The 57,671-nt window shown below is 45.0% G+C and carries 41 protein-coding genes (2 of these 41 running past the window's edge); 17 read left to right on the top strand and 24 right to left on the bottom strand.

Annotated features, from left to right (window positions below):
- Positions 1-149: the start of a LuxR/HapR/OpaR family quorum-sensing transcriptional regulator gene (locus AC3CH4_RS12635; RefSeq protein WP_017079965.1), read on the bottom strand. It extends 457 nt beyond the left edge of the window; the window shows 149 of its 606 coding nt (coding positions 1-149); it begins with the start codon at positions 147-149; its stop codon lies off the left edge, out of view.
- 337 nt (positions 150-486) lie between these two features.
- Here AC3CH4_RS12635 and hpt point away from each other — a divergent pair, with 337 nt between their 5' ends.
- Complete coding sequence (hpt, locus tag AC3CH4_RS12630; RefSeq protein WP_004735452.1) at positions 487-1,017, top strand: hypoxanthine phosphoribosyltransferase; 531 nt, start codon at positions 487-489, stop codon at positions 1,015-1,017.
- A 94-nt stretch (positions 1,018-1,111) separates the two neighbouring features.
- On the opposite strand, the gene can is transcribed toward hpt, so the two are convergent.
- Positions 1,112-1,771: a carbonate dehydratase gene (gene can, locus AC3CH4_RS12625; protein WP_372286196.1), complete on the bottom strand. Its 660-nt coding sequence runs from the start codon at positions 1,769-1,771 to the stop codon at positions 1,112-1,114.
- Positions 1,772-2,058: 287 nt separating this feature from the next.
- Between can and AC3CH4_RS12620 the strand changes: the two genes are divergently transcribed.
- From AC3CH4_RS12620 to AC3CH4_RS12610, 3 genes are all read left to right on the top strand, one after another.
- A complete protein-coding gene (locus AC3CH4_RS12620) occupies positions 2,059-3,690 on the top strand; it encodes a SulP family inorganic anion transporter (RefSeq protein ID WP_171308167.1) in 1,632 nt (543 codons plus the stop codon).
- Between the two features lie 321 nt (positions 3,691-4,011).
- A complete protein-coding gene (locus AC3CH4_RS12615) occupies positions 4,012-4,929 on the top strand; it encodes an ABC transporter ATP-binding protein (RefSeq protein ID WP_054547493.1) in 918 nt (305 codons plus the stop codon).
- Position 4,930: 1 nt separating this feature from the next.
- Positions 4,931-5,701 (top strand): ABC transporter permease, encoded by a 771-nt coding sequence (locus AC3CH4_RS12610; RefSeq protein WP_488543030.1) that lies wholly within the window; start codon positions 4,931-4,933, stop codon positions 5,699-5,701.
- 106 nt (positions 5,702-5,807) lie between these two features.
- On the opposite strand, the gene panC is transcribed toward AC3CH4_RS12610, so the two are convergent.
- From panC to sfsA, 7 genes are all read right to left on the bottom strand, one after another.
- Positions 5,808-6,698, bottom strand: coding sequence for a pantoate--beta-alanine ligase (gene panC / locus AC3CH4_RS12605; protein WP_488543029.1), 891 nt, complete (start codon positions 6,696-6,698; stop codon positions 5,808-5,810).
- Between the two features lie 8 nt (positions 6,699-6,706).
- Positions 6,707-7,501 (bottom strand): 3-methyl-2-oxobutanoate hydroxymethyltransferase, encoded by a 795-nt coding sequence (panB, locus tag AC3CH4_RS12600; RefSeq protein ID WP_488543028.1) that lies wholly within the window; start codon positions 7,499-7,501, stop codon positions 6,707-6,709.
- 22 nt (positions 7,502-7,523) lie between these two features.
- Positions 7,524-8,009: a 2-amino-4-hydroxy-6-hydroxymethyldihydropteridine diphosphokinase gene (gene folK, locus AC3CH4_RS12595; RefSeq protein ID WP_054547496.1), complete on the bottom strand. Its 486-nt coding sequence runs from the start codon at positions 8,007-8,009 to the stop codon at positions 7,524-7,526.
- Positions 8,006-9,361 carry a polynucleotide adenylyltransferase PcnB gene (gene pcnB, locus AC3CH4_RS12590; protein WP_004735460.1) on the bottom strand — a complete coding sequence of 452 codons (1,356 nt, stop codon included), beginning with the start codon at positions 9,359-9,361 and terminating at the stop codon, positions 8,006-8,008. Before pcnB ends, folK begins: the two co-directional genes overlap by 4 nt.
- Positions 9,362-9,544: 183 nt before the next feature.
- Positions 9,545-10,420 (bottom strand): tRNA glutamyl-Q(34) synthetase GluQRS, encoded by an 876-nt coding sequence (gluQRS, locus tag AC3CH4_RS12585; protein WP_171308147.1) that lies wholly within the window; start codon positions 10,418-10,420, stop codon positions 9,545-9,547.
- A 199-nt stretch (positions 10,421-10,619) separates the two neighbouring features.
- The gene (gene dksA, locus AC3CH4_RS12580; protein ID WP_017073117.1) at positions 10,620-11,066 is read right to left on the bottom strand and encodes an RNA polymerase-binding protein DksA; all 447 of its coding nucleotides are present in this window, start codon (positions 11,064-11,066) and stop codon (positions 10,620-10,622) included.
- Positions 11,067-11,201: 135 nt separating this feature from the next.
- Positions 11,202-11,963 (bottom strand): DNA/RNA nuclease SfsA, encoded by a 762-nt coding sequence (sfsA, locus tag AC3CH4_RS12575; protein WP_054547498.1) that lies wholly within the window; start codon positions 11,961-11,963, stop codon positions 11,202-11,204.
- A 94-nt stretch (positions 11,964-12,057) separates the two neighbouring features.
- Between sfsA and hrpB the strand changes: the two genes are divergently transcribed.
- From hrpB to AC3CH4_RS12525, 10 genes are all read left to right on the top strand, one after another.
- Positions 12,058-14,496 carry an ATP-dependent helicase HrpB gene (gene hrpB / locus AC3CH4_RS12570; RefSeq protein WP_488543636.1) on the top strand — a complete coding sequence of 813 codons (2,439 nt, stop codon included), beginning with the start codon at positions 12,058-12,060 and terminating at the stop codon, positions 14,494-14,496.
- A complete protein-coding gene (gene mrcB / locus AC3CH4_RS12565) occupies positions 14,493-16,892 on the top strand; it encodes a penicillin-binding protein 1B (RefSeq protein WP_146454935.1) in 2,400 nt (799 codons plus the stop codon). Before hrpB ends, mrcB begins: the two co-directional genes overlap by 4 nt.
- A 38-nt stretch (positions 16,893-16,930) precedes the next feature.
- The gene (locus AC3CH4_RS12560) at positions 16,931-19,255 is read left to right on the top strand and encodes a patatin-like phospholipase family protein (RefSeq protein WP_488543027.1); all 2,325 of its coding nucleotides are present in this window, start codon (positions 16,931-16,933) and stop codon (positions 19,253-19,255) included.
- A gap of 272 nt (positions 19,256-19,527) precedes the next feature.
- Positions 19,528-22,116 (top strand): bifunctional aconitate hydratase 2/2-methylisocitrate dehydratase, encoded by a 2,589-nt coding sequence (gene acnB, locus AC3CH4_RS12555; RefSeq protein WP_488543026.1) that lies wholly within the window; start codon positions 19,528-19,530, stop codon positions 22,114-22,116.
- A 267-nt stretch (positions 22,117-22,383) separates the two neighbouring features.
- Positions 22,384-22,752, top strand: a complete 369-nt coding sequence (locus AC3CH4_RS12550) for a YacL family protein (protein ID WP_017088701.1) — start codon at positions 22,384-22,386, stop codon at positions 22,750-22,752.
- Positions 22,753-23,011: 259 nt separating this feature from the next.
- Entirely contained in the window at positions 23,012-23,350 is a 339-nt protein-coding gene (glnK, locus tag AC3CH4_RS12545; RefSeq protein WP_004738200.1) for a P-II family nitrogen regulator, read from the top strand.
- Positions 23,351-23,377: 27 nt separating this feature from the next.
- On the top strand, positions 23,378-24,607 hold the full coding sequence (locus AC3CH4_RS12540) for an ammonium transporter (RefSeq protein WP_017088370.1): 1,230 nt from the start codon (positions 23,378-23,380) through the stop codon (positions 24,605-24,607).
- 297 nt (positions 24,608-24,904) lie between these two features.
- On the top strand, positions 24,905-25,918 hold the full coding sequence (locus AC3CH4_RS12535) for a Fe(3+) ABC transporter substrate-binding protein (protein ID WP_488543025.1): 1,014 nt from the start codon (positions 24,905-24,907) through the stop codon (positions 25,916-25,918).
- Between the two features lie 245 nt (positions 25,919-26,163).
- Complete coding sequence (locus AC3CH4_RS12530) at positions 26,164-27,789, top strand: ABC transporter permease (RefSeq protein ID WP_017084265.1); 1,626 nt, start codon at positions 26,164-26,166, stop codon at positions 27,787-27,789.
- Complete coding sequence (locus tag AC3CH4_RS12525; protein ID WP_004734523.1) at positions 27,789-28,817, top strand: ABC transporter ATP-binding protein; 1,029 nt, start codon at positions 27,789-27,791, stop codon at positions 28,815-28,817. The genes AC3CH4_RS12530 and AC3CH4_RS12525 overlap by 1 nt, the downstream gene beginning before the upstream one ends.
- 152 nt (positions 28,818-28,969) lie before the next feature.
- Here AC3CH4_RS12525 and AC3CH4_RS12520 read toward each other — a convergent pair whose 3' ends face one another.
- From AC3CH4_RS12520 to hemL, 14 genes are all read right to left on the bottom strand, one after another.
- Complete coding sequence (locus AC3CH4_RS12520) at positions 28,970-30,382, bottom strand: phosphoglucomutase/phosphomannomutase family protein (protein WP_488543024.1); 1,413 nt, start codon at positions 30,380-30,382, stop codon at positions 28,970-28,972.
- A gap of 74 nt (positions 30,383-30,456) precedes the next feature.
- Positions 30,457-32,862 (bottom strand): glycoside hydrolase family 94 protein, encoded by a 2,406-nt coding sequence (locus tag AC3CH4_RS12515; RefSeq protein WP_102382982.1) that lies wholly within the window; start codon positions 32,860-32,862, stop codon positions 30,457-30,459.
- Between the two features lie 128 nt (positions 32,863-32,990).
- Positions 32,991-34,937, bottom strand: coding sequence for a beta-N-acetylhexosaminidase (locus AC3CH4_RS12510; RefSeq protein WP_488543023.1), 1,947 nt, complete (start codon positions 34,935-34,937; stop codon positions 32,991-32,993).
- Between the two features lie 12 nt (positions 34,938-34,949).
- Complete coding sequence (locus tag AC3CH4_RS12505; protein WP_488543022.1) at positions 34,950-35,834, bottom strand: glucosamine kinase nucleotide-binding domain-containing protein; 885 nt, start codon at positions 35,832-35,834, stop codon at positions 34,950-34,952.
- Positions 35,835-35,836: 2 nt separating this feature from the next.
- Positions 35,837-37,558, bottom strand: coding sequence for a glycoside hydrolase family 9 protein (locus AC3CH4_RS12500; RefSeq protein WP_488543021.1), 1,722 nt, complete (start codon positions 37,556-37,558; stop codon positions 35,837-35,839).
- Between the two features lie 97 nt (positions 37,559-37,655).
- Positions 37,656-38,651, bottom strand: a complete 996-nt coding sequence (locus AC3CH4_RS12495) for an ABC transporter ATP-binding protein (protein WP_017080764.1) — start codon at positions 38,649-38,651, stop codon at positions 37,656-37,658.
- Positions 38,652-38,738: 87 nt separating this feature from the next.
- The gene (locus tag AC3CH4_RS12490; RefSeq protein WP_146454918.1) at positions 38,739-39,722 is read right to left on the bottom strand and encodes an ABC transporter ATP-binding protein; all 984 of its coding nucleotides are present in this window, start codon (positions 39,720-39,722) and stop codon (positions 38,739-38,741) included.
- Positions 39,723-39,724: 2 nt separating this feature from the next.
- Positions 39,725-40,750, bottom strand: coding sequence for an ABC transporter permease (locus AC3CH4_RS12485; RefSeq protein ID WP_004734531.1), 1,026 nt, complete (start codon positions 40,748-40,750; stop codon positions 39,725-39,727).
- A 2-nt stretch (positions 40,751-40,752) separates the two neighbouring features.
- Positions 40,753-41,739: an ABC transporter permease gene (locus tag AC3CH4_RS12480; protein ID WP_004734532.1), complete on the bottom strand. Its 987-nt coding sequence runs from the start codon at positions 41,737-41,739 to the stop codon at positions 40,753-40,755.
- A gap of 169 nt (positions 41,740-41,908) precedes the next feature.
- The gene (locus tag AC3CH4_RS12475; protein WP_004734533.1) at positions 41,909-43,591 is read right to left on the bottom strand and encodes an ABC transporter substrate-binding protein; all 1,683 of its coding nucleotides are present in this window, start codon (positions 43,589-43,591) and stop codon (positions 41,909-41,911) included.
- A 710-nt stretch (positions 43,592-44,301) separates the two neighbouring features.
- A complete protein-coding gene (locus AC3CH4_RS12470; RefSeq protein WP_488543020.1) occupies positions 44,302-47,691 on the bottom strand; it encodes a response regulator in 3,390 nt (1,129 codons plus the stop codon).
- 216 nt (positions 47,692-47,907) lie between these two features.
- Positions 47,908-48,930, bottom strand: a complete 1,023-nt coding sequence (gene rsmC, locus AC3CH4_RS12465; RefSeq protein WP_054547510.1) for a 16S rRNA (guanine(1207)-N(2))-methyltransferase RsmC — start codon at positions 48,928-48,930, stop codon at positions 47,908-47,910.
- A gap of 110 nt (positions 48,931-49,040) precedes the next feature.
- The gene (locus tag AC3CH4_RS12460) at positions 49,041-50,126 is read right to left on the bottom strand and encodes an AI-2E family transporter (protein ID WP_004734536.1); all 1,086 of its coding nucleotides are present in this window, start codon (positions 50,124-50,126) and stop codon (positions 49,041-49,043) included.
- A 344-nt stretch (positions 50,127-50,470) separates the two neighbouring features.
- On the bottom strand, positions 50,471-51,766 hold the full coding sequence (gene hemL / locus AC3CH4_RS12455; protein WP_004734538.1) for a glutamate-1-semialdehyde 2,1-aminomutase: 1,296 nt from the start codon (positions 51,764-51,766) through the stop codon (positions 50,471-50,473).
- A gap of 296 nt (positions 51,767-52,062) precedes the next feature.
- Between hemL and erpA the strand changes: the two genes are divergently transcribed.
- The 3 genes from erpA (at position 52,063) to AC3CH4_RS12440 (ending at position 56,992) form a co-directional block, all read left to right on the top strand.
- Entirely contained in the window at positions 52,063-52,404 is a 342-nt protein-coding gene (gene erpA / locus AC3CH4_RS12450; protein ID WP_004734539.1) for an iron-sulfur cluster insertion protein ErpA, read from the top strand.
- 339 nt (positions 52,405-52,743) lie between these two features.
- A complete protein-coding gene (locus tag AC3CH4_RS12445; RefSeq protein ID WP_488543019.1) occupies positions 52,744-53,868 on the top strand; it encodes an efflux RND transporter periplasmic adaptor subunit in 1,125 nt (374 codons plus the stop codon).
- Between the two features lie 10 nt (positions 53,869-53,878).
- Positions 53,879-56,992, top strand: a complete 3,114-nt coding sequence (locus tag AC3CH4_RS12440) for an efflux RND transporter permease subunit (RefSeq protein WP_488543018.1) — start codon at positions 53,879-53,881, stop codon at positions 56,990-56,992.
- 90 nt (positions 56,993-57,082) lie between these two features.
- On the opposite strand, the gene shyC is transcribed toward AC3CH4_RS12440, so the two are convergent.
- On the bottom strand, positions 57,083-57,671 hold the final stretch of the coding sequence (gene shyC / locus AC3CH4_RS12435; protein ID WP_065205121.1) for a peptidoglycan DD-endopeptidase ShyC. It continues 701 nt past the right edge of the window; 589 of the gene's 1,290 nt are visible here — the last part of the coding sequence; its start codon lies beyond the right edge, outside the window; it ends in the stop codon at positions 57,083-57,085.

Here is a 57,671-nt window from a genome sequence, read left to right as displayed (position 1 = left end):
ACAGACACCTGAGCGATGTCTGCAATATCAGCGTGTCCACCACGACCAATACCGCGGCGAGAGAATACCTCAAGAGCGATTTCCATCAATTGAAGTTTTCTTTTTAAAGGTGAAAGCCTAGTTCTAGGTCTCTTAGATATTGAGTCCATTTTATTTTCCTTGCCAACGAAATTTTTATATTAATGATTTTATTATTATTTAAGCCAAGATGAGTGTAATGGTGCATATGCGAATGGTCAATCCTTTGAGCTTGTTTTATAGGCAGTTACATCAAACTAGATCCATAAAGCGTGATCAGGATTGATGTGAAAGGAAGCGAGTATTGGATAGGGCATCAGCGCACATTTAATTGAGAATCTCACAGTAAATTAGAACCATAAGGTGGTGTGGGTATTTGAGCAGTGCTAGACTTACTCACAAAATTGAGCGACACAACTGACGAAACTGTCAACATTCGTCGCAATCACCAAATAAAATGAGAGCAGTATGAAGCATACAGTTGAAGTCATGATCTCTGAGCAAGAAGTTCAGGATCGAGTGAACGTATTAGGCAAGCAGATCACGGAGCACTACAAAGGCAGTGAAGATCTCGTTTTAGTTGGCTTATTACGTGGATCTTTTGTCTTTATGGCGGATCTTGCTCGTGCTATCGATTTAACTCACCAAGTTGATTTCATGACCGCGTCTAGCTACGGCAACGGCATGGAAAGCTCACGTGACGTTCGTATTTTGAAAGACCTTGATGATGATATCCAAGGTAAAGATGTTCTGCTTGTAGAAGACATTATCGATACAGGTAACACACTGACTAAAGTGAAAGAGATTTTGAGCCTACGTGGCCCTAAATCTATCGAAATCTGTACGTTATTAGACAAGCCTTCTCGCCGCGAAGTGATTGTCGATACAAAGTGGATTGGTTTTGAGATTCCTGATGAGTTCGTTGTTGGTGTTGGTATCGACTACGCACAAAAATATCGTCACCTACCGTACATCGGTAAAGTAGTACCTCAAGAGTAATCACTGCTCTATGAAGAAAAACAAAAAAGGCTCGCACAATGCGAGCCTTTCTTATATCTATTCTTTACTATATCAACGGGTTAGACGTTAAGAATTAACCGAGGATTGGAGACGATAGGATTTTTTCAAGCGCTTCTAAGTGACTATTTTCTAACGTGTCATTACTTGAACAACGAACGCCAAGATCTTGTAGCTTGCCGTTACCAATACCATAAACTACACCGTGGATTTCAATATCTTGTCCACGTTCCCATGCGGTTTGCATGATGGTTGAGTTACCAAGGTTATAGACTTGCTCTGCAACGTTAATTTCGCACAACTTGTCACCCCATTGTTCACGGGGTAGAGATTCAATTTGCTTACGGTACTTAAGGTAGTTATCGCGAATGTGGAGTAGCCAGTTGTTGATAAGGCCAAGTTTAGGGTTATCAATCGCTGCATTAACACCACCACAGCCATAGTGACCGCATACAATAATGTGTTTAACTTTGAGCACGTCAACGGCGTATTGTACAACGGATAAGCAGTTGAGATCAGTATGAACCACTTGGTTTGCTACATTTCGATGAACAAACAGTTCGCCAGAATACAAACCAGTGAGACGCTCGGCCGGTACTCGGCTATCAGAGCAGCCAATCCATAGAAAGCCAGGGCTTTGCCCTTCTTCAAGCGTTGTAAAATACTCAGGTCTTTGAGAGCGAATTTCTTCAGACCATTTAGAGTTGTTTTCAAAAAGCTGTTTAATCTCTGGCATTTTGCGTCTTACATCCCTTCATTAAGAATTGTAACTATACACAATGTTACAAATTCAATCCCGTAAAAACTGCGTCAACACGTACTCATCTGACGTGTTCTAGTCGTTAAGATCATTAACTTAGCACAGAAACTATCATCTGGTTATAAGTCATGAATAATGTGATTGAATTAACACTTTCTGTCTGATTAACTCATTTGTTAAAGTGATAAGGTTTGTCATTTTCATCATCAGGAAGGTGTGTTTTGTTTGGAAGTCGTTTTGCGGATATCAGTCTCAAAGGAGACATGTTTGGCGGTGTCACCACAGCCATCATCTCATTGCCTTTAGCGTTGGCATTTGGTGTTGCGTCTGGTGCGGGCGCGGAAGCTGGCCTTTGGGGCGCCATCATGGTCGGTCTATTTGCGGCGTTGTTTGGCGGTTCGAGCAGTCTGATATCAGAACCTACCGGACCAATGACGGTGATCATGACAGCAGTGATGACAAGCATGGTGGCCAAGTACCCTGAAACCGGAATGGCAATGACCTTTACCGTGGTCATGATGGCGGGTGCTTTTCAGATATTACTTGGCACCTTAAAGCTCGGAAAATACGTTACTTTGATGCCATATAGCGTGATTTCTGGGTTTATGTCGGGTATCGGCGTTATTCTGATTATCTTGCAGCTATCACCATTGTTAGGACATGCGGCTCCATCTGGCGGGGTGATGGGCACGCTTTCCGCATTGCCTGATACGTTAGCCCATCTGAAAATAAGCGAACTGTTTCTAGGGGTATTAACACTCGGTATTTTGTTTGGTTTTCCGGCTAAATATCGTAAGTATGTGCCCGCTCAACTGGTTGCTTTGGTTGCTGTCACCCTTTTATCCGTCATTATTTTTGATATCGACTCTATCCGCCGTATCGGTGAGATCCCCGCGGGTTTGCCCTCTCTCGTTATTCCGACAATCAGTTCTGAACAATTTACGACCATGGTTATCGACGCCTTGGTGCTGGGTACGTTGGGTTGCATTGATACGCTTCTGACTGCGGTTATCGGAGATTCACTGACTCGTAAAGAACATGATTCAGATAAAGAACTTCGTGGCCAAGGCATCGCGAATATGATCTCTGGTCTGTTTGGTGCGCTACCTGGTGCGGGCGCAACCATGGGTACCGTAACCAATATTCAGGTGGGTGCTCGTTCTCCACTTTCTGGTGTTATTCGAGCTTTAGTTTTGGCATTGGTGGTATTGGTTGCTGGTGGCTTAACTGAACCTATCCCTATGGCGGTATTGGCTGGCATTGCGATGTATGTTGGTTTCAATATTCTTGACTGGAGCTTTATCCAGCGAGCACACAAAGTGAGTTATGCCGGCATGGGTGTAATGTACGGCGTGATGCTGTTGACTGTATTCGTGGACTTGATTATTGCTGTTGGTCTTGGTGTCTTTATATCGAACATCCTGATTATTGAAAGATTGAGCCGAGAGCAAGCAAGACAAGTTAAGGCGATCAGTGATGGTGATGATGAAGATGATATCCCATTGACCGATAGCGAACGTCAGTTACTGGATAGTGCCAATGGTAAAGTGCTGTTCTTTTACCTTTCTGGGCCGATGATCTTCAGTGTTTCAAAGGCGATTTCACGTCAGCACTCTAGTATCTCTGATTACGAAGTGATGATTCTAGATCTGACAGATGTGCCGATGATTGATGTGACGGTTGGGCTTGCATTAGAAAATGCGATTAAAGATGCATTGGATGCGCAGTGTGAAGTGTACTTGTTGTGTCCGAATGAGAATACTCGTCAGCAGCTAGAGAAATTCCACGTGCTTGATCTTGTGCCGGAATCTAACACTTACCGATTCAGGTATGAAGCTCTGACAGCTGCAACAAGCTATGTTGATAGAGATGAACATCAATTTGAGTCAGTCTAATTTTCAGTAATAATCTGACATGAATCAGTTATAGATGCCAAATTTAGTATTGGTGATTAATGCCGTTAAGTTATTAACTTAACGGCATTTTTATGTTTACTGAACTCTGAACTGGTCTTTACGTAGCTAATATTCTTGTTCGCTTTCGAAAGAAACCCTCACTCGGTATTTGTATTAATCGTTAATCAACGATAGACTTGTTTGCAAAATGGCCGAGTAAACAAGTTTGGGTTAGTTTTCTGCTAGCTCGTTTTAAGCATTACTCTCTTCCTCAAGCTCGGTCATCAACATCTTATCTATAGCAAATGGCAGTCTATCTCTATGTATGCATTAGAAATTGAGCAATTAAGAAAAACTTATGCAGGGGGCTTTGAGGCTCTTAAAGGCGTTAGTTTACAAGTAGAAAAAGGCGATTTTTACGCTCTGCTTGGTCCAAATGGCGCAGGTAAATCAACCACCATTGGTGTTATCTCTTCACTGGTTAACAAAACTTCAGGCAAGGTTAAAGTGTTCGGCTACGACATTGATACCGATCTGGAGTTGGCGAAACAGAACTTAGGTCTAGTGCCGCAAGAGTTTAACTTTAACCCGTTCGAAACCGTTGAGCAGATCGTGCTGCAACAAGCGGGTTATTACGGTGTGCCAAAAGCACTGGCGAAAGAGCGAGCGAAAAAATACTTATCTCAGCTCGATTTGTGGGAAAAGCGTAGCGAACGTGCACGTAACTTGTCTGGTGGTATGAAGCGTCGTTTGATGATCGCGCGTGCACTGATGCATGAGCCTCATTTGTTGATTCTTGATGAGCCAACGGCGGGCGTTGATATTGAATTGCGCCGTTCAATGTGGGGGTTCTTGAAAGAGATCAATGAGAAGCAGGGTATTACCATTATCTTGACTACACACTACCTAGAAGAAGCGGAAATGTTGTGTCGTAACATTGGTATCATTAACCGTGGTGAGCTGATTGAGAATACAACAATGAAGTCGCTGCTGGGTAAGTTGAGTGCAGAGACCTTTATTCTTGATCTTGAAGAGGGCGTGACTGAACCTAAACTTGAAGGTGTGAATAGCCAAGTGATGGTTAATGGTTCGCTAGAAATCGAAATCGACAAGAACCTAGGTTTGAATACCATCTTTGCTCAATTGAGTGAACAGCAGGTGAAAGTCCTTTCTATGCGTAACAAAGCAAACCGTTTAGAAGAGCTATTTGTGAGTATTGTCCGTGAGGGGAGTAAATAATATGTACAGCCTATATTGGACCGCTTTCTGTAGCTTGTTGACCAAAGAGATCAATCGCTTTACTCGTATCTGGGTGCAAACGCTTGTCCCGCCAGCGATTACCATGACGCTGTATTTCATCATATTTGGCAACTTGATTGGTGCGCGTATTGGTGAAATGAACGGCTTTAGCTACATGGAATACATTGTTCCCGGCCTGATCATGATGTCGGTGATCACTAACTCATATTCCAACGTTGCTTCGTCGTTTTTTAGTGCCAAATTCCAGAAGAACATTGAAGAGTTGCTTGTCGCGCCAGTTCCTAACTACGTGATTATTGCCGGTTTCGTAATGGGCGGTGTGGTGCGTGGCTTGTTAGTGGGTACCATAGTCACATTCGTATCGCTTTTCTTTGTCGACCTGCAAGTTGACCATTGGGGCGTGATTATTGCGACAGTATTTCTAACGTCGGTTGTGTTTGCTCTGGGTGGTTTAATCAACGCTGTATTTGCACGCACGTTTGACGATATCTCTATTATCCCGACCTTTATCTTGACACCGCTGACGTACCTTGGTGGTGTGTTTTACTCGATTAATCTATTACCTGAATTTTGGCAAGGTGTGTCGAAACTGAACCCAATTGTGTACATGGTTAACGCGTTCAGATATGGCTTCTTGGGAGTGTCTGATGTGGGTATTGTAACGTCGTTTGGTGTATTGGGTGTGTTTATCGTCGCGCTGTATGGCGTTGCACACTACCTAGTGACTAAGGGGATTGGCTTACGTAGCTAACCTTTGGTTAATCTAAGCAACAGGTAAAGAAAAAGGTCGATATAACATCGACCTTTTTTATGTTTTTCGTTTGGTGTTCTTGTTTTGCGTTAAAAGCAGAAGCCGACTATTCAGCCGTTTCTTCTTTTAATTCTTCTTTTGTTTCCGTAACCAAATCGAGAACTTGGTTGTCGATAAGACGCGTCTTACCTAGGAAAGCTGACATCAGGATCACGGCTTGTGTGGATTCTGAAGTGATAGCTTGCAACGTCTTAGCATCGCAAATGAAGATTTCATCGGGTTGAAGATCGGCTGCACGAAGCTGGTCTGTCGCATCTTCAATAACAGATGCGTAGTCATCACGACCGCCACGAATTGCGCTGCTGACCCAACGCATAGTACGCGCTAGAACAGGAGCTCGTTGACGCTCGTCAATCGTTAGGTTGCTATTGCGAGAGCTCATTGCCAAGCCATCCATTTCACGAACGGTCGCTACGCCGACAACTTCAATGTCTAACGCTAAATCTGTTGTCATCTGGCGAATAACAGCAAGTTGCTGAAAGTCTTTCTCACCGAAGCATGCAAAGTTTGGCTGAACGATATTAAACAGTTTAGTGACAATCGTTGATACGCCGCGGAAGTGACCTGGACGAGACGCGCCTTCAAGCATGTGAGATATGCCTGGAACTTCAACAAACGTCTGTTTATCTAATCCATCTGGGTACATGACTTCTGGTGTCGGTGTAAACACGAGCTCAACACCTTCGGCTGTTAACTTACTTAAATCAGCTTCTAACGTACGAGGGTAGTTGTTCAAGTCATCGGTACGATCAAACTGCATCGGGTTAACAAAGATGCTTACCACAACAATGTCCGCCAGTTCACGAGCTTTCTTGACCAGAGTCAGGTGACCTTCATGCAGGTTTCCCATTGTCGGGACAAAAGCAACCGTACGTCCATCACGCTTAAACTGTTTAATCTGCTCACGAAGAGCCGCTATTTCAGCAAAAGTTTGCATAGTTACTCCTAAGCGATTGTATGAGCATCATCAGGGAAACGTGCGCTCTCTACTTCTTCTTTGTATAGAGCGACGGCTTTACGCATATCACCTGTTTCAGCTAGGAAATTCTTAGAGAATTTCGGCATGTAGTTCGCAGAAATACCGAACATGTCATGCATAACCAAGATCTGACCATCGGTAACATTACCTGCGCCGATACCGATAACGGGTACGTCACAAGCTTCTGTAATTCGTTTTGCCAATGAAGCGGGTACACATTCAAGGAGAACGATTTGAGCACCTGCGTTTTGTAGTGCTAGAGCGTCAGCAACCATTTTGTCGGCTTGCTCGTCGTCACGACCTTGTACTTTGTAACCACCAAAAATGTTCACAGACTGAGGCGTTAAGCCTAAGTGTGCACATACTGGTACTGCACGTTCTGTTAGCATCTTCACAGTATCAACCAACCAGCTTCCGCCTTCGATTTTTACCATGTTCGCACCAGCACGCATCAATGTTGCTGCGCTCTCACAGGCTTGCTCTGGCGTTGCGTAGCTCATGAAAGGCATGTCAGCCATAAGAAGACAGTTTAGGCTACCTGCACGCACTGAGCGAGTATGGTAAGCAATGTCTTCAACGGTTACTGGTAATGTGTCGTTATGGCCTTGTAGAACCATACCCAGTGAGTCACCGACAAGCAGAACTGGCATTTCTTGGCTTTCGAATAACTGAGCAAAGCTCGCATCATAAGCTGTCGACGTCGCGAATTTACGGCCTTCACTTTTGCATTTGATCAGGTCGTTAATGGTTACTTTTTTCATTGGTTTTCCTTAATGCGCTTGGCTATTGTTGCCAAACATTGAGCCCGTTCTTATCAACTATTTTGAGTAGTTCTGTCAGCTCAGTCCCATCAGGGAGTTGTAAACTTGGTGCGATTTCAGCAAGCGGGTAAAGTACAAACTCTCGTTCTTTCATTCCGTAATGAGGAACGATTAAGCGCTCTGAATCGATCACCTCATTGCCGTATAACACAATGTCGAGATCCAAGGTTCTTGGCCCCCAACGCTCGTCTTTACGGACGCGCCCTTGTTCTAGCTCGATCTTTTGAGTGCAATCAAGTAGTTCAATTGGCGTTAATTCGGTTTGGATTGCTACTACCGCGTTGATGTAGTCAGGTTGGTTTTGCGGCCCCATTGGAGTGCTACTATATAGCTGAGAGGTCGCAACAAACGTTGATCGCGGTAGGCTTTTTAGCGTTTCGATAGCCAAGTTTGCTTGGCTAACTGGGTCGGCAAGGTTGCTGCCGACCGCAATATAAGCCGTTATCATTCGGACTGCTTACTCTTTTTGTTTCGGTAAGTCTTACGGCGACGATGGCCTGATTTTGATGGTGCTGCAACGTCGTTAGCCATCGCTTGGCGCATGTTGCGGCCTGCGGTCTGATAACGCTCCCACCATTTTGCTAGTTCTTTGGTTTCGCCACCCTCAATCTCGCCACGCATTTCTAAGAAGTCGTAACCAGCACGGAACTTATTCAGTTCCATAAGACGAACAGCACGTTTACCGTTACGACGAGGCAGTCGCAATTGCAGTTGCCAAACTTCACGAACCGTCGCTGTGTGACGACGAGGAATAGCAATAGACTTAACTTGCTGGTCAAGAATGATGTTGCTCGCTTCCATGATCGCATCGTAATGCGCCATACCCTGTTCAGCGACAAGCTTGTCTGCGAGCTTGTTCATTGGGTACCAAAGAATCGCTGCAAACATAAATGCAGGGTTTACTCGCTTGCCATCTTCTATGCGAAGGTCGGTTGAGTCGAGTACTAAGTCAAGCATCTGCTCTGTATGAGAGTCGTAACCTTCAGTGAAGTGCTCTGCAATTGCAGGGAACATCTGTTGGAACAGGTTGTATTCACGCATTAGGTGATAGGTTTCTAAACCGTGACCTGATTGAAGTAATTTCAGAGACTCTTCGTAAAGGCGCGCTGCTGGGATATCTTTTAGCAGGTGTGCCAGTTCTTCGATAGGGTCTGCTGTGTCTTCTTCAATATCGAAATCCAGTTTGGCGGCGAAACGCATTGCGCGAAGCATACGTACCGGGTCTTCACGGTAGCGAGTTTCTGGATCGCCAATTAAGCGGATCAGCTTGTCTTCTAAATCTTCCACACCACCCGCGTAATCGTGAATGCTGTAGTCTGCAATGTTGTAGTACATCGCATTAATAGTGAAGTCACGACGCTCTGCATCTTCATCAACATTGCCGTACACGTTATCGCGTAGCAACATGCCTTCATCAGATTGCGCAGAAACGTTTTTCGATGGCTCTTGGTGGTGGCCACGGAAAGTTGCCACTTCAATGATGTCACGACCAAACATGATATGTGCTAAGCGGAAACGGCGGCCGATAAGGCGACAGTTTCTGAAGAGGTTTTTGATTTGTTCTGGTGTTGCGTTGGTCGCAATATCAAAATCTTTTGGCTGTGAGCCTAATAAGATATCGCGAACACCACCACCGACTAGAAATGCGTCAAAACCCGCACCATTCAGGCGATATAGCACTTTTAGTGCGTTGTCGCTGATCTGCTTGCGTGAAATATTGTGCTCTTGACGAGTATATATATTCAGAGCTAATTCGTGGAATCCGCGTTGTTCGCTTGGGGTATTGTCGTTTGTATTCATTAGTTTAGAACAAAGTAGGTATCGCCAACTTTGTTTTTCTCTTAGTCCAAAGTGGTAGTGCAGAGTATAATTGCGGCTAATGATAGCTTAGCGCGAGCCATTTGAGAACATCGTCTGTTTAACCACTGCTGTTGGTTATGACATTTTTATGTGTCGTTTTTGCTATTTGCCGTTAGTTATGAGTTAATCGCTGTGCTCTTTTTGTAAACTATCAGGTAACTGGCTGACGTTCCATTGCTGAGTTCCCCATAACAAAATCTCATCCATTGAAGCCTCACAGAGGGCATGCGGGATACCAAAACCTAAGAATCGCATAGCGTCGAGCAGCGTTGGTTTTGGGTTGTCGAGATCGATCGCGGTGGCATGGTTCTGTTTTGACAGTTTATTCCCCAAGCCATCGGTTGCCAATGGTAAGTGCAAGTAACTCACGGTTTTTTGCTTGAGTGTCTTATACAAACTGATTTGTCGACCTGTAGGCTCTATCAGGTCGGCGCCTCTTACGACTTCTGTTACCCCTTGATCGATGTCATCAAGGACAACCGCCAAGTTATAGGCAAACAATCCATCTCTGCGTTTGATAATAAAATCTTCTTCAGCCAATGCTTTAGGGATTTGAATCGTGCCGTGACGAACATCGTCAAAAGACTCGACTGGAAAGTCCATGCACAAGCGCACGGCTTGTTCGCCTGAATCAACCAAACCTGCGTTTCGGCAGTGACCATTATAAAACCCACCCAGAGACTTTATCTGCTTGCGTGTGCATTCACAGTAATAGGCTTGATTGTCAGCGACCCATTGATCGATTTGAGCTTGATACAAGCCATGACGCTGGCTTTGATAGACGACTTCACCATCCCAAAATAGATGGTAAGCCTCAAGCGTCTTAAGAATGAGGTCTGCAGCGCCGGCCATTTCTCTTGGTGGGTCGAGGTCTTCCATGCGAACTAACCATTGTCCTTGGTTAGATTTCGCTTGAAAGTAGCTACCAAGAGCAGCAACCAGTGATCCAAAATGAAGAGGACCTGACGGTGATGGTGCAAAGCGCCCGATATAATCCATAAGTGAAAAACCTAATCTTGATGGTACCGCAGTAGCCGATTCTTAAGACGTTTATCTATTGCTTTGGTTCGTTTAGTCATCGTATTAATACGTAAAAACAAGCTAAAGCTGTTGATTTGCTATCAAAATCTTGAAATATCCAGCTTGGATAACAAACAAAAAAGGGAGCCAAAGCTCCCTTTCTTTACATCCGCAAGAATTAACCTTGCATCTGTTTCTCTTTGATCTCTGCAAGTGTTTTACAGTCAATACAAAGGTCAGCAGTTGGACGAGCTTCAAGACGACGAATGCCAATCTCGACACCGCAAGAGTCACAGAAGCCGAAATCGTCTTCTTCGATCTTGTCTAGTGTCTTCTCAATTTTCTTGATAAGACGGCGCTCACGGTCACGGTTACGTAACTCTAGGCTGAATTCTTCTTCTTGAGAAGCACGGTCAACTGGGTCTGGGAAATTTGCTGCTTCGTCCTGCATGTGGTGCACAGTACGATCAACTTCTTCCCTGAGCTGGTTGCGCCAAGCTGCTAAAATTTTTGTAAAATGTTCCGTTTGCTCAGGTGACATGTATTCTTCACCTGGTTTTGCTTGGTACGGTTCAACACCTGCGATGGCTAGGATGCCTAGCGCTTTTTTCTTAGATTCTGGCATACAGCATCTCCTATTTACACCTAGTCAACTGCAAAGCAGCTAATTTTAAGGCGGGTATCTATAGCAGAAAGAACGAATGGTGGCAAATACTCTTGCTCAAACTTGCAATCAATGTGAATAGTTCAGCATTTTTGCTTAGCTATTGATAAATTCAACAGCTTGTTTTAGTTGTATTTGAGTACTGCTGAGCTCTGCTTTATAGCAAAGCACTTCAACACCAGCGTCTTGTGCTTGTTTTAGTAATAACGAATATTTGGCGTCTATATGGTGTGCCGCAGACACTTTTTCAATACCTGAATGCAAAACAGTGAATAAAAGTACGGCTCTATTTCCAGATTCGACCATTTCTGTGAGTTCACGCAGATGTTTCTGGCCTCTGGTGGTGACCGCATCAGGGAAAAAGCCTTGCCCTTTGGTTGACGCTTGTTGTTTAGTTGATATTTGTTGCTTAGTGGACGTTTGTTGTTCATCGAGCAAAGTGACGCTTTTTACTTCGATATAGCAAGGTGGCTTTTCGTTATCTTCAAGCAGAATATCAATTCGACTATTCTCACTGCCATATTTCACTTCGGTTCGTAACGCGTTATAGCCTAAGAGTTCAACTATAGTATTATTTTCAATTGCTTCCACTGCCAACTGGTTTGCTCGCGCAGTATTTACACAAATACGGTGACCTTTGTCTGTTTCTGAGATCTCCCAGCTGTTTGGGTATTTTCTTTTTGCATTATCGGATGTTGAGTACCACACCGTATTGCCAGGGGTAGCACATCCCGTCATTGCTCCAGTGTTAGCGCAATGAATAGTACGTTCGCTGCCGTCTGGAAGTTGGATGTCAGTGAGAAAACGTTTATAGCGTTTAATAAGAGTCGCTGGCTCTAATGGAGGATTGAAGTGCATATTACTTATTTAGACAGGTAGGTTTTTATGTACAATGTTGCCAACATTACACCACAAGGTTCTCCCATTGCCACAACTGCCCATAGAAGCTGTGATGCCAGATCTGCTCGCTGGCGTAGAAACACACACTCAACTTATTCTAAAGGCTGCTCCCGGTGCGGGTAAGTCAACATTCTTCCCATTACAGTTAGTTAAGACCAACGCCGTTCAAGGCAAAATCATTATGCTTGAACCGAGGCGTTTGGCGGCAAGGAATATCGCAACTTACTTAGCCAGCCAATTGGGAGAAAAAGTGGGAGAGAGCATAGGTTTTAGAGTTCGTGGTGAATCTAAAACCAGCAGTGCGACTCGCTTGGAAATCGTCACCGAAGGGATTATGACGAGAATGATCCAAACCGACCCTGAATTGACTGGGGTTGATATGGTGATCTTTGATGAGTTTCATGAGCGCAGTATCCATGCAGATACCGCGCTGGCCTTTAGTTTGGAGATCCAAGAAGCACTGCGTGATGATCTAAAAGTGGTGGTGATGTCGGCAACCTTAGATCAACACGCGCTGCAATCTTTGTTGCCTGATGCCAAGTATGTTGAATCACAAGGGCGAACTTTCCCGGTTGACTTCCGTTATCAGCCATTAGGCTCGAATGAATATTTAGCCCTTAAGATGGCCAACGTGATTCGTTCTCTGATGGAGAAACAGTCAGGCTCACTTTTGGCTTTCTTGCCGGGTGTCTCGGCGATAAAACAAGTGGAATCTCAACTAGAACAACTCGCCAGCGATATCGATGTTTGTCCTTTGTACGGTCAGCTCTGCTTCCCTCAACAACAAAAAGCGATCGCGCCATCAGAGAAAGGGCGCCGAAAAGTGGTGTTAGCGACCAATATTGCTGAGACTTCTTTGACCATTGAAGGTATTCGACTGGTGGTCGATTCCGGGCTTGAACGTGTGGCGAAGTTCGATCTGAAAACCGGAATTACCAAGCTTGAGCAAGTGAAAATCTCGCAGTCTTCTGCTGAACAAAGAGCAGGTCGTGCTGGGCGAATTGAAGAGGGCCTGTGTGTTCGTTTGTACAGCGAAACACAGTTGATGCAGCAACCTGCTGTGCCAGAACCTGAGATTCTTCATTCTGATTTGTCTTCGTTGGTGTCTGAATTGACACAATGGGGAGCCGCAAGTGCTGATGAATTGCAGTGGTTAGACATTCCACCGAAAGCTTCAACAGAACAAGCCAAGCAACTCTTACAAAACCTGGAACTGTTAGACGGTAATGGTCAATTTACGGCACTAGGAAAACAGGCTCAACGCTTAGGACTTGAACCTCGCATCGCCAGTATGTTGGTTAAAGCGCAGCAAAGCAGCCAAGAACTACTGAATGTCGCGATTGTTGCTGCCGCTTTACTGGAAGAGCCAGAGCGCAATGTGACAGATATGCAGCATTCGTTGCATCGACTGAAGCAAAGAAAACACTCAAAAAATAGCGTTGTGATGCAGCGAGCGAAAAGTCTCGCAGGTAAACTCAATCATCACCTGGATTTGTCACAAGTTGACGAATCATTGCTACCATTAGTGCTTTGTTTTGCCTTCCCAGACCGAATTGCACAAGTGAGAAGCGCAACCAGCAGTGCTTTCCTTCTTGCGAATGGCCACGGGGCTGAAGTTCGTGACGATGACCCATTGGCGAACAATGACTATATCGTAGTGATTGATTTGATGCGTAGCACAGGGCGAGCCAGTCAGATTTTCTTAGCCACTGCCGTTGATATTTCGCAGCTAGAAGCTGAATTCCCAAAACTTTTTGTGCGTTCAGATTACGCCGATTGGGATGAGAAGCGTGGCCGCTTAGTGGCAGATCAGAGAGTGTCTCTGGGCAAGTTGATTATCAGCACCAAAGCTTTACCAGAGCCAGATGCGAATCAGACGAGCAAAGCGCTACTCAATTATATCGCTCGATGCGGACTGGATCGCTTACATTGGACACCTTCGGCTAAACAGTTTGTTGAGCGTGTACGCAGTGCAGAGCTTTGGATGCCTGAGCATGATTGGCCTGCGATGGATGACGCGAGTTTGATTGAACATCTTGATGAGTGGTTATCACCATATCTGAATGGCATTAAGTCTGCCAAAGGGCTGTCGAATGTATCGATTGAACAAGCACTGTCGGCATACCTTGGTTGGCCGTTGAATCAAGAAATTGATCAATGGCTGCCTTCTGACTATCTGATGCCGACGGGCAGTAAAAAAGCAATTCGCTACCAGTATCAGTCTGAGCCAGTAATCTCAGTTCGAATGCAGGAAGTCTTTGGTGAACGAGACTCGCCATTGATTGCGCAAGGGCGTAAAAAAGTGGTGCTTGAGCTACTTTCTCCAGCACAGCGACCACTACAAATTACTCAAGATTTAGCTGGCTTTTGGGCTGGCGCGTACAAAGAAGTACAAAAAGAAATGAAAGGCCGTTACCCAAAACATCCTTGGCCAGATGACCCTGCTAATCATGTAGCAACCACTAAAACTAAACGACAGTTGAATCGATGATGACCAAAATGTTAACGCCAAAAAAGGCACCACCTAAAAAAGCGCCAGCAAAGAAGTCACCAGCGACCAAAGCCAAGCCTAGAAAGCCAAGAGCAGCAGCGAAAAAGACTAAACCTAAAGCTAAGTCGTCTGGTAAGAGAGGTTGGTTGAAGATCCTGTGGGGCATTTCTTGGAAAGTGGGCCTAGCGCTCGCCGCATTGCTGTTGTTCGTCGGTATTTATCTTGATTCGGTGGTCAAGCAGCGTTTTGAAGGTCAGCTGTTTGATTTGCCAACCGTGGTTTATGCGCGAGTGCTGGACCTGTCTCCGGGAACTCAGGTGAGTTTGGTGCAGGTTAAGAATGAGCTGGATGTACTCAATTATCGTAAGGTGAACGCTCCTCGTCACCCTGGCGAATACTCTTCTTCCTCAACCAAGATTGAAATGATTCGCCGCCCGTTCGAGTTTGTCGATGGACCGGAAGCGGATCGTCATGTGATGCTGCATTTCAATGGTAACGAGTTAACTCGTATTCAGTCACTAGAGAAGAAAGGCGACATGGGGTATCTGCGTGTTGAACCGAAAATGCTTGGCATGCTTGAAAAAAGTAGCGATGAGCAGCGTCTGTTCTTAAAACGTAATCAGTTCCCAGAGGTGATGGTTGATGCATTGCTGGCAACCGAAGACCGAAATTTCTATCAGCACGATGGGGTATCGCCACTGGCCATCGCTCGAGCGATGGTGGTCAATGTAAAAGCAGGGCGAACCGTACAAGGTGGTAGTACGTTGACGCAACAGTTGGCAAAAAACCTGTTCTTATCTAGTGAGCGCACATTATGGCGTAAGGTTCGCGAAGCCTATATTGCACTTATTTTGGATCATCGTTACAGCAAAGACCGCATCTTAGAAGCCTACTTAAACGAGGTTTATCTTGGGCAAAATGGTGGGCAAGCGATTCATGGCTTTGGATTAGCATCTCGCTTGTATTTCGGGCAACCGATTCAAGAACTCCGAATCGACCAACTAGCACTGCTGGTCGGTATGGTCAAAGGACCTTCGTATTACAACCCGGTTCGTTACCCTGAGCGAGCTAAGACTCGACGAGATTTGGTTCTACGTTTGCTGATGCAACAAGACATATTGACGCCGAAACAGTACGAAGAAGCCGCAAGCCGAGACTTGGATATTCAAGATAACCCACGCATTGCGAGCCGTCAGCCCGCTTACTTCCAGCAAGTCAATATTGAGCTTAAGAGATATGTCGGTGATCGATTTGAAGCACAGAAAGGCATTCGAGTATTTACCTCTCTGGATCCTGTTTCTCAAGACAAGCTAGAGACATCGATTGCTCGTAAGGTGCCTGATTTATCTAAAACTGCAGGTAACAAGCTAGAGGCTGCTGCTATTGCAGTGGATAGAAATACTGGTGAAATTCGTGCGATGGTCGGTGGTAAACGCACTGGCTACGATGGTTTCAATCGAGCCTTGAATGCGAGTCGTCCTATTGGTTCTTTGGTTAAACCAGCAATCTACTTAACCGCATTAGAGCAACCCCAGAAGTACACATTGGCGACAACCTTGATGGATACTCCACTAAGCTTGAAAGGCAGTAAAGGCAGCGTATGGAGCCCAAGAAACTTCGATCGCAAGTTTCGCGGAGAGGTGCCTTTGTATGTGGCGCTTTCTAAGTCTTACAACGTACCAACGGTTCGCTTGGGCATGCAGTTAGGTATTGATAGCGTGTCGGATACGATTGGAAAACTGGGTGTCGATAAAAACGAAATTCGCCCAGTGCCATCGATGTTTTTGGGTTCATTCTCATTGACCCCATTTCAGGTAGCGCAGATGTACCAAACGATTACCAACTCTGGCCGTATAGCACCTTTGTCTGCGCTTCGTTCAGTGGTTGATAACGATGGTGAGGTTTTATATCAGTCGATCCCTCGTGTATCACAAAGCGTTGACCAGCAAGCAGCTTGGTTGACAACTTATGCCATGAAACGTGGTGTGTCGGAAGGTACTGGACGTTTCCTACAAGGTCAGTTTGCATGGGCAGGATTAGCCGGTAAAACGGGTACCAGTAATGACAGCCGAGACAGTTGGTTCGTGGGTGTTGATGGTCGTGAAGTCACTACCATCTGGCTAGGACGCGATGATAATAAGCCGACTAAACTTACGGGCTCTAGTGGTGCGTTACGTGTCTATGCCGATTACTTGAAACATCGAACTCCAGAGCAGTTATTGTTGCCTTGGCCGAATGGCATTACGACGGCAAGTTTTACTCGGACTTCTGAAGGGGCTTTAGAGTTTGACTGTGACGGTAAGGTTAAACTGCCGGTTTGGGATGAGAATGGAAACATTAAAAAGGGTTGTGAAAGTCAACCAAAACAGTGGCTAAAAAAGCTTTTTCAATGGTAAAGTCGTAAAAGAAAAGAATAACAAGGATAGTTTAAAGAATGATTTCTCGTTGGATTGTGAGCGGCTTAGGCATTGTCGGTACTGTGATCAGTTTTCAGCTGTTTGCATCTACTGTGACACCGGTGGAGCAATCTCAGCAAGCTCATAAAAGACCAACCGTTGCTGTCGTGCTTGCTGGTGGAGGGGCCAAAGGAGCGGCTCACATTGGGGTGCTTAAAGCCTTAGAAGAGATGCAAATTCCGGTTGATTACATTACTGGTACCAGTATGGGCGCTTACGTTGGTGGTCTTTATGCGACAGGGATGAGCGCAGATGAGATCGAGAGCTTTATTTATACGGTGGATTGGAATCGTGGCTATCGCGATCGCGTTAACCGTAGTGATCGCCGTGTGCGTGACAAAGAGTATGAAGACCGTTATCAACTGAATACCGACCTCGGTTTAGGTTGGGGTGAAATCAAAGCCAGAAAAGGTGTGGTTCAAGGCCAGAATATGTTGCGTATTCTGCGTGAGACCACAGGTAACTTATCTCCACTCGATTCTTTCGACAACCTCGCTATTCCATATCGCTCTGTTGCAACCGACATTATCGATCTTGAAGAAGTGGTCATCGACCATGGTCATCTTGTTGATGCGATGATGGCGAGTATGTCGGTACCCGGTGCTCTTCCTCCTTATGAGGTTGATGGACGAATGCTGGTTGATGGTGGTGTCACCAATAACATGCCAGTGGATGTTGCTCGAGCAATGGGAGCCGACATCGTTATTGCCGTTGATATCAGTACTAACTACAAAAGCAAAGAAGACTTTACTAACTTTTTAGCCGCAGCAGACCAACTCTCTAATTACCTTGTTCAACGCAGTACTCAAGAGCAAGCCGCTACGTTAACAGACGATGATTTTTTCCTACGTCCTGATGTTGGGCAAATGGAGACCACAGAGTTCGATAAAATGCCGACGGCTTATCATGCTGGATACGAGGCAACAAGGCAGTATACGGATCAGCTCTCTAAGTTGTCTCTCTCGAATGCGGACTACCAACACTATATTGATGATAAACAGAAAGCTCGAAAGCAGCTTAAGCATGGTGATAAAACGGTGGTGGATAAGGTCGTTATCAATAATAACACCCACTATTCAGATAAGTTGATTGCCAATCGTTTGAACCTCGATTCTGGCAAAATCCTTAAAACCAGTGAAATTGAATCTCAGGTTAAAGACCTCTATGCGCTCGACCGTTTTGAATTGGTCACCTATGAATTTGACAATGTAGACGGTGAAGATCAACTGCAGGTAGATGTAAATGAAAAATCATGGGGTCCTAATTACCTCAACTTTCGATTTTATCTTGAAGATGACTTCGCAACCGAGAGCCAATATTCAATTGGTATGTCGGCTAATTTTACGGATATTAACTCGCATGGCGCAGAGTTAAGAACGAATGTAGAAATGGGCACTGATAAACTCATTGAGGCTGAGTTATATTCACCTTTTTTCTCAAGCCAGAAGTTATTTACATCGGCATCACTTGTTTATAGCAATCAGAAGAGAAATTTACCCGCCAATATTGACGATATCGAAGAGCCCACTCTTGACGTAACTAAAGACTACTTACCAATGACTTATCAAGAGTATATTGGTGAACTGGCATTAGGTTACCAGCCAACATTGTGGCAAGAATTTAAAGTGGGGGCTCGATACACCGATGGTGATGTTGAGGTAGCCTCGTTACCGTCTTTAGGTAGCGGTGGATATACACGTATTGGTGGGTTTATGAGTTATCGATTGGATACTTTAGATAACTTCAGTTTGCCAACCAAAGGGTATTTCGTTGATCTGGAGTATCTCGTATCCCATGATGATTTCGATAATGACTCTTCTCTTGCTGATTCTGAATTTAACTCTGAAAGCGATACGGTTTATGAGATTTCAGCTAATGTCATGGCTGCGCAGAGTATTGAAAAGCATACTTTAGTCGCAAGGTTCGATTTTGGTATGGTAGAGAGTAAAAATTCCGTATTCCCTATTGATCCAAAGGAGCTTGGAGGCTTCTTAAATTTATCGGGAATACCAAGAAATAGTCTTATTGGGCAAAACTTGGCATATGGCAGTTTAATTTATCGCTATAAATGGTTTGAAAATGATTTTGGCTTGTTTAAGTCACCGTTCTACGTGGGTGCGTCCATTGAGCATGGTGGTGTATGGTCGAATAATGATTTGAACATTGACGAAGCGCCAATGTTCACCGCTGGTTCGGTCTTTGCCGGAGTCGACTCCCCATTAGGGCCGATTATTTTGGCTTATGGTAGAACCGAAGATAATTACGACTCGGTCTACTTAATTATTGGAACGTCTTACAAATAAACATGCGTGGGATAGCTCTTTTTCCGACTAAATAGGCAAAAATCGTAGGACTTTCGTCTTAACTTGCTATGTTGGTCAAAATGATAAGATTTTAATTTAACGTTAAATTTGCTATTCTACCGCCCACAGTTTGGCCTCTATGATGCCGCTCATCAATACAAATTGAATGACAAAAATGGCAATGGAGAGCCAAGTTTCCAAGGATGTTCACTTCTTTATTTTACTAATAATTATGAAGATAAGAAGTGAACCGCAATGAGAGGAAAAAAGTCGTGCTTGAAGCCTACCGTAAACACGTCGAAGAACGTGCTGCCGAGGGAGTTGTTCCAAGACCACTAGATGCTGAGCAAGTCGCTGGCCTAGTTGAACTTCTAAAGAACCCACCTCAAGGTGAAGAAGAATACCTTCTTGACCTACTAGAAAACCGAATTCCACCAGGTGTAGATGAAGCTGCTTACGTTAAAGCGGGCTTCCTAACTGCTATCACTAAAGGTGAAGTTGAATCTCCACTAGTAAGCAAAGCAAAAGCTGCACAACTACTTGGCACAATGCAAGGTGGTTACAACATCGAATCTCTAGTTTCTTTGCTGGATGATGCAGAGCTTGCTCCTATCGCTGTTAAAGCGCTTTCTCATACTCTACTGATGTTTGACGCATTCTACGACGTAGAAGAAAAAGCAAAAGCAGGTAATGCTTCAGCACAACAAGTGCTTCAATCTTGGGCTGATGCTGAGTGGTTTACAGCTAAAGACAAAGTAGCGGAAAAAATTACCGTTAAAGTATTTAAAGTCACTGGTGAAACGAACACCGATGACTTATCTCCAGCGCCAGATGCATGGTCACGTCCTGATATCCCAGTACACGCAAAAGCTATGCTGAAGATGGAACGTGATGGTATTACTCCTGATGAGCAGGGTCACGTTGGTCCAATTACTCAAATTGAAGAAATGCAAAAAGACGGCATTCCACTGGCTTACGTTGGTGATGTTGTTGGTACCGGCTCTTCACGTAAATCAGCGACAAACTCAGTACTTTGGTTCATGGGTGAAGATATCCCATTCGTACCGAACAAGCGTACTGGCGGTGTTTGTCTTGGTGGTAAAATTGCTCCGATCTTCTACAACACAATGGAAGACTCAGGCGCGCTACCAATTGAGCTGAACGTACAAGACATGAACATGGGTGATGTGATTGATATCTATCCTTATGAAGGTGTTGTTCGTAAAGACGGTGCAGATATCTCAAGCTTTGAGCTAGGCAAAGTACTTCTAGATGAAGTACGTGCTGGTGGTCGTATTCCACTGATCATTGGTCGTGGCTTAACGGGCCGTGCTCGTGATGCTCTAGGCCTAGCTGAAACCGATCTGTTTGCTAAACCAATCGATCCTTCTGCTTCTGATAAAGGCTACACGTTAGCTCAGAAGATGGTAGGTAAAGCGTGTGGCGTTGAAGGTGTGCGTGCGGGTCAGTACTGCGAACCTAAAATGACAACAGTAGGCTCTCAAGATACTACGGGTCCTATGACACGTGATGAGCTGAAAGATCTAGCTTGTCTTGGTTTCTCTGCGGATCTTGTGATGCAGTCTTTCTGCCACACATCTGCATACCCGAAACCAGTTGATGTAAACACTCACCATACACTGCCTGATTTCATCATGAACCGTGCGGGTGTTTCACTTCGTCCGGGTGATGGTGTTATCCACTCATGGCTAAACCGTATGCTTCTGCCTGATACTGTTGGTACAGGTGGTGACTCGCATACTCGTTTCCCTCTAGGTATTTCATTCCCTGCAGGTTCTGGCTTAGTAGCATTTGCTGCAGCAACAGGTGTTATGCCTCTTGATATGCCTGAATCAATCTTGGTTCGCTTTAAAGGTGAAATGCAGCCGGGTATCACGCTACGTGACCTTGTACATGCAATTCCTCTTTACGGTATCAAGCAAGGCCTACTGACTGTTGAAAAAGCTGGTAAGATCAATGAATTCTCTGGTCGTGTACTAGAGATTGAAGGTGTTGACCACCTGTCTGTTGAGCAAGCATTTGAACTTTCAGATGCATCTGCTGAGCGTTCTGCTGCTGGTTGTACTGTTAAGCTTTCTCAAGAGTCTATCGAAGAGTACTTGAACTCGAACGTCGTTATGCTTAAGTGGATGATTGCTGAAGGTTACGGTGATGTTCGTACTATCGAGCGTCGTATTACGGCAATGGAAGAGTGGCTAGCGAACCCTGAGTTGCTTGCTGCTGATTCAGATGCTGAATACGCTCATGTTATCGAGATTGACCTTGCTGACATCGATCAGCCAATCCTATGTGCACCAAACGATCCAGATGATGCTCGTCTTCTTTCTGACGTTCAAGGCACTGAGATTCAAGAAGTGTTCATCGGTTCTTGTATGACCAACATCGGTCACTTCCGTGCTGCAGGTAAGATGCTTGAAGAGTTTAATGGCTCTTTGAATACTCGCCTATGGGTTGCTCCGCCAACGAAGATGGATAAAGACCAACTGACAGAAGAAGGCTACTACGGCATCTTCGGTCGTGCTGGGGTACGTATCGAAACTCCTGGCTGTTCACTATGTATGGGTAACCAAGCTCGTGTTGCTGATGCTTCGACAGTTATGTCTACGTCAACGCGTAACTTCCCGAACCGTTTGGGTAATGGTGCGAACGTTTACCTAGCTTCTGCTGAGCTTTCTGCTGTTGGTGCGATTCTTGGTCGTATCCCAACTAAAGAAGAGTACTTAGCGTACGCTGAGAAGATTAATGCAACCGCTGCAGATACATACCGTTACCTGAATTTCCATAAAATGGGTCAGTACACGGAAAAAGCAGACACGGTTATCTTCCAAGAACCAGCTTAGTTCCTCGTTATATTTGTAGCTGCAGCGTTGTTGACTGCGTACGTTCACCCTAATCACATAGAGCTTCTATGCTCATAGGGATGAACGTACTTGTCGCCTAGCTGCAACTCCAACTATTTAGAGGAACCCAAATGATAGAGCGTCTACTTCGGTAGGCGTTTTTTTATGTCTGAATGTTAGCTTACGAGCGACTCGATCTCTTGATGACTTCGCTATATACTCTCGCCTCATTTTTAACCCTATCTGTCATTAGTGCGCGGAGCCTTTATGGAATTTGAATTTACAAGAAACACTTTAATGGGCGAGTACTATGTAAAGTGCAGCATGGGTCATGAGATTGTTGGCCGCTGGCTTCAAGAAGAGATCGGGAAAGATAAGCAGAAACTGGATCATGTGATGGCGTTGATTGAACAATCTCGACAGGATCTGAGTAATGAAGTGACGCTGCTTGGCAAAGAGATCAGCCTTGCTATCAATGAAGATGACGTAACGATTCAGGAAAACGTGTTAGCGCATGAGCAAGAGATGGAAGAGGGCAGTGAATTCGACTTCTATAACTGTGAAAGCCAAGCAAGCTGTGGAATCGATGATTTCGAGCGACTTATCGAACGCTGGATGGACTTTTTAGGCTATTAAGGTCTAACTTTCTACTCGCTAGTTAGCCCCTATTCTTGAGTCATTTAGAGCTTTGAAGGCTTGGTTGCCCAAAACTGGAGCAACAATAGCGCAACGCATTAAGATAGTGAAAAGGCCGCACCATATTGGTGCGGCCTTTTTCGTTTTTATGACCTTATCATTTGCATATTATTTAAAATCAATAACTTAACATTTTGGCACGCTACTTGGATTGTAATAAGAGAATTAACGGATTAAGTGAAGAATTTAAGGAACGAATATGAAATTAATAAATGCCATTGTTAAGCCATTCAAATTAGACGATGTACGCGAAGCGCTCTCTGATGTGGGTATTGAAGGTATGACAGTTTCTGAAGTGAAAGGTTTTGGTCGTCAGAAGGGACACACTGAATTGTATCGTGGTGCGGAGTACCAAGTGGATTTTCTACCAAAAGTGAAGCTAGAGATTGCTACCCAAGCTGAAAACGTTGACCGAGTTGTTGAAGCGATTAGCCAAGCAGCACATACCGGAAAAATCGGTGATGGCAAAATTTTTGTGTATGACCTAAGCCAAGCCGTACGTATTCGTACTGGTGAAATGGATGCAGAAGCACTTTAAAGAATTACAAGGACTGGAGACTTTAATATGGAACTTACGACAACAGTAATGGAACTACGTTACGCACTAGACACTTTTTTCTTCCTCATTTCAGGTGCGTTGGTCATGTGGATGGCAGCAGGCTTCGCAATGCTTGAAGCTGGCCTAGTTCGTTCAAAGAACACCACAGAAATTTTAACTAAGAACATCTGTTTATACGCGATTGCTTGTACGACTTTCTTAGTGGTTGGCTACAACATTATGTACGTAGATAACGGTGAAGGTGGTTGGTTACCTTCATTTGGTACTTTAATTGGCACTCAAGGTGAAGGCGCAGACCATTCACTAGAATCTGACTTCTTTTTCCAAGTTGTGTTCGTTGCAACGGCAATGTCGGTCGTTTCGGGCGCAGTGGCTGAGCGTATGAAGCTTTGGTCATTCCTTATCTTCTCTGTGGTTCTAACTGCGTTTATTTACCCAATGGAAGGTTACTGGACTTGGGGGGGGGGCTTCCTATCAGAAGCAGGCTTCAGTGATTTCGCAGGTTCAGGTATCGTGCATATGGCTGGTGCTTCGGCTGCGCTTGCTGGCGTATTGTTACTCGGTGCTCGTAGAGGTAAATACGGTAAAAATGGTGAAATTTACCCAATCCCTGGTTCAAACATGCCGTTAGCAACATTAGGTACATTCATCTTATGGTTTGGTTGGTTCGGCTTCAACGGCGGTTCTCAGCTAATGGTTTCAGATTTTGAAAATGCGACAGCGGTTGGTCAGATCTTCCTTAACACCAACGCAGCAGCAGCAGCAGGTGCAATCGCAGCATTACTAGTATGTAAAACAACTTGGGGTAAAGCAGACTTAACAATGATTCTTAACGGTGCGTTAGCTGGCCTAGTAGCAATCACTGCAGACCCTCTATCACCATCACCTTTATTTTCTGTAGCGATTGGTTCGGTATCTGGTGCCTTGGTTGTATTCAGCATCATTGCTCTAGATAAAGTGAAGATTGATGATCCAGTGGGTGCTATCTCAGTTCACGGTGTATGTGGCTTCTTCGGTCTAATGGCTGTGCCTCTAAGCAACGCGGATGCAACGTTTGGTGCTCAACTATTGGGTGCAGCAGTAATCTTTGCATGGGTATTCGGAGCTAGCCTAGCGGTATGGGCAGTGCTTAAAGCAACAATTGGTATCCGTGTAACCGAAGATGAAGAATTAGAAGGCATGGACATGCATGATTGTGGTGTTGGCGCTTACCCTGAATTTGTATCAGTGAAGTAATCAAAGAATAAAGCTTAATGTAGATAAAGAGTAAGCTAGTTTAAGAAACCCCATAACCATTGGTTATGGGGTTTCTTGTTATTTATGTCTAAGCAACAATGATCTCTCAAGAGAGAGTGAGCGAGTATTTTGGATAGGAGATGATATGAATATCCTCTGAAATACATTGTTACAAAAGTGCGAGCTTGATGGTGCTGAGCAGACGAATTTTTTGTCGGACATCATTGTAATTATGTTACTGATGAATATAATAACGCAACTGATATAGATTATCATTTCGATATAAAGGATTTTACAATGAAAAAACTGCTAACACTTTCAGCTCTAGCGTGTAGTGTGATTGCCCCGACAGCAATGGCTGCGGAAGAAGTGAACGTATACTCTTACCGTCAACCTTTCCTAGTTGAGCCTATGTTCAAGGAATTCACGAAAGAGACTGGCATTAAAGTAAACGTTAAGTTTGCTAAAAAAGGTTTAGCAGAGAAGTTAGCTCAAGAGGGTGAGTATAGCCCAGCTGACGTTGTATTAACTGTCGATATCAGTCGTTTATCTGAACTCACTAAACAAGGTCTAGTTCAATCTGTTGAAAGTGATGTACTTGAAAAGAACATCCCTACTCAGTACCAAGATACTGCTAACGAGTGGTTTGCTCTAACAACTCGTACACGTAGCGTTTATTCTTCACGTGACCGTGTTGGTCGTCTAGGTGAAGAGTTCACTTACGAAGATCTAACTAAGCCTGAATTTAAAGGCAAAATCTGTACTCGTAGCGGTAAGCACCCATACAATGTTTCTCTAGTATCTTCGATGATCGCTCACAAAGGTGAAGCTGAAACGAAAGAGTGGCTAGAAGGCGTAAAAGCAAACCTAGCACGTAAGCCTCAAGGCAACGATCGCGCACAAGTTAAAGCGATTAAAGAAGGTCTATGTGATGTTGCTCTTGGCAACAGCTACTACCTAGGTAAGATGGTTAACGATAAAGAGCAAAAAGCTTGGGCTGACTCTGTTTACATTAACTTCCCTAACCAAGAGACAACAGGTACTCACGTGAATATCTCTGGTATGGCAATGGCTAAATACTCTCCAAACGAAGAGAATGCCGTTAAGCTAATGGAATTCCTATCTGGTAACACAGCGCAAAGCATGTACGCAGAAGTAAACTACGAATACCCAGTGAAAGCAGACGTTAAACCTTCTGAGCTTGTTGCTTCATGGGGTGAATTTAAAGCTGATACAATTTCTCTAGACCAGATCGCTGACCACCACGCAGCAGCAATCAAGCTATTAGATGAAGTTAAGTTCGATCTTTAATTTATTACTGTAGGCTTCGGCCCAAGTAAAATGACAACCTCAAGTCGCCATTTTCGGTCACTTGGGGTTGTTTGTTTTTGGAAAATCACTTTTTGATACAAAGCTCGTCGTTGATCCCTTGAGTTATTAGCATCTCACCTTGAAGTCGTTACAGTATATGGGTATAAATAACCCCACCATTAAAAGGATATGAGATGTATTTGCAAATGCATTTGTGTTTCATTAAGCCTCGTTGTAGTTAGGCGATGAAAGAAAAGAATTATTTATGGAACACCAGTAGCGGCATTATTGCAGTATTGCTGGTTTTACCGATCTTAGCGATTTTTACGACGGCTGTTGGAGAAACAGATGAGCTATTTTCTCATCTGATGTCCACAGTGATGCCCACCTATGCTTACAATACGGTGGTTTTAGTCATAGGAACCATGTTCCTGTCTTTAGTTTTTGGTATTCCGTCTGCTTGGATTATGGCAATGTGCCGTGTGCCGGGTGAGCGTGTTTTACAGTGGGCACTGGTACTGCCATTAGCTATGCCAGGCTATATTGTCGGGTATATCTTTACCGATTGGTTCGACTTTGCAGGCCCTGTTCAAGTGCTACTGCGAGATCTGACTGGGTGGGGACCCGGTGAGTATTGGTTCCCGGATATTAGAACGTTATCGGGTGCCATTATTGTTCTTTCCCTCGTTCTTTACCCGTATGTTTACTTGTTGTGCCGCGCGGCCTTTATGGAGCAAAACGTCTCCTTATTACAATCCGCTCGGTTGCTAAAATGCTCACCTTGGGAAAGCTTTCGTCGTATCTCTTTACCGCTTGTTCGTCCTTCTATGGCGGTAGGTCTATCGCTTGTCGCAATGGAAACCATCGGTGACTTTGGTACCGTGAGTTACTTTGCAGTCAACACTTTAACTACAGCGGTTTACGATACCTGGTTAGGTTACTCAAGTTTAACGGCTGCAGCGAAAATATCGGCGATTATGCTGGTTATCGTGATCCTACTGTTGAGTTCAGAGCGCTATAGCCGTCGTAAACAGAAACTGTTCCAGAATCAATTCAGCAGTCGTGAAGACTTTCGCTACGACTTGTCCGGTTGGAAAAAATGGTTGGCATTGTTCTGGTGTTGGGGATTAGTGTGCGTTGCATTCTTGTTCCCTCTTGGCCAGTTGATGATCTATGCCTACAAATACTTTGCGCAAAGTTGGACGCCTGAATTCAGAGAGTATGCGGTTAACAGCCTTTATGTGTCAGTAGTCGCGGCGATTATTGGCGTTATCATTGCGATGATTGTGAATTTTAATCAGCGTGTTAGCCCAAGTAAGAAAAATCAGGCTTACATGCGTATTGCTTCTATGGGCTATGCCGTTCCAGGCACCGTGTTAGCGATTGGCGTGATGGTACCTGTGTTGTTTATGGATCACTTGGTCAATGACATTGCTAAAGTGATGGAGTGGGGACGACCTGGTTTGATATTCTCTGGTTCCATGTTTGCGCTTATCTTTGCAATGGTCGTGCGTTTTTCTGCAGTGGCGATCGGCAGTATCGAAAGTAGCTTGAGTAAAGTATCTCCTTCATTGGATATGGCTTCTAAAACCATGGGTTGTAATACCAACCAGATGTTACGTCGTGTCCATTTGCCTTTGATTAAACGCGGCGCGTTGATCGCAGGTTTACTGGTGTTTATCGAATCAATGAAAGAGCTAAATGCGGCATTGCTGTTACGTCCTTTCAACTTCGAAACATTGGCGACCTATGTTTATAACTATGCCTCAGATGAGCACCTAGAGTTGGCGGCAATGCCTGCTGTATTATTGGTGTTGGTGGGTTTAATTCCTCTGATCATCGTTAACCGTTCTTTGGAGCAGAAACACTAATGAGTTGTGCATTATCAATTAAAGATCTGACTTGTAAATATGAGTCGCAAACCATCTTGGAATCGCTCTCGTTAGAAGTTGAGCATGGTGAAATTGTTTGTCTTCTTGGTGCCAGTGGCTGCGGAAAAACGACTTTGCTTAAGGCGGTTGCAGGGCTGCTTCCATTAAGTAGTGGAATCATGAGCTTGAACTGTCAAACCATTGATGATGGTGATAATTGGTTGCCACCAGAGCAACGAAACATCGGTATGATTTTCCAAGATTACGCTCTGTTTCCGCACCTAACGGTAAACCAGAATGTCGGTTTTGGCCTTAAAGATCTCTCTGATCAGCAAAAGAAAGAGAAAGTCCAAGAGATGTTGGAGCTGGTTCATTTAGATGAATTCGGTGACCGATACCCACATCAACTTTCTGGTGGTCAACAGCAGCGCGTAGCGATTGCTCGGTCTTTAGCATACAAGCCAGATTTATTGTTATTGGATGAGCCTTTCTCAAATATCGATACTCAGGTTCGCCATGAGTTGATCTCGCAGATTCGTAAGATCTTTAAAAAGCAGGGTGTGACGGCTATTTTTGTGACTCACAGTCGTGAAGAGGCGTTCGCGTTTGCAGATAAGATGGCAGTAATGAACCATGGTGTGATTGAACAGTATGGTTCGGCATCGGAGCTTTATTTCCACCCTTCGAGTAAGTTTGTTGCAGACTTTTTGGGCGGCGGCAGTTACCTCAATGCACAGCGAATTTCAGAGCTGGAGTTTGAAACCAGCTTGGGTGTGGTTGAAGCTAAACCACAAACGGAGATTGAATTTGGCAGTGCGTGTGAGCTTCTTTTAAGACCACAGCATATCCAAGCTAGTTACGAACAAGACAGTGCTATTTCAGTGCTAGAACAGCAATTTATGGGCGACCACTGTCGTTATGTTATTGAAGCACATGGTCAAAAGCTATTGGCAACCTCGTCAGAAGCGCTTGAAGTTGGTATGCCGGTCAACGTAAAAGTGGACACCAAAGGCGTATTGGCTTTCTAATTAGGTACAACTCATAGTACCGATAATTCGTGATGAACCATAAAAAAGCCCAGCACTTTAATCGAAAGTACTGGGCAAAAGTTCTTCATCTATAGGGGTTAACAAGGCAGTGATTTGTTAAGTCCCATACAAGACTGCTGCGCTCTATAAGCCTATAGAGAGAGGAAGTCTTTCACTTTTTGAAGAACATGTTCTGCAGTGTCTTTATCTTCCATTTCTGCGAAGATTCGTAGCAATGGCTCAGTTCCTGAGAAACGAGCAATCACCCAGCCGCCATTCTTGAAGTACACCTTGGCACCATCTTCATAGCTGACTTTTTCAATTTCGTATTCAAATTCAGGCAGTTGTTTTTCGACGTAGATCTTGGTGTAGAGCGCTTCCTTCTCTGAAGGTTTAAACTTGCAATCGCCTTCTGCCGTATACGCATAGCCATACTTAGAGTAGATTTCATCAAGCAGCTCAGAGAGTTTCTTACCTGTCACACTGATCATCTCAACCAGTAAGCTCGATGCGAACACGCCATCCTTACCTTTGATGTGACCTCGAATGGTTAAACCGCCAGAGCTTTCACCGCCAATTAGTGAATCATCGGCTTCCATTTGAGAGCTGATATGCTTAAAGCCTACAGGAACCTCAAAGCTCTTCTCGCCATGATCTGCCGCTACTTTGTCGAGCAGATGTGTGGTGGCGATGTTACGCACGACAGAGCCTTTCCAGCCTTTGTATTCCAATAAGTAGTAGTAAAGAAGCAGTAACACTTCGTTAGGGTGAATGAAGTGACCTTTCTCATCTATGATGCCTAAACGGTCGGCATCGCCATCGGTACCAATACCAATGTCATAGCCTTCTGCTGCTACCAAATGCTTCAAGCGGTAGAGCGTAGCGGCATTAGGAGATGGCATGAGACCACCGAAATCTGGGTTCTTACCATCGTTGATCACGTCGACATCACAGCGAGCGCTGATTAACACGGTTTGCAGTGCGTTTTTTGCCACACCAAACATCGGGTCAATCAGTACTTTTAGGTTGGCTTTCTTAATCGATTCGATATCAATAGCGTTAATGATCGAGTCAACAAAGGCGTTCATCGGATTGATGATTTCAATTTCTTTGTCATTCAATGCTTGTTCAAAATCGACTCTGACGACATCTTCACTGGTTAGGGTCGAAATCTGTTGTTCGATCTTTTCTGTGATGATCTCATCAGCATCACGGCCACCTTCAATGAAGATCTTTATACCGTTATAGTCCGCTGGGTTGTGAGAAGCGGTAATACACGCAGAGTAAATACATCCCATCTCTTTCGCTTGGAACATCACGATAGGAGTCGGAACGAACTTGTCGATAAAGCTCACTTTGATGTTGTTGGCTGCCAATACTTCAGCAAACCAGCACGCGGCTTTATCTGAAAGGAAGCGGCGGTCATAGCCGATAACGAAGCCGTTTCTTGCTGCATCTTCATTATTGATGATGTTAGAGAGTGCTTGTGCCACTAAGCGGACGTTTTCTCTAGTGAATTCTTCACCAATAAACGCGCGCCAGCCGCCAGTACCAAATTTAATCATTAGAAAATCCTTTTAGTCTCACTATCTCAAGCCAGTAAAGACTTGAGATAGGAGCTGTTCATCAAATTAAGTGATTAGCCGAGTACAACGATAACTTCGTTCACGCTGCCTTCTGCTTGTACTGGAATTGCACCTTCAACCTGTTCACCGTTGATAGTGATAGAGGCAACACCTTTGCTTACCGCATTCGGGTTCTGCACTGTGATGTTGTAAGTTGCGCCACGCCATTGACGAGTTACTTCAAACTCAGGCCAATCAGTCGGAATACAAGGATCAACCGTTAATCCTTCAAAGCCAGTACGAACACCAAGAATGAAGTTGGTTACCGCAAAGTAAGCCCAACCAGAGGTGCCCGTTAACCAAGGGTGGTTTGCACGACCATGGTCTTGATGATCTTTACCCATGATGAACTGCACGTACGAGTATGGTTCTGCGTAACGCGTTTCAATCATGTCGTTTTGGTTGTACGGGTTAAGTGCGTCGTAGAATTTCATCGCACGGTCACCACGACCTAACTTAGCTTCGGCTACCCAAGCCCATGGGTTCGGGTGAGAGAAGATAGCGCCGTTCTCTTTAACGCCTTGGTAAACGCGAGTCACAAAGCCGATATCGTCGTTTGGTGTTGCGAATGAAGGAGAGTTTAGATGTAGGCCGTATTCAGAGAAAAGGTTCTCATCCACTGCGTCCATTGCTTTCTCGCCACGTTCTTGAGAGACCGCGCCAGAGAGAACGGCTAGCGTGTTTGATTCAAGGTGAACTCGACCTTCAGTTTGTTGTGCTGTACCGATTTTGTCGCCATTTTTAGTCAGACCACGGATGTACCAGCCACCCTCGTCATCCCAAAGGTGTGTTTCACAAGCTTCGCGAACGTTCGCTGCCATTTCAGTGTATTTAGTAACGTCAGCATCGTTATTACGGAACTTAGCTAGGTCTAAGAATTCTTGTAGAGCCCAGAAGTGTAGGAATGAAACCATTGAAGATTCACCACCACCTAGGTTCAAACAGTCATTCCAGTCTGCGCGAAGACCCTTACAGATACCTGTTTGACCTACGTATTCTGCAGAGAAGTTCAGTGCGGCTTTCATGTGTTCGTAAACCGTTGCTTCGCCACCATCTGCGTATGGAATCACTTCGTCAAAGAAATCGTGTTCACCCGTTTCCATCACGTATTTGATGATGGTTGGTACGATCCATAAGTGATCATCAGAACAGGTATCATCAATGCCATGGATCTTGTCGTCATCTGACGGTGTTGGAACAACCGTTGGCGACTTTGAAGGTTCAACGTCTGCTTTCTCTGGATCGAACCAGTCAGGATCGAACAAGTGTAGACCGTAGCCCGCTTTCACTTGGCCGCGAAGCAGATCGATAATGCGCTTCTTGGTCATTTGTGGGTTGGCATGAGGTACTGAGATCGCGTCTTGCGCCGTATCACGGTAACCAAGGCCAGTACGACCACCGACTTCAATGAAGGATGCAAAGCGCGACCAAACCACACAGGTTTCTGCTTGGTAAAGCGTCCACGTGTTGATCATGGTGTCTAAGCCTTCGTTTGGAGACTTAACTTGGAACTTGTTGCAACGTTCGTCCCAGTGATCTTTGATGCCTTGGAATGCCGCATCTACGTTGGCTGTGTCTTGGTACTTCTCACGTAGACGCTCACCGTTGCCTTTGCCTATACCTAGTACGTACGCAAAGCGAACCTCTTCACCCGGTTGAATCGTAAATTGCTTATGCAGAGAACCACAGTGGTTGTAACAAGTTTGCGCGCTGTTAGAACACTTGCCATTTTCAACCGCAATTGGGTTTGCTTCGTCACGGTACATGCCAAGGAAGTTGTCACGTTGTCCATCGTAGCTGTCTGGCGAGAAGGTTGAGGCTAGGTAGTAGAAGCCTTCAAAGTCGTTGGTGTTGTAGTACAGGTCGTATTCCAGAACACCTTCTTGGTAAGACGTGCCCGCAGAGTACAAAGACATCTGATGGTTTTGGTTATCTGATTGAATGTGACTGAAAGAGAACTCAACAAATGAGAAAGTGCTGATGGTTCTTGGCTTATCTGTGTTGTTCTTCAGTACGACATCCCAAACTTCCGCATCTTCACCCTTAGGAACGAATAGTGTTTTAGTTGCCGTAATACCGCTGTATTCACATTTGAACTTTGAGTATGACAAGCCATGACGAACTTCGTAGTTCGCTTCATCTAGGCTTTTTGCCACTGGCTGCCAAGAGATAGACCAGTAATCACCTGTCTCATCATCACGCAGATAAACATAGTGTCCTGGACGGTCGAATGTACCGTTTGGACGGAACTTAGTAACACGGTTGTATTCCGGAGAATTGTAAAACGAGTAACCGCCCGCATTGTGCGAAATCACGGTACAAAACTTTTCAGTACCTAGGTAGTTGGTCCATGGTGCTGGTACATCAGGGCGAGTGATGACGTATTCGCGATTGTCGTTATCGAAATAGCCGTATTTCATTGTCATTTCCTTTTTAACAAACTGCATCTATGCAGCTAATTTTTAAATAGTGATGCTGAGTCTTATCTGACTGAACACCTTAATTTGAGTCAGCAACCGCTCGATGTGAGTGTCGCTTTGGTTTTGTTTTATTGAGCTTTCCAAGGGTTGCGATAGTCAACATTGAGTCTGTCGAGTAATGGCAGGTGGCCCTTTAGGCGAGACAAGTAATCTAGCCAGTTTCGGTTGTTTTTATGTGTCCAACATCCTTCAGCTAAAGCGCTAATTCTTGGAAATACCATGTAATCCATACGCTTTTGGTTGGTGACGATCTCACACCATAGAGCACACTGAATTCCGCGGATCCGCTTACGAATTGGGTCGGTGTCGGATATTTCAGCAAGCGCTTCGTAGGTATAAGCTTGTTCTAATGGGATTACGGCAGCCCAATCTACGCCCGGTTCTTCCGGTGCATAATCTTGGGTCATGTCGAGATAGGTAAATTGTGCCGGTTGCAGCACCACATCAAAGCCTTGGCGAGCGCAATTCACTGCAGCTTCTTCACTGAGCCATGAGTAGATGATGGTCTCTTTACTGACTTTGTCGCCGTGTTGCGCTTCTTCCCAGCCCACCATGCGCTTGCCAAGTTGCTTGAGTTTGTTCTCGGCATAACGGAATAGGTGGCCTTGTAAGTCTTTGCTGTCTTGATATTGATGCTCTTTCATCAGAGCTTGAGCAGCAGGGCTGTTGCTCCACACTCCTGGTGGTACTTCATCTGCACCCATGTGGATCAATTCGCTAGGGAAAAGCTCTGCCACTTCTTCAATGACGGCATCTAGAAATTGGTAAGTACCCGGTAAACCTGGGTTTAGTACGTTGTCGTTGTAGTGCTGAATACTCTTGTATTGAGTGGTGTCGGCTTGCTCTACTAGCATGTCAGGCAGTGATTTGATCGCGGCGCGACAGTGTCCAGGGATATCGATTTCAGGAATAACCGTGATACTGCGCTGCTCAGCATATTCAATCACTTCACGAATCTGTTGTTGCGTGTAGAAGCCGCCATAATTGTCAGCAATGTGTGTGTATTGCGGTTCTAGTGCATGATCAGGACCACGCCAAGCGCCGATTTCAGTAAGCTGAGGTAGGCTCTTGATCTCGATTCGCCAACCTTCATCATCGGTTAAGTGCCAGTGAAAAACGTTGAATTTGTACTGCGCCAACTGGTTGATCAAACGCTTCACTTGATCGACTGAGTGGAAGTGACGAGCGCAATCCAACATCATGCCGCGGTACTTAAAGCGAGGTTGATCGGCTATCTGGCAGCATGGTAGAGAGAAGTTCTCTGCGTCCAGTTGTTGAACTAATTGAATCAAGCTTGCCACAGCGTGTGTAAAGCCCGATTGGCTGCCTGATTCAGCAGTAATCTGTTGTGCAGTGATAGTCAGCTTGTATTCGGCTTCATCTAACGTTGGGTTGCTGCGAAATAGAATGCCGCCGCTTTCGTCTTTTGAAAGTTCAGTTGAAAGCGTGGTCGAAAGAGACAACTCAAAGGTCGAGAGCAATTCTTGCTGAAACCAAGAGACTGCCTTATCAGCAAGATGAGATTGAACCTCAATTCTGCAGTCGTTATTTAGCGCGAAACTACCTTGCTGAAATTCGATCTGATTCGGCTGAGGAATCAATGCCACTTGAGCTGCGCTCACTTCAGGAATTTGATTGCGTTCACGGTATGGCGAAGCGAGTACAATGGGTGATATTGCGACAGGCAGTACCGATGTTTCCCCATCATGATGTGACTGGATAAAGGCATCATTCAAGCCATCAGAATAGAAGCGGAATGGTGCGCTTTGAATACTGAATTCAAGGTAGAAATGGTTATTGGCCTTTAACACTGGCGAATTTGGTTTGAACGAGCAAAAGCTGCCTACTTGAGTCAATTCACCTTGCGACAAACTCTCAGGAAGGATGAATCGGTCAAAGGCAAAGTGCAGTGACCAATCTTGTACGTCGAGGTCACTTAAGTTATGTACCGTAAGGCCAAATCGGCAGCTATTTTTTTGTTCAGAAAGAACAGCTAAGTCGATGCGATAATTCATATAACTTCCCTGCTAAGCCTGTTGATACAAGTTGTGTTGTGGTTTCCCGGCAAACATCAACGCGCCTTCGATAGCGTCGAATTGAGGTTTAACGATCCATTGTTGTACTGGTGGCGATAGCCAGTTGTGAATGCGTTCAGCGATACTTCCCATTAAGCACACCTTGTCAGCGCCTTTTCGATGCAGTGCCAAGACAAACATTTCGATATCAGCTGCAGTTTGCTTGAGCATCTCGATAGCCAGTTCATCGCCTTTATTTGCCAGTTGAAAAATCACTGGCGAGAATTGACCGTAATCCTTTGGAATCGCACCTTTCGACCACTCCACAATGGCATCCACATCATTATTAAAGTGATTCATGACATGTAGAGTCAGTGGGGTTTTGCTGCGAATGCCATCTTCAGCGAGTAGAACTTGCTGAATTAAACGAAGGCCCATCACTGCGCCGCCGCCTTGGTCCGAAATTGGGAATTCACGACCGCCAACCACATGTTGCTCGCCGTTGTTCAGGTAGATACCACATGAACCGGTGCCACCGATCATGATTGCACCGTCTTGGCCATTGTGAGCACCAATACAAGCGCCGTAAGCGTCTGTATTGAGTGTCATGCTTGCGAAAGGGTGTGCTTGTGCCATGAAGTCGAGCCATGCTGATTTTTGCTCTGCGCCAGCCAGTGCTAACCCTACATGCATGTTTGAGAAATGGTTTGAGTCGAGTTGTCCTTGCTGAGCTGCTTGGGTAATTGCATCAACGATAGAGTTCATCGCGACATCAACGCCTAATAGGATGTTGGCACTGCCACTCTTTGCTTCACCAATCAGCTTGCCTTGGTCATCGCGAATTCGAGCTCGACAAGAAGTGCCTCCACCATCAATACCTACGTAGTAAAGAGTCATGATTATTGCTCCTTACTTTGTGCTAGGAAGTTGAATTGCGCAGCCGTTGCCAATAGGAACCAAGCGCCGTGAGGGATCCATTGTTCACCCCAGCGCCAGTTTTGAAGCATGTCGTCTTTCTGTGCTGGTGGGTTGAATGCGATATCTTGTTCATCGTCAAAGCCCGCCGTGATGCCGTTGCAGACACCACCTTTTGCATTGAAGAAACCAAGCTGAGGTAGGTAATCTGGGTTGTTATGGCCGTGACCATCGAGCATGCACATATGGTATGGGTTGAGGCCCAAGATCCAATCAAGGCTGTTTTGTGAAAGCTGGATTAGACGCTGTTGAAGGTCATTATCCTTAATGTGCGGTTGAACTAGGTAAGCCATGGTTGCGAGTGAACCAAGGCGAGCATTTTCACCTTGCCACCAGTAACCTGTCTCGTTCTGTTGAGCGACGAAGAAGGCATCACGCTTATCACCATCGACAGACTTAACGTATTGTCTTGGGTAGCCAAATGGGTTGATGACTTTGTCGGTAATGTTGATTTCGAACTGGCAAGCTTGCTCAACAGCTGTACGGGCCTGTTCTTTTAATTCAGCATTGGTTTCGTTGTCGATGTATTCGCATAGCGCAATCACAGGAAGGCCAGCTTCTGCTGCATGAAAGTATGGGCGAGAGCCATCAGAATTTGCAGACCAGAAGTACTCAAAGGAATCATCCGATTGCTGACGAGAGAGCAAGCGACTAGCCCAAGTTCTTGCTTCTGATAGATATTGAGAATCTTGTGTCACTCGGTACAACTCATTGGCAGCGAGTAGGGCGCAATACTCATCGATGATGTTTTCTTCGCCATCGTTTAGGTATTGAAGGTTGTGTTCTTTAAGGTGCCAATAGCCTTTCACCGCTGTATCAAGGTAGGTTTTGCTAGAGTAACTACCAGAGGTTTCAAGCTCAGATGCAGCAGCCAGTGCTGCAATAGCTACGCCTGCACCTTGTCGGTAGCCCGCCTGTAAGTCCGTTGATTTATGACCCTCTTGAGTGGCATAAGCGCAGATGTCGCGCTGATTGATATCTTTGCTCCATTTGTCGAATACCGTCATATAGAAGTATCCGTCTGCGTCTTGCATACGCACTAAAAAGTCGGTACCGAACAGAGCCTCTTCCGTTAGACGAGTCATGGAGAATTTTGGGAAGTCTGGGTTATGGCTAGTCAAGCGTACGCTTTTTAGCATGTTCCAAACGACCATTGGAATTTGTTGTGGGTTGAGGTAATTGCCATAAGATAGGTGGCTAAAGTACTTGCTTACGTCACCCGATGCGTCGTACCAACCGCCATGGACATCGACGTATCTGTCAGTGCCCAGAATTTGTGCCTGTTGATCTTTCTTGTCGAAAGTACCGCCGCAACGTTGAGACTTAAAGTAATGAAGCACATCAGAAAACGTGTGGTTCATTAATAGGTTGCTACCAATCTCGAAGACTTCTGAACGCAGGTTGTCAAAGCGCACGTAGTAGCGACCAGGTTCAGCGAATGAACTGAAATCGATGGTGAAGAATTGCCCTTGATGCCAATTGGCTACGTAGCCTTGTTTAACCACATCAAAATTTCCGACAGTCATATGATTGTCTGCACAAACGAGTAAAGCCGTAGTGCTCGATAGACGAGCTTTCTTTGTTTGTAAGATAGCTTGCTTTGGGCCTGTGGATTCATAGCCAATATGGTTGGTCAATAACAGCATCAATATTCTCCGACAGTCCTAGTTTCTATTGGCTAGGTACTTGAATTTTTTGGACATAAATAGTTAGGGCCCGCAGACCCTAACTTGGTTTTATTGCTTAGCTTTCGTGTAGGTAACAACGTACAAAGTGGTTATCAGCTAACTGTGTAACCCCAGGCAGCTGTTCTTTACACTTGTCCATCGCGTGAGTACAACGGCCTGCAAATGGGCAACCTGCTGATACTGGTGTCCAAAGTGGGATCTCCCCTTTGTTACCTGCTAGTTGGTCGTGGATCGATTTCTTAGGATCTGGAACTGCCGAAACCAATAGCTGAGTGTAAGGGTGTTGAGGGTTAGCAATAACGTCATCGGTATCGCCCCATTCCACCATGTGTCCAACGTACATTACGGAAAGATCTTCAGCGATGTAACGAGCAGTTGCGATGTCGTGAGTGATATAAAGTAGAGACATTTGCTTCTCAAACTTCATCTCTTCCATCAGGTTCAAAACACCAGCACGAATCGATACATCAAGCATTGAGGTTGGCTCATCGGCTAGAACCACTTCCGCACCTACCGCGATGTTACGTGCAAGGTTGACACGTTGACGCTGGCCACCTGAGAGTTGGTGAGGGTACTTTTCTGCCGTCGCTTGCGGTGGTACTAACCCCACTTGCTCTAGAAGATCGTATACACGTTCCTGTAACTCTTTCTTGTTGCCCGGAGATACTTTTTTGTGGATCAACAAAGGGCGAGCGATGTGGTGGAAGATATTGTGTGTTGGGTTCAGTGAACCAAACGGGTCTTGCCATACCATCTGCACACCTTCACGGTAGTGCATGAGATCTTTTCTGCTTGAGATCTCTTGGATATCGCGACCTTTGTATTCGATCGTACCGCCCGAAGGTGCGTACATTTTTGCGATCATTTTTGCTGTTGTTGATTTGCCTGAACCAGACTCACCAACCACCGCTAGGCCACGGCTTTTGTACATCTTGAATGACACGTCGTTAATCGCACGCATCATTGGGGTTTGAATGGTGGTACTGCTTATTGGGAAGTCTTTTACGACATTCTTGCCTTCTACCAATAATTGACCGAAATCTTTGCTCATAATTGTCTCCAGAATCCTTGTTCGCTTTGCTTGCTTTTCGGCGGTCGAGTCGCCTTATTCGTTATCCACGCTGAGTCAGCGTGCAAGCTATAGCTTCCTTTGTACTATTGGGTCACCGTACAGGTGGCAGTTAGACAAGTGTCCCGGGTCGATAGAGCGAAGCTTGGTTGGCACCTTAGTACAAGTTTCATGTACACGGTCACAACGAGCTTGGAAACGACACCCTTCAGGAATCTCTAAGAGGTTCAGAGGGTTGCCCGGAATACCCGCTAGTTTTGTCTTTGGCCCTGTTAGTGGAGGGAAAGAACTACCCAGCCCCTTGGTGTAAGGGTGGTAAGGGTTTTCTAGAATATCTTGAGAGTTCGCGACCTCGATAAGCTCACCTGAGTACATGATGCCGATACGGTCAGAGAACTCGACCATCAATGACAAGTCATGGGTGATGAACAGAATTGAGAAACCAAACTCTTCTTTTAGTGCATAGATCTTTTGTAGAATTTCGCGTTGAACAACCACATCAAGCGCGGTCGTTGGCTCATCCATAATGATCAGCTTTGGATTCAATGCTAAAGCGATAGCAATAACTAAGCGTTGACGCATGCCGCCAGAGAATTGGTGAGGGTAGTCACTCAATCGGCTCGGGTGAATATCGACGATTTCAAGTAGACCTTCAGCGCGTTGCTTAGCTTGTTCACGAGTCATGTTGGTGTGATGCATAATCACATCACAGAACTGTTCTTCCATTGGAAGTACAGGGTTGAGTGCGTTCATCGCACTCTGGAATACCATCGACATCTCGCTCCAGCGGAACGCTTGCATACGTTCGTCACTGTATTCAAGGATGTTCTCACCATTGAAGATGACTTCACCACCACTGATGTAAGCGGGCGGCTTATGAAGACGCATAAGAGAGAAAGCAACGGTTGATTTACCACAGCCAGATTCACCAGCTAAGCCGAATACTTCACCCGGAGCGATGTCAAAACTTACGTTATTACACGCGCGAACATCGCCAGACTCTGTGATGTAATCCACGCATAAGTTGCGGATTGAAATTAGTGGTTCAGACATGATTATTTATCTCCGCTCCAAAGTGCATTTTGTGGTGGTAGTTCTGGTTCACGTTCTTCTTTATCTTGAGCCGCTAGTTTTTTCCAACGCTTCATGCCTTTGTGAGAACGCAGTTGCGGGTTGGCAATTTCATCGACCGCGAAGTTAAGTAGAGCAAGGCCAGTTACAAGTAGTGTTAATGCGATACAAGGAGCCAACAGTTCCCACCAAGCGCCAATCAGCATTGATGAAGAGGTTTGAACGTTGTAAAGCATGATGCCCCAGCTGATTGTGTTCGGGTCACCAAGACCTAGGAACGAAATCGTAGCTTCCATCATGATTGCGTACATCACCGAACCGATGAAGCTCGCGCCAACGATAGAGATAAGGTTTGGAAGAATCTCTACGAAGATGATACGGAATGAAGATTCACCCAAAACTTCAGCGGCTTTTACAAACTCTTTTTCACGCAGTGCTAACGTTTGGGAACGAACAACACGCGCGCCCCAAGCCCAGGACATAAAGCCGATAACTAAGGTTATGGTGAGTGGCCCTGCCTCACCGATAAAGGCTGCAACTACGAACAGTAATGGGTATTGAGGAATAACCAACATGATGTTCATTGCGGCTGTCAAAATGTCATCGACACGGCCGCCAAAGTAGCCCGCGGAAACACCGATAACCGTTGCTAGTAAACATACGGTAAGGCCCGCACCAAAACCTACAGCCAGAGATACACGTGCGCCGTATACCACTTGTGACCAAACGTCACGGCCCATACGAGTTGTCCCCAGTACATGGTCTGCCTTCTTAGACATGATAAGTGTGCGACGGTCGTCTGCTAGGTTTTGAGCAACCCAGCCGTCAGGGTTCGTTTGTGCAGACTTTACGACGAAGCCAGGGTACTCGTGTGGGTTACCTGTACGCTTGTCTGGTACATGTTTGGTGATCAATGGAGCCGCAATAGCACCAAGAATAAAAATACTTAGGATGATGACACCGGTTAGGGCCATCGGATTGCGCCAAATGAGTTTTAGAATATCTTTCATGATTATTTACCACCCTTACGAAGACGAGGGTCAAGAACAACGTAAAGCATGTCTGCAACAAGGTTAAAGAACAGCATGAATAGCGTCATGATAAGCAGTTGGCCTTGCAATACTTGGTAGTCACGAGCGTTAATTGCGTTGAAAAGTACGCTACCAAGACCTGGGTAGTTAAAGATGATTTCGATAATTAACTGACCGCCGATTGCCATACCTAGAGACATCGAAAGTGCTGTCACACTTGGTAGCATCGCGTTACGAGCTGCGTAATTGAATACCACTCGGTTTTCGCTAAGGCCTTTGCCTTTCGCCATGGTGATGTAGTCTTCTGCGAGTAGGTTGATCATGTTGTTACGCATGTTTACTAGGAAGCCACCAATTTGAACAACCGAAGCACATACCAGAGGTAAGAAAGCGTGGTAAGCAACGTCTTTGATGAATGCCCAACTTGTCCAGTCAGGTATCGTACCAGCGGTATAGGCGTAGCCAGTTGGGAACCACTTCAAACCAATTGCGAAGGTAAATAGCGCAAGCATGGCAATAACAACTTGAGGAACGGCTTGTAGAATAAGCATCCCTGGAGTAACAAAGGCATCGTATTTACTGCCACGTTTCCACGCTGCAAAAATACCTAGGATTGAGCCAATCGAGAAAGAAAGAATAACGGCAGTGCCTGCTAAGAATAGCGACCAACCGAATGCGCCACCTAACAGTGTATTTACTGAAAGTGGGTAGAATTGAATTGATGTACCAAGCTCCCAGCTTAGAATGTTCTTCATGTATGCGCCGTATTGAACCAGTAAGCCGCCATCAACGAAGCCTAATAGTTCTTTCATTGCCGCAATACGCTCAGGAGTAACTTGAACAGAAGCGTTCGCAAACATCATGGTAACTGGGTCACCAGGCATTGCTCTTGGAATAATAAAGTTTAACGTCGCTGCAACTAATAGCGCGACAAAATAAAATGACAAACGTCTTAAAAAATAACCCATAACTCACACCTTACTCACCCAGATTGTTTCCCTGTTTCTGGATTCAGGTCGCTCCTAGCGAAATTTGGAACGAAAAATCCCCTGACGACTAGCGCCATACTTTCAATTGATAGTGTGGGGATTTTTATAAGCGGCGTAAGAAGTTACGCCGCAAAGATTGAACGATTACTTATTTAACTGGTTTTAGGTCCAGTACATGAAGTAGACGCTCTGGAATACCAGCCCAAATGTTTGGACGGCCTTTTGGATTTTCTTCGTTCCACCAACCAGTGAAGCGAGTCGTGTTGTATTGGTACATGTAAGCACCAGACATCACTGGGATTGTCACTTGGTCTGCAGCGATGATTTGCTGGATACCGTGTGCAATATCTAGCTGCTCGTTCTTATCAGCTGTTTTGTAGAAGCTGTTTAGAAGACCATCTAGCTTGTCGTTTTGGTAGAAGTGCATCGCGAAACGAGGCATACCATCACCAGATTGAAGTGATGAGTTGTAAGCACTGTTCCAGTACGTGTATGGATCCGCACCGTGGAAGTAGTTTGTGTATGCTACGTCGTATGTACCTTCAAGCATTGCTTGGTTGTAAACAGAGAAGTCAGGTGTACGAGCTTTCGCTTTAATACCGATTTCGTTTAGCTGTTCTACCGCTAGTTGAACTGTGTTGTTGAAGTCAGTCCAGCCGTTTGGCGATTGAATCATTAGTTCAAAAGACTTGCCTGATGGAGTGTCAACAAAACCATCTTTGTTTACATCTTTGAAGCCAGCGTCAGCAAGAAGCTTCTTCGCGCCTTCAGCGTTGTAAGTGTTGAAGCCCTTGTACTTGTCGTGAGTTTTTTCATCAGACCAAGCTTCAAATGCGTAGCCAAGACCCGATGCGAAATCGTTCACAGTACCGCCACCGTAGAATGCGATATCGATGATAGTTTGACGGTCAAGAGCCATAGAGAAAGCACGACGGAATTCAACGTTGCTCAATGCTTCATGCTTCGCAGCATCAGGGTGCTTGAAGTTAACGATGAATGCCTGTGTACCTGCTGGCGGGTACCAGTAGTGGTGTTTCGGGCTAGCTGCTGCGTATGTACGGTCGATATCTGGAACGAAAGAAGACGTCCAGTCCATTTCACTGTTTACAACTTTACCTAGGAATTGGTCGTTGTTTGCAATTTGTGGAACACGTAGACAGTCAACATCTAGGTTGTCTGCATCCCAGTAGTTCGGGTTAGCACACTGGATGTATAGTTGCGCTGTAAACGTATCGATTTCTGTAAATGGACCAGAACCTACAGGGTTTTCATTGGTAAACGTTGATGGATCTTTAACGTCTTTCCAAATGTGTTTCGGCACTACAGGTACTTTAGCAATCTCATAAGGTACGTTTGAGTTTGCTTCTGTTAGGCTGAACTTAACTTGGTAGTCGTTAAGTTTTTCTACAGAAGTTACCCAAGAGTTGATACCAGATTGGTCAAGCTCTGGCTTCTCTTTTACAAGGTTGAAAGAAAAAACAACATCATCAGCAGAGAAAGTTTCTCCGTCAGACCATTTAACACCCTTACGAATGTCGAAAACCACGCTCATCAGGTCATCTGACATTGTGAAGTTTTCAGCTAGACGGAACACTGGAGTGTTACCGTGCATTTCGTTAAATACTACTAGCGGCTCATAAAGGAAGTCGGTTGTAGTATGTAGGTTGGTAGCACCAAGGTACGGGTTAAAGTTACGTACGAATGTAGTGTACTCTTTCGGGTGAATAGTCAACTCACTGCGTTCTGCAGCTGTTGCTACTGATGCAAAACCTGTTGTAGCAGTTGCAATAATTGCTGTTGCTATTGCTGTTTTTTTTATATTGGCAAGCATAGCTGTTCCTTACTATTTGCTTTCATTTCACTAATGGATTGAATGTTATCTGTCGCTAAATTGTTTAGTAGATACACACTCTAGTTAAAGGCCTACCTCTTCTTCATTGCTCCAGATTCATCGCTGATTCTGAGAAGTGGTAAGAGTGGCCTGTAGGCCTTTGGCAGGAGTAAGAAAACACCTTATCGATGAATTAATCAAACTCGTTTCCCGTCAAAAACGTTAAAAAGACACAATCCCACGTCATTAACGTCAAAATGGGGTGCTTTGATGGTTTTTTGTGCGCAATTGTTAAGGTGATGTGACTCGCATTTGGTTTTGCTATGTCGGTTAATTGTAAGTGGTCACTAACTTTATAAGCTTTTTATTATAAAGCCTTAGGCTGGGATGGTGTAATTGTAGATCTTGGTCACTTGCCGATTTTACGTTAAATTTCCCTAGAAAATTAAATCTGCCGTTCTGTTGTGACTCGCTTCTCAAACTGCAACAAAGAGTCAGAGGAATGTGAAATTCAGCCAAGAAAAAGCTTCCAAAGAGTGATTGAACTGATGATTGTTTAAGCTTGAGTAACGTGTCACTTTGCTTGTTTAATACAGTGAAATAAGTGTGTCTGAATAGACGTTATTGTGCTTTGTTCGTGAATGATACTCATAAAAAAGCCCACGCTAGGTGGGCTCCATTATTTACAGTATCGTGATATTACTTCAGGGTTAGCTGGTCAGTAGTTTCTGCAGTTTATCTCTTAGCATCTCGATATGAGTTCTTTCTGGTGTTTGTTCTTTACAGTGCTCAAGAATGAATTCGATAGAGCTCAGTACCGTTCGCCAGCGAGGTGTTTTCGGTAGAGTTTCTACGCGTAGGTATTTGTCTAGCGTTCTAGTTTGCAGGGTACTACGGTCTAAGTAGACTCGCCACAAGCCACTCTTTTCTGCGAAAGCAAACTTGGTCTCCCCTGTAACCGACTCCCAGTAGATAATGGCATTGGTCATGACATCGACTAGTACTTCACGCATCAGCTCTTGCTTGTTTTTACCTTCACCGGTTGCCTTATCTGCAAGGCGAGTAAATTCACCGCCAAGCTCCTTCAGTTGTTGAAGCTTATCTTTGTCACCTTCAAAGGCGTAGCTTGAAAGTGCCTCAACCGCTGTTTCAAGGTTATTGACTCGGTTTGAGTTAACGCCACCACCGACATTGAAGATATACATGGTGTCGAGCCCTGAGCCTTCAGGTAGCTTAAGGATATCACTTGGAATGCGCTGACGTGTGTCGTCTATATAGATATCAATATCACCACAGTAGTGAGCTTGTTCCACCTTCAGGTATTTAGGCGCGATGATCTCGTCGGCCATTGAGCGCTTGAGTTGTTCTTGCCCACGTCTAAACAGCTTAGCAGCCGCTTCGTTGGCGAAGCGAATACGTTGGTCATCACGAATACAGATGATCGCTTCTGGGGCAGACTCCAACTGCTCTAACAAACGCCCTTGAGTTTCTAGTAGGTTAGCTTCAACCATGGCCCTGTGTTTAAGTTCTAGTTGCAGCTGATCATTCTCAAGACGTCTTTGCTCAGCTTTGCTTGCTGATAGGTGCGCAGTAATTCGAGCCGCCAGTTCTTGTTTGTTGAAAGGCTTGGATAAATAGTCATTGGCACCCGCTTCGAAACCGCGAACCCGGTCTTCTGCTTGGTTTAGTGCAGTGAGCATAATGATTGGCAATTGTGCATGGTCATACTGTTTACGTAGCGCCTCACACACTTGATAGCCACTCATACCCGGCATCATAATATCGAGCAGAAGTAATTCTGGTTTCTCTTTTTCAATCAACTCGATGGTTTCAGGGCCGTCACATGCGGTACGTACTCGATAACCTTCCAATTTCAAGAAGCTGTCTAACACGCGTAGGTTTACCGGCTCATCATCAGCAATTACCAACAACGGGCCATCTGGATTTTCACTGATAACGCTGTTTTCTTGCTGGCTGTTATCGATTAAATCGGGCGCTTGGAAGTGTGAGTAGCTCCCTGATTCACTGTAGCAATCCAGTTCTTCTTGGGTAGCTAAAGGTAATGTGAAGCTGAACGTAGTGCCAAGCATCGGCTGGCTACTTACATACAGTGACCCACCCATCAACTCGATTAACTGACGACTGATGGATAACCCAAGGCCGGCACCTTGACGATAGCTACTTGCGTCTTGGCCAGCTTGAATCAATGGCTCAAAGATGTGTTCAAGATATTCAGCAGGTATACCTTGGCCGGTATCAACAACTTGTACTCGAATGTTGTCGTCGATGACGCTTGCTGAGATAACAATCTTACCTTCGGATGTGTACTTGATGGCATTGCCAACCAAGTTATACATCACTTGCTCAAGTCGTTGAGGATCCGATGAAACGAGCCCTAAATCACTTGGTACTTGGTTAATTATGCGGATTGGTTTGTTACCTAACAGATGATGAGATAACTCAAGCACTAAGCTGGTGGCAGCAGATAAATCAACAGCAGACTTCTTAATATCCAAGCTGCCATAGCGCATCTTGTGGTAATCAAGCAGGTCATCAACCAGTGTAGCCAACCTCTGACCACTATTGATGATGATATCCAATTGGTACTTCTGGTTGGCAGGAATAGGGCCATTAGCACCAGATATTAGCGCTTCAGCGATGCCAACCATGCCATGCAATGGCGTTCTCAATTCATGTGAGGTGGTGGCTAAGAATTCATCTTTAAGTTTGTTCGCCAGTTGCAATTCGTCGTTTTGCTTCTGAATGGTCTTAAGGTTGTCCTCAAGCTCACCGTTTTGGCTCTTGATGAGCTGCATTTTTTCACGGATCGATCGCTGCATTCTTTCGAAGCTAACCGCGAGTCGACCTATTTCATCTTTGCGTTCGGTATTGATCATGGTTTCATCAAGATCACCAGCAGAGACTTTCTCGGCAGCCCATGTGAGCTTGAGGAGAGGGGAAGTGATGAAATTGGACAGATAATGCGATGCGACAAACACAAGAATGATCGCCGTTAGCATCACGATCACGAAGATCTTCTCTAACTGATGAATACGGGCAAACGCCTCTTTTTCTGGCAGCTCTACGACAAGAGCCCATGTTGCGTATTTCAGCTCAATTGGGGTATATGCTGCGATGATCGCTTGATCTTGAGTGTTGTTGAACGTACCAACGGCTGTTTCGCCAGCCAATGCTTTGTCGACAACGTCTAAGCTTAAATTAATCGACTCTTGCGAATGGGCGAGGCTGCGTGGCAGGTGATCATCACCCACAAGCAGTGTTTGAATATTTGAACTCTTGTTGAGATCCGCAATCAGCTTAGTAATCCCATTGATTGGCAGCCTAAACATGGCGTAACTGTGCAGGTAGCCTTGTTGAACAATAGGCGCACCTAACCAAGCCGTCTGCTTACCGTTCTCATCTTTAAAGTCAGAAACGATAACCGGCGTATAGTCCTCGTTGGATTTACGTTTGTCTTTTACGTCTTTTGCTAAGCGTTGAAAGGTAACGCCTAGGTTTGAATCTTTGTACTTACCTGTTAGCAAGTTAGTGCCGTAATCATCACGCTTAAAGATTGAGTAAGCGACGTTACCGTTAATGTCGACTAATAGAATGTCATCAAAGTCTGAACGCTTAAGCAATTCCTGATATGAGTTATGGTAGCGCTTGTGAAGCAGTCGATAACGTTCGCTGCCAATAAAGCTACTAGATTCTGGAAGAATCGATGTCTTGATTTGATCGCCAGAGCCTTGAATGTAACGCTGCTGCGCATTACTGCGCGCTTCGTCAATATCTAACCCTAAGCGTTGGAACGCATTGATTAAACCATAGAATCGCCCGCCACTGGCATTGGCAAGTTCTGAGCGAACAAAGCCCATCACTTGGGACTCTTGAGCTTGTAGGTAATCGACAATTTGCTGTTGCTTAGTATCACGGACTGAAACAAGGTGCGAAGTACTTTGTTCCTGAAGATCCTGACTGTGCGACTGGAGGAAAAATATCGCGATAAGTGTCACTGGGGTAATACTGAGGACAAGAAATGCCAGCATTAGGGTATTTTGAAGGCGCTTAAACTTCTGCTTACGATAGAATCTAAACATAAATTGGGTACTACTTTCCTTTGATGTACTGCTAAAAGGGGTGAAAACAGGTACAGAGAATAGAATTAACGGGTTCCAATTTAACGAAATTAACGAGTTTTTTTACTTTGACAAGTAAGTGGTATTTAAAGCGTGTGCAAAAGCTCATTTTTATAGAGTTTTGACAAAAATATGAACAGACAGCGCAGATAATGACCCTGCGCTGTGCTAGATAGGCTATTTGTTTGCGTGGTAGATCGCGAATTTAGTGGTCTTATTTAGAGTCGCGCATTTTCCAAACGCTTGTTCAATAATTGGAACGTATTTTAAGAAACTGTTCGCAACAATAATCATCTCGCCAGAACGCTTCAAATGCTTAGGAGCCTGAGCAAGTAAGGTCTCAGTCGCGCTGTAGCTTGTATCCAAACCAGAATGGAATGGTGGATTACTGATGATGAATTGGTAGTCTTTTGACGTATCAGAATAGACATCAGAAGCAAACACATGACCTGTCAAACCATTCGCTTGCAAGGTGGCTTGACTCGACGCTACTGCGAAAGCGCTAATATCACACATTTCCAGCTCGATATCAGGGTTGCGAGATGCCATTACCGCGCCTAATACACCTGCACCACAACCGAAATCCAGTACCTTACCTTTCAGCTTTGGCAGAGTATCAAGTAGCAGTTGGCTACCTACATCAAATTGGCCGTGACTAAACACACCTGGAAGGCTTTTTACCGTCAGTGACTGCTCATCAATGTTAACCGTATAGGTTTTAAACCAGTCTTGCAGATTGAAGGCTTGTGGTTGCTCGAAGCATTGACCCCAGTAGAAAGAGCAACGACGTGCCGAATCGTATTTCACGACTTTACCGTAAGGAGCGAACATCTTCTCGATACTTTTAACACCAGAACGATTCTCGCCAACTACGACAATCTCGGTATCTTTACCTAGCTTGGCAAATAACATCGCCAACAGAAATTCCGCTTCCGCTTTAGCCTTTGGCCAGTACAACATTACTAAGTCGGCTTTGGTTTCTTCGGTAAACTCCGCACCATAAAAACGTTGGATGGTGTTGCAGCCTTCTAATTGACGGTAGTAGCTGTAATTAGAGGTAAATACGGTGACTGATTCACAATGTTTCGCTAATTCAACAGGGAATAAGTCTTCTGCCTCACCTGCAACTAAAACATGTTTGCCTTCAAAGTAGGCGAGTTGGCGTTGAGCAATCTGGCTTGGGGCAATATAAGCTGACATAGGACACTCTATTGAATCGTTAGCAAAAAATGAGGGCGGATTTTCGCATAATCCGCCCAAAGCTTGAAGTGTTTAATACTCGTTCGCCAACCAAGTTGACGTTGATTAGGTTAACTCTTGTCTTGCTGGTTCAAAAAGTCTTTAAACTCTTCATCGTAAATATTGAAAAGGACGATCGTAATAGCAAAGATCAGTGGGCCGTAAATAAGACCAATTAGGCCAAACAATTGAATACCACCTAACAGTGAGAAGAAGATCATCAAGGTATTCATGCCTGCACTGCCTTGCATCAGCAGCGGACGAAGCAGGTTATCAATCGAACCAACAATCGCTACACAGTAAACAGTTAGGAAAATAGCCCACGTTGTATCGCCTGTTAGGAACAAGTAGGTCGCCGCAGGGATCCAGATTAGAGCGGTCCCCACAACTGGGATGAAAGAGGCAAAGCCCATCATGGTGCCCCAGAATAGGCCTGGGAAACCGGCAATCCACATACCTAAACCGCCCGCAAAACCTTGTGCTATTGCGGTTAAGAATGAACCCATTACAGCTGATTTCGATACTTGCTCAATCTCTGTTAGAAGCTTGTCTTCTTGACTACGAGATAGTGGCAGAATATGGCGAACCACACTGATGATTTTGTCGTGATCTCTTAATAAGAAGAACAGAACAAACAGCATCAAGAAGAAATCCATCAAGAAATTGGTCGCATCACCAAGGATTTTTGCACTGATACCAACCAGTTTTGAGCCAAAGCTGGTCGCAAATTCACCGACTTTCTGTGCGATGGCTTGAGGCTCAATGTTGTCGAAAGGCAAGTAGTTATTCACAAATGACAGCGCTTTGACCACTAATGGGTGTGCAAAAAGAGTCTGAATACCGCCGTGGGTCACCCATTGGTAGGTGTTCTGAGAGAACAGAGAACCTTGCTGAACAATTGCTGCGAATACTGCCAATAAAGGGATAACAATAATGAAAGTCAGAATCACACAAGACAGCAGAGAGACGATATTTTCTTTATTCGGGAGCTTTTTTTCAAGCCACTCATGGATTGGGAACATCAATAGTGAAATGATAAAGGCCATCACGATTGAGTTGACGTACGGCTCTATAAGCAAGTAACAAGCATAAGCCGCCGCAAGTAGGGCGATGATGATCACCCAGTGGCTGGTATTGATTTTGAGTTTTTCTGACACGTTAATGGTCTCTATATTTGCGTTCTGAGTTTATAATGGCTGCAAAACAGAGAGTTAGCAATGAGGAGTTTTGATAATGGGATGCTGTAATAAAGATAAGAAATGCCAAGATGAAGAACAGCAAACAAAAAAAGAGATCCCTTGGTTCAGAATGTTCCTTGGCACCTTGATGTTGTTGGTTTTTCTTTTCTGGGAACGTTAGTCGCTTTTGGTTCAGCTTTAGCCTTAATCGACGGCCAAATAAGCTGTCATATTTGTGGCTAATGAATGCGATGTATAAAAAAAGGGCTGCATCCAATGCAGCCCTAAATTCAATCGGTTAGCGACTTATAAAGTGCTTTCGACTATTTGCTTTCAGCAGCAATGATCGCAAGAGAGCGGTCAGCAGCTTCTAGTGTTGCATCCAGTTCTTTTGAACCATGAGCAAGAGAAGTAAAGCTTGCTTCGAATGCTGAAGGTGCAAGGTAAACACCGTGATCTAGCATTAGGTGGAAGAAGCGCTTGAAGCGTTCTACATCACACTTAGTTACATCTTCGTAGCACGTCACAGTTTCTTGGTCAGTGAAGAAGAAACCAAACATACCGCCAACTTGATGAACTAGCATCGGGATGCCGTGCTTGTCAGCAAGTTGCTTGAAGCCTTTTGCCAACTGCTTAGTTTTTGAAGCTAGACGCTTTTCGTTGCCTTCTTCTCTTAGAAGGTTCAAACAAGCGTAGCCAGCTGCCATAGCAACAGGGTTACCTGAAAGCGTACCCGCTTGGTAAACAGGGCCTGTTGGTGCGATGTATTGCATCACGTCTTTACGACCACCGAAAGCACCCACTGGCATGCCGCCGCCGATCACTTTACCAAGACACGTTAGGTCTGGCTTGATGTTGTAGTAAGCCTGAGCACAACCTTCAGCAACGCGGAAACCTGTCATTACTTCATCAAAGATTAGCAACGCACCTTCTTGGTCACAGATTTCACGTAGACCTTCGTGAAAGCCTTCGACTGGAGGGATGCAGTTCATGTTACCCGCTACAGGCTCAACGATGATACAAGCGATCTCGCCTTTGTTTGCTGCGAAGATTTCACGTACTGAATCTAGATTGTTGAAGGTTGCTGTTAGCGTTAGTTTCGCAAAATCAGCTGGTACGCCAGGAGAGCTTGGTTGACCTAAAGTCAGTGCACCAGAACCTGCTTTTACCAGTAGGCTGTCTGCGTGACCGTGGTAACAGCCTTCAAACTTAAGAATTTTGTCACGACCAGTAAAGCCACGAGCAAGACGAATCGCACTCATTGTTGCTTCTGTACCTGAGCTCACCATACGTAGCTGTTCCATTGATGGAACCATCTCAGAGACAAGTTCAGCCATTTTGATTTCAGTTTCGGTTGGAGCACCGAAGCTAAGGCCGCGTTGCGCTGCATCAATGACAGCTTCACGGATAACTGCGTGGTTGTGACCAAGGATCATTGGGCCCCAAGAACCAACGTAATCGATATATGCTTTCCCATCAGCATCAAAAAGAAGTGGGCCGTCAGCTCTATCAACGAAGATTGGAGAACCACCTACACCGTTAAAAGCGCGCACTGGAGAGTTAACGCCACCTGGAATAGTTTGCTGTGCCTTTTGATACAGTTCTGCTGATTTGGTCATTGATATATCCTCTTTTGACTGTCGGACCAATTGGCACGCATTGTACCTATCCAGAATCCAACTAGGAATGCTTTCGCCGATATAATCCCCCGAATCTGGTTGTTTTGTGTGGTTACACGTTTTAATTGTCAGATATGGGCGAGTTTACGACAGTAAAAGGAACGATCCTGTGGTGAATACTTGAACGTTTCAGTCAGGTATTAGATAATCATCAGAATATAAGAAAATACTCAACAACTATGGTCTCGAATTAGATTTGTATCATGTTGTTTTTGACACAGGTAAGAGAGGTTGTCGTGAGCGAAGTAAATATCCCATTGTCTTTTTCTGATGCAGCAGCTACACGCGTACAAACGCTAATTGCTGAAGAAGAAAACCCAGAACTAAAACTGCGTGTATACATTACAGGTGGCGGTTGTAGTGGTTTCCAATACGGCTTCACATTTGATGAAAAAGTAAATGATGGCGACACTACTATTGTAAACAGCGGTGTTACGCTGGTTGTTGACCCAATGAGCCTACAGTACTTAATGGGCGGCATGGTTGATTACACTGAAGGTCTAGAAGGCGCACGTTTCTTTGTGAACAACCCGAACGCGACAACAACATGTGGCTGTGGTGCATCATTTAGCGTCTAACGTGAACTGAAAGGTAGCTTGAACTGAGAGCTACATTAGAAATATTTTAAACGCTGAGCTCATGCTCGGCGTTTTTGTTTTTAAGAAATACATCATATAAAACAGACAGTAATTCGACCTGTTCTAGCCATACACACTAAGAGGTATTTAAGTTGGGAATGTGTAATCTTAATTTCATCTGCCTGACTTATAGTAAACGCCATATTTTTTAAACTGTCGATAGAGTCCAATTTCGTTGGGTGTGGGTCTGTTAAGGTTACCGCAGTGCATCAGGATGTTGCATATGACAGTGTTAAGCTAATTAGCGCGCCTTAATAACATCGGACAAAAGGATTTGCTATGCCCACTCTATTTTCTAACTCTCCACTTTTTCAGAAACTGAAGCAGCCGTGGTTGGTTTCTCTGATTCTAGTTGTGCTGTTGTCGATTTGGCTTGGTTTAGGAGTGGGGCAAGCGGAAGAGTCACCTGAAAAAAAAGCGACAAAAATTCCGTTGGCTAAGGTCTCCTTTCAAACATTTACTTCATCACCGACCTTTAAAACGATTGATCTCTATGGTCGAACGGCGCCCGATAGGCATGCTCGTTTGGGAGCAGAAGTTGCGGGCAAGGTTGTTAGATTGAACGTTGTAAAGGGCGATGCGGTTAAATTTGGACAAGCCATTGCCCAGATAGATAAAGGTGATTTAGAGATTCAACTAGAGCGAGCATCTGCGTTATATCGCTTGAAGCAGAAAGAATTCAAAGCGGCGCAATCTTTGAAGAAGAGAGGGCTGCAAGGTGAGATAGCTTATACCACCGCTGAGGCTTCATTAACGGAAGCAAAGGCCATGAAGCGCAATGCGGAACTGGCTTTAAAGAATACTGTGATTACTTCGCCTTTTTCGGGTGTGGTTCAAGATTTGATGGTGGAGCTTGGTGACTTTGTTGGGGTTGGCGATCCGGTCGCAGGCGTGATTGACCTCGATCCTTTGGTTATTGAGGCCGATGTCAGTGAGCGTCATATCCAACACTTGTTAGTCAATCAATCTGCTTTGGTTCGCTTGTTAGGGCGAGAAGAAGCGGAAGGCCGCTTACGCTATGTTTCTCGAATCTCTTCTGCTGCTACCAATACCTTCCCAATAGAGATTGAAATCGATAACTCCAAAGGCCTATTACCTGCAGGTGTCAGTGCAGAAGTAACACTCAACCTAGAAACAAGAGATGCAATCAAGATTACACCTGCCATGCTGGCACTGGATGAGGCAGGTAACCTTGGGGTCAAAACTTTGGTTTCAGTCGATGACTCACCAACCGTGAAATTTGTAGGCATTCAGCTAGTAAAGGCAGAGCAAGATGGAGTTTGGCTCACAGGACTTGGACAACGTGTCGATATCATCACGGTAGGGCAAGGGTTTGTACGTGATGGTGATTCGGTGATTGCTGTTGAGCAAGGCGCTGAACTCTCTAATGTAATTGCTGAGTAGGAGATAGCCGATGTATTCAATTATTGATGCAGCCTTGTCTCGTGCTCGAACAATGCTCTCCCTTTTAGCGTTAATCCTTGTCGCGGGTGCTGCGACTTATATTACGATCCCTAAGGAATCGAGCCCTGACATCACGATTCCTATTATCTATGTTTCTGTAGGGCATCAAGGTATCTCTCCTACTGATGCCGAACGTTTATTAGTTCGACCAATAGAACAAGAGCTTAGGTCTATTGAAGGCGTAAAAGAGATGACGGCAACGGCAGCAGAAGGCCATGCCTCTGTTGTGTTGGAATTTAACGTTGGTGTCGATCTGACTAAAGCTATGGCGGATGTGCGTGATGCGGTTGACCTTGCCAAACCAAAGCTACCAGAAGACAGTGACGAGCCGACCGTGAATGAGGTGACACTCGCTTCTGAGCAACCTGTGTTGTCAGTGGTTCTGTTTGGCACCGTCCCCGAACGCACCATTGTCCAAATTGCCCGGGATCTCGGAGATAAACTCGAAAGTTATCGTCAGATCCTTGAAGTCGACATTGCAGGCGATCGCGATGACATCGTGGAAATCATCGTTGATCCATTATTGATGGAGAGTTACAGCCTAGATCAAGCGGATATCTATAATCTGATTGCTTTGAATAACCGAGTGGTGGCCGCAGGCTTTGTTGATACAGGCTACGGGCGTTTTTCTGTCAAAGTCCCTTCGGTGTTTAACTCTCTAAAAGATGTGCTTGAGCTACCAATTAAAGTGGATGGTAAACAGGTGGTCACTTTTGGCGATGTGGCTACGGTTCGCCGAGCGTTTCGAGATCCTGAAAGCTTTGCCCGTTTAGATGGTAAATCCGCGGTTGTCTTGGATATCAAGAAACGTGCAGGTGAAAACATCATTGAAACCGTTGAGCTAGTCAAAGCGGTAATCGCTGGTGCTCAGCAGCAAGAGGGCTGGCCAAATAACCTTTTGGTCAAATACACTTGGGATGAATCTAAAGATGTGAAGATCATGCTCAACGATCTGCAAAACAATATCTTATCCGCCATCATTTTAGTGGTGATCGTGATCATCGCCATTCTTGGTGTTCGAACCGCGCTATTGGTCGGAATTTCAATTCCTGGATCATTCCTCACGGGGTTGTTGGTGTTGTCTGTGTTTGGTCTAACCGTCAACATCGTGGTGCTGTTCTCGTTGATCATGGCGGTTGGTATGTTGGTCGATGGCGCAATTGTGGTTACCGAGTTTGCCGACAGGCGAATGCAAGAAGGTGAAGGACGTAAAGCCGCTTACCGGGATGCCGCTAAGCGTATGGCATGGCCGATAACAGCGTCTACTGCGACAACGTTGGCGGCATTTGCTCCGTTACTGTTTTGGCCGGATGTGACGGGCGAATTCATGAAGTTCTTGCCATTAACGTTGATTGCAACCTTAACCGCTTCATTGATTATGGCGTTGTTGTTTGTGCCTGTACTCGGTGGTTTGATTGGTAAACCTCAATATGTATCGCCCAAAAGCCAAGCTCGAATGGTGGCACTGCATAATGGCGACTTTTCACAAGCGACAGGCTTAACCAAAGCGTACTACCACACGTTGTCGATTGCGATTAAGCACCCCTTTAAGATTCTTTTCAGTGCGATATTACTTGCGGTTGCGGTTGGTTTTACGTATTCAAAAGCGGGGCTAGGTGCAGAGTTCTTCCCAGAAGTTGATCCGCCATTCTTTAACGTCAAAGTTCGCTCTCATGGTGATCTATCAATCCAAGAGAAAGATGTCATCATGCGTGATATTGAACAGATGATGCTCAATCATGATGAGTTCGATACCGTTTATACGCGTACTGGTGGTGATGATCAGATTGGTTTGATATCGATCACCCCTGTGGATTGGCAATACCGTCGCAGTGTTAAGGCGATCATTGAAGAATTAAAGGTGCACACCGATCAATACGCAGGGGTCGAGATTGAATATAAGTTTCCAGATGCAGGGCCTCCCGTTGAGAATGACTTAGTGATTGAGCTGTCGGCAAGAACACCAGAGCAGCTTAATCAGGCTGCAAAAATTGTAAGAAACTGGGCGGATGGCAATCAGGCGCTGACCAATATAAGTGATACCGCGAGTAAAGATGGCATCGATTGGAAAGTGGATATTCGCAGAGATGATGCTGCGCGTTTTTCGGCTGATGCGACCTTGGTGGGTAATACGGTTCAATTCGTCACTAACGGGCTAAAGATTGGCGATTACCTCCCAGATGATTCTTCAGAAGAGGTCGATATCTTGGTGCGCTATCCAAGCGATAAAAGAGATATTGGGCGCTTTGACCAACTAAGAGTTAAAACACCAGCAGGCTTGGTGCCGATCACTAACTTTGCTCAGATTGTGCCAGACCATAAGCAGGACACGATAAAGCGCCTCGATGGTAAGCGAGTCGTGAACATCATGGCGGATATGGAAGAGGGCTATAACCTTGCCCTTGAGCTGCCAAAGATCGAACAGTCGCTGAGTGAGTTAGGGCTGCCAAGTAGCGTTGAGTTTCGTATCCGTGGTCAGAATGAAGAACAAGAAAACTCTTCAGCCTTCTTACAAAGTGCTTTCTTAGTTGCATTGGCGGTGATGGCTTTGATTTTGATTACTCAGTTCAATAGCTTCTATCAAGCGTTTTTGATTCTTAGTGCGGTGCTGTTCTCAACGGTTGGTGTGTTTGTTGGTTTGCTTATCTTCCAGCGTCCGTTTGGTATTGTGATGTCCGGTATTGGAGTGATAGCGCTGGCAGGAATTGTGGTAAACAACAATATTGTGCTGATTGATACCTATAACCAACTGATAAAACGCGGCTTGGACAAGCGAGATGCGATTCTCAGGACGGGAGTTCAGCGTTTAAGACCAGTAATGCTTACTACGGTTACCACCATTTTAGGCTTGATGCCGATGGTGTTAGAAATGAACATCGATTTGATTAATCAAAAGATTGAGTTTGGCGCACCGAGCACGCAATGGTGGTCGCAACTCGCTACGGCAATTGCGGGAGGCTTAGCTTTTGCGACAGTATTGACCTTGGTGCTTACTCCTTGTCTATTAATGCTAGGTCGAAATAAGAAGCCCGATGTGTTCCCAAGCAACGATAGTGAAAGATAATTCCTGGTTCGATGGAAATAAAAAGAGCGCCTTGATGGGCGCTCTTTTCGTTGGTTTATATGGCTATTAATCTAATTAGTCACTAGTAGCCTAATTAGTTGCTAGTAACTGGCCGTATCGCTCAAGGTTACTCAATCGAATTTCTGAGTTCGCAATAAATGTTGCTTTTGCTTTACCTGTTAACGACTTAGATTGCGGTAATTTCACGGTACGCGCATTCTTATGTACGCCATTGACTAAGAATTCATAGTGTAAGTGCGGACCAGTAACACGACCGGTGCCACCCAAAGTACCAATGGTTTGGCCTTGTTTTACACGTTGGCCTGTTTTCACCATACGTCTCTTCATGTGCAGGTATTTGGTGATGTAGGTGTTGCTGTGTCGAATGAACACGTAGTTACCATTGAATTGGTTGTAACCCGACTTCTGGACAATACCGTCACCGGCTGCCCATATCGGCGTGCCAACAGGAGCTGCATAGTCGGTGCCTCGGTGCGCTCGAACCTTGCCGGTTACTGGGTGTTTTCTATTAGGGTTAAAGTTGGATGTCACACGACGGAAATCAATCGGTGAGCGCAGGAAGGCTTTCTTCATTGCGCGACCATTCTCATCGAAATAGTTGCCACTCTTATCATCTAATACCGCGGTAAATGAATCACCTTGGTTTTTGAATACGGCC

Source organism: Vibrio sp. QJM3NY_26 (assembly GCF_057786005.1).
The sequence above is the reverse complement of the archived record's forward strand: the minus strand, read 5'-3'. Positions and strand labels throughout refer to the sequence as shown.

Excerpts from the sequence above, each read along its gene's own strand:
- AC3CH4_RS12615 (WP_054547493.1), top strand. The coding sequence starts at position 4,012 with ATGTATGCATTAGAAATTGAGCAATTAAGAAAAACTTATGCAGGGGGC.
- glnK (WP_004738200.1), top strand. The coding sequence starts at position 23,012 with ATGAAATTAATAAATGCCATTGTTAAGCCATTCAAATTAGACGATGTA.
- AC3CH4_RS12620 (WP_171308167.1), top strand. The coding sequence starts at position 2,059 with ATGTTTGGCGGTGTCACCACAGCCATCATCTCATTGCCTTTAGCGTTG.
- AC3CH4_RS12540 (WP_017088370.1), top strand. The coding sequence starts at position 23,378 with ATGGAACTTACGACAACAGTAATGGAACTACGTTACGCACTAGACACT.
- hpt (WP_004735452.1), top strand. The coding sequence starts at position 487 with ATGAAGCATACAGTTGAAGTCATGATCTCTGAGCAAGAAGTTCAGGAT.
- hemL (WP_004734538.1), bottom strand. The coding sequence starts at position 51,766 with ATGACCAAATCAGCAGAACTGTATCAAAAGGCACAGCAAACTATTCCA.
- mrcB (WP_146454935.1), top strand. The coding sequence starts at position 14,493 with ATGATGACCAAAATGTTAACGCCAAAAAAGGCACCACCTAAAAAAGCG.
- AC3CH4_RS12520 (WP_488543024.1), bottom strand. The coding sequence starts at position 30,382 with ATGATTAAATTTGGTACTGGCGGCTGGCGCGCGTTTATTGGTGAAGAA.
- AC3CH4_RS12525 (WP_004734523.1), top strand. The coding sequence starts at position 27,789 with ATGAGTTGTGCATTATCAATTAAAGATCTGACTTGTAAATATGAGTCG.
- AC3CH4_RS12510 (WP_488543023.1), bottom strand. The coding sequence starts at position 34,937 with ATGAATTATCGCATCGACTTAGCTGTTCTTTCTGAACAAAAAAATAGC.
- AC3CH4_RS12515 (WP_102382982.1), bottom strand. The coding sequence starts at position 32,862 with ATGAAATACGGCTATTTCGATAACGACAATCGCGAATACGTCATCACT.
- panC (WP_488543029.1), bottom strand. The coding sequence starts at position 6,698 with ATGCAAACTTTTGCTGAAATAGCGGCTCTTCGTGAGCAGATTAAACAG.
- AC3CH4_RS12485 (WP_004734531.1), bottom strand. The coding sequence starts at position 40,750 with ATGAAAGATATTCTAAAACTCATTTGGCGCAATCCGATGGCCCTAACC.
- dksA (WP_017073117.1), bottom strand. The coding sequence starts at position 11,066 with ATGCCAGAATCTAAGAAAAAAGCGCTAGGCATCCTAGCCATCGCAGGT.
- panB (WP_488543028.1), bottom strand. The coding sequence starts at position 7,501 with ATGAAAAAAGTAACCATTAACGACCTGATCAAATGCAAAAGTGAAGGC.
- AC3CH4_RS12470 (WP_488543020.1), bottom strand. The coding sequence starts at position 47,691 with ATGTTTAGATTCTATCGTAAGCAGAAGTTTAAGCGCCTTCAAAATACC.
- AC3CH4_RS12480 (WP_004734532.1), bottom strand. The coding sequence starts at position 41,739 with ATGGGTTATTTTTTAAGACGTTTGTCATTTTATTTTGTCGCGCTATTA.
- AC3CH4_RS12530 (WP_017084265.1), top strand. The coding sequence starts at position 26,164 with ATGAAAGAAAAGAATTATTTATGGAACACCAGTAGCGGCATTATTGCA.
- AC3CH4_RS12490 (WP_146454918.1), bottom strand. The coding sequence starts at position 39,722 with ATGTCTGAACCACTAATTTCAATCCGCAACTTATGCGTGGATTACATC.
- AC3CH4_RS12535 (WP_488543025.1), top strand. The coding sequence starts at position 24,905 with ATGAAAAAACTGCTAACACTTTCAGCTCTAGCGTGTAGTGTGATTGCC.
- AC3CH4_RS12505 (WP_488543022.1), bottom strand. The coding sequence starts at position 35,834 with ATGACTCTTTACTACGTAGGTATTGATGGTGGAGGCACTTCTTGTCGA.
- gluQRS (WP_171308147.1), bottom strand. The coding sequence starts at position 10,420 with ATGGATTATATCGGGCGCTTTGCACCATCACCGTCAGGTCCTCTTCAT.
- hrpB (WP_488543636.1), top strand. The coding sequence starts at position 12,058 with ATGCCAGATCTGCTCGCTGGCGTAGAAACACACACTCAACTTATTCTA.
- pcnB (WP_004735460.1), bottom strand. The coding sequence starts at position 9,361 with ATGAATACAAACGACAATACCCCAAGCGAACAACGCGGATTCCACGAA.
- sfsA (WP_054547498.1), bottom strand. The coding sequence starts at position 11,963 with ATGCACTTCAATCCTCCATTAGAGCCAGCGACTCTTATTAAACGCTAT.
- folK (WP_054547496.1), bottom strand. The coding sequence starts at position 8,009 with ATGATAACGGCTTATATTGCGGTCGGCAGCAACCTTGCCGACCCAGTT.
- AC3CH4_RS12475 (WP_004734533.1), bottom strand. The coding sequence starts at position 43,591 with ATGCTTGCCAATATAAAAAAAACAGCAATAGCAACAGCAATTATTGCA.
- AC3CH4_RS12495 (WP_017080764.1), bottom strand. The coding sequence starts at position 38,651 with ATGAGCAAAGATTTCGGTCAATTATTGGTAGAAGGCAAGAATGTCGTA.
- can (WP_372286196.1), bottom strand. The coding sequence starts at position 1,771 with ATGCCAGAGATTAAACAGCTTTTTGAAAACAACTCTAAATGGTCTGAA.
- AC3CH4_RS12500 (WP_488543021.1), bottom strand. The coding sequence starts at position 37,558 with ATGCTGTTATTGACCAACCATATTGGCTATGAATCCACAGGCCCAAAG.
- rsmC (WP_054547510.1), bottom strand. The coding sequence starts at position 48,930 with ATGTCAGCTTATATTGCCCCAAGCCAGATTGCTCAACGCCAACTCGCC.
- AC3CH4_RS12440 (WP_488543018.1), top strand. The coding sequence starts at position 53,879 with ATGTATTCAATTATTGATGCAGCCTTGTCTCGTGCTCGAACAATGCTC.
- AC3CH4_RS12550 (WP_017088701.1), top strand. The coding sequence starts at position 22,384 with ATGGAATTTGAATTTACAAGAAACACTTTAATGGGCGAGTACTATGTA.
- AC3CH4_RS12560 (WP_488543027.1), top strand. The coding sequence starts at position 16,931 with ATGATTTCTCGTTGGATTGTGAGCGGCTTAGGCATTGTCGGTACTGTG.
- AC3CH4_RS12610 (WP_488543030.1), top strand. The coding sequence starts at position 4,931 with ATGTACAGCCTATATTGGACCGCTTTCTGTAGCTTGTTGACCAAAGAG.
- AC3CH4_RS12445 (WP_488543019.1), top strand. The coding sequence starts at position 52,744 with ATGCCCACTCTATTTTCTAACTCTCCACTTTTTCAGAAACTGAAGCAG.